A 56,632-nucleotide genomic window follows, 5' to 3' on the forward strand; every position below is an offset into this window, starting at 1 on the left:
CCGACGGTGACCACGCCGATCGCGGAGGCCTGCTGCAGGATGGTGAAGATGTTGTTGCGGACCCAGGTCGGGTCACTGTATAGGTCGGGCCGGGTGGCGGCGCCGATGATGACCAGAATCACGAGGACGCCGACCAGCCACAGGTTGCGTCGGGCGTACTCGCTGGCGTCGGAACGCCACCAGCTCTGCCGGGGTGGTTCGTCCGCGCCGTGCGCCGGCGGCGCTGCCGGCTTCTCCTTACCGGGTACGGTCGCCGTGGCCTCTTCCGCGGTCACAGTCCTACTCCTTCGTTTACCGGCTGGCCGCTGGCCAACTGGTCGGGTCGCCCGGTCACGCCGCGGCACTTTCCTTCGCCGACCCCGACATGACGAGGTCGAGCACGGTCTCCTCATCGATCTCACCGGCCGGGGCCTGGTGGACGACGCGTCCTTCCCGCATCACCAGCACCCGGTCGGCCAGCCCCAGTACCTCCGGCACCTCGCTGGAGACCAGCAGGACGCCCACGCCCTGCGCGGCGAGGTCGTGGATCACCTGGTACAGCTCGGCCCGGGCACCGACGTCGACGCCCCGGGTCGGCTCGTCGAGCAGCAGCAGCCGGGTGTCACCGAGCAGCCACCGGCCGACCACCACCTTCTGCTGGTTGCCGCCGGAGAGCTGGCGCACCGGACGGTGCACGCCCCGGGGACGCAGTTCCAGCGAGCCGGCCACCCGTTCAGCGGCGCTGACCTCCCGGCCGGCGTCGGTGAACCCGACCCGGGCGAGGCGACCGAAGGTGGCCAACGTGATGTTCCGGAAGATCGGTTCGCCCAGCAGTAGTGCCTGGCTCTTGCGTTCCTCCGGTGCCATGCCCATGCCGGCCCGCACCGCGGCACCGACGCTGCCGGCCCGTACCGGTTTGCCGGCCATCGTGACCTTGCCGGTGTCGGCGGTCCGGGCTCCGAAGATCGTCTCCAGCAGTTCCGAACGACCGGCACCGACCAGGCCGGCGATGCCGACGATCTCCCCCCGCGCGACGGTCAGTGAGACGTCGCTGAACTCCCCCGCACGGCTGAGCCGGGACACCTCCAGCAACTGCTCCCCGTGTGGGTTCGGCTCCCGCTGTGGGAACACGTACTCGATGGACCGGCCGGTCATCCGGCTGACCAGTTCCTTGGTCGGGGTGGTCTGCGCCGACAGGTTCTGCGCGGTGGTCCGGCCGTCCTTGAGTACGGTGACCCGGTCACCGATCTCGCGGATCTCCTCCAGCCGGTGTGAGATGTAGATGACCGCGATGCCCTGAGCGGTCAGTTCGCGAATGATCCGGAACAAGTTCTCGACCTCGTCGTGGGCGAGCACCGCGCTCGGCTCGTCCATGATGATCAGCTTGGCCTGGTGGGACAGTGCCCGGGCCATGCTGACCACCTGCTTGCCGGCCGCCGGAAGCGATCGGACCAGCCCGCGGGGTCGGATCTCGGCGTGGCCGAGTCGGCCCAGGATGTCGCGGGTGCGCCGGGCCATCGCCGACCGACGGACGAAGCCTGCGGTCCGCGGCTCGTGGCCGAGGAAGGCATTCTCCGCCACGGAGAGGTCGTCGACCAGGTCGAGTTCCTGGTAGATGGTGGCGATGCCGGCCCGCATCGCGGCCTGCGGATTGGCGAACCGGACCGGTCGGCCCTGCCATTCGACCCGCCCCGCGTCGGGGCGGTGCACGCCGGCCAGCACCTTGATCAGGGTCGACTTGCCGGCCCCGTTCTGGCCGAGCAGGCAGTGCACCTCCCCGGCACGCACCTCGAGCTGCACCCCGTCCAGGGCGCGTACCCCGGGAAAGGTCTTCACGACGTCGGTCAGCCGCAGCACCACGTCGCCGCCGGCGGCCACGGCCGGGGTGCCGCCGGGCTCGTCAACCGGCGCGGCGCCGGTGGCCTCGGGGGCGCTCACGACGCCTGCTCGAAGGCGACGTCGCTGGCCAGCACGGAGGCGCCGGTCACGCCGGCCCGCGAACCCAGCTCGGACAGCACGACCGGCAGGTTGCCGGTGGCCAGCGGCAGTGACCGCCGGTAGACCACGCTGCGGATCTCGGCCAGCAGGATGTGCCCGAGGTGGGCCAGACCACCGCCGATCACGATCATCGACGGGTTGGCGAAGCTGACCAGACCGGCGAGGACGCCGCCGAGCCGCCGGCCGCCGTCGCGGATCAGCCGGATGCAGGTGACGTCACCTTCCATGGCGCACTCGGCGACGTCGCGCGCGGTGAGCTCGGCCCGCTGGGTGAGCCGCTCGGCCAGTGCCGGAGAGGTGCCGGCCCGGGCGGCGGCGGCCGCCTCCTTGGCCAGCGCCGCACCGCTGAACAGCGCCTCCAGGCATCCGGCGTTGCCGCAGGAGCACATCGGACCGTGCGAGTCGACCTGGATGTGGCCGATGTCGCCGGCGCAGCCGTCGATCCCCCGGTAGACCTGGCCCGCGAGGTAGATGCCGCAGCCGACGCCGGTGCCGAGCTTGACGAACAGGAAGTCGTCGACCGAGTGGGCCACGCCGCCGTGCCGTTCCCCGATGGCCATGATGTTCACGTCGTTGTCCACCACCGCCGGGCAGCCGTGCTCCCGGGCGAGCAGTTCACGGACCGGGAACCGGTCCCAGCCCGGCATGATCGGCGGGGAGACCGGCACTCCGTCGCGGTAGCTGACCGGCCCGGGCACCCCGATGCCGATACCGTCGAGGCGCTCGTGCACCCCTTCGACCCGGGCCTTGGCGAGCAGCTCGTTGATCCGGTGCAGGATGACCTTCGGCCCCTGCCGGATGTCGGCGGGTTCGGTGTACGCGGCCACCGGCTCCAGCCGGCCGTTGGTGATCTCCACGTCGACCGAGCTGGCGCCCAGGTCGATCGCGGCGAACCGCAGGTCCGGGTTGAGCTCGACCAGGGTCGAGCGGCGGCCGCCCCGTGAGGCGGCCATCCCTGCTTCGGTCACGAAGCCGGAGGCGACCAGCCGCTCCAACTCGGACAGCAGGCGAGGGCGGGGAATCTCCAGCTGGTCTGCGAGCTCGGCCCGAGAGACCGGTCCACTGTCCCGCAACAGTCGCAGCAGCTGGAGGTGCAGAGGATCCGCCGTACGCATGGGGTCCACCTCCGACCGTGAGTTAACACCGAGGCGACCTCGGCGTGTCGTGACCGAAACACTAAGAGTCTTCTCAGTCTCGTGTCCAGAGTTTCGGTCTGCTGAAGCAAAACTTTTTCTGATCGTGACAGAAGTTGGTGAAACGTGCTCGAACCGGGGTTGACCTGGCCCGATGTATCTGGTTCAGGGCACGAGGGATCGACGGATCGGCCCCCGCTCAACGAGTGCGGAACCCGGACACGCGGAACCGGGGTGCCGACCGCCGCCGCTGCGGCGGTCGGCACCCCGGCCGGTTCACGCGGTTGGATCAGTGGCCGCCGTGCCGGGTGGCGGGCGACCGGTGGATCACTCGCCCTGGCTGTAGACGGTCAGTTCCGACATGTGCTGGTAGCTGCGCTCGGCGAACTCCAGCGACTGACCCGGGTTCTCCGATCCGCCGGGAGCGGTGTCCTGCTCCCAGTTGGCGTGGTGGAAGTCGTAGTGCCCGATGGTCTGGAAGAACTGCTGGAAGTTGATGTCGCCGTCGCCCATCGGCGTCATCTCGTAGCCGTTGCTCTGCTCCGGGCTCCTGGCACCGTCCTTGGCGTGGAACAGCGGGAACCGCCGGGGCCGACGGGCCACCGTCAGGATCGGGTCGAACACCCGGGTCCGCTCCCGACCAGCCGAGTTGATGAACGTGTGGTGCTTGTGCCGGGCGACGTAGCCCCAGTAGATGTCCATCTCGAAGTAGACGTACTTCGCGTCGGTTTTGGCCATGAAGTACTCGAGCTTGCGGACACCGGACGAACGGGTCGGCCGTCCCTGCTCGTCCAGCGGGCCGGAGTCGAGCAGGAAGTTGTACGCAGCGTCATGGTTGTGGGTGTAGAGCCGCATCTTGCGTTCCCGGGCCTGCCGGCCGAGCTCGTTCCACAGGTCAGCGGCCTCGTCCCAGTCCGACTGGTAGTCGCTGCGGGTCGGGTCGCTGCCGGTGCCGATGTTCTTCATGCCGAGTTCCTCGGCGATGTCGAGCTCCTGCTGGAACGTCTCCGCATTGATCCTGGCGTGGGTGCCGTTGGCGACCAGGCCGTTGTCGTCCAGGATCTTGCGGATCTCGGTCGGCGTGATCTGCCGTCCGAGGATCTCCTCGCTCTGGGTGTAACCAGCGAACTCGATCTCCTTGTAACCGAGTTCCGCCAGGCGGGCCAGGACCCGCTCGAAGCCGTACGGTACGCCGCTGTCGTCCGGGGCGGCCCGGATGCGGTCCCGGACCGAGTAGAGGATGATGCCCCGGTTCTGCTCGGGGATCAGCGGGTCCACGGACCAGCCGCCGCCGGCCCGGGCCGGACGGCTGGTCTGCAGCACCGGCAGCCCGGCCGCACCGAGCACGGCAGCGGCACCGGCCGATGCGGCGAGGATGTTGCGGCGGGTGAGCGCCGGATTGGGTGGCGAGAGTTGCCCGTTGCGGCGTAGCACCTCGTCCATTCTGTCCACCTTTCTGCAGCGGCTCGCAGAGCCGCCGATGACGAGTGAGGAGGGTCGGGGTGTTCGGAGCCGCACGCCGCCGAAACGCACGACCCCGGGGCGGGGGTTCGGATGGGTGGGTTCGGGTCGGTGCCGCAGTCGCGGCACCGACCCGAACCGCAGCTGTCACCGCCACGCCCCTGGCGGGTGACAGCTCGGGCCTGGTGGCCCTGGTCGCGACCGGCGTTGACGACGCTGTGTCGCTGGTGTTACGTCTGGAGCAGACATTAACTCCAGAGACCAGAGGAAAGAAAGACCCCGACGAGCCAAACTTTCAGGTGAACTACCGATGGCTTTGTCTTCTACCAGCCAGAAGTCTGTACGACAGGACCTAGTTAGATCGATGATTGTCGCAGAAGGGTGCCTCCAGGACGTCAGTTGCAGAGCAGCCGACCTACCCGACGCCCGGCGACGGTCAGCCCGAGCACCGTCACCGCGACGAGATAGCCGACATCGACCAACTGCATCCACCCGACAGTGTCCACGGCGATCGCCCGGATCAGGTGGACCGACCGGTACAGCGGGGTCAGCTCGACCAGCCAGCGCAGTACCGACGGGTACGCCTCGGCCGGCACGAACGTCCCGGAGAACAGGAAGACCGCGAACTGGGCCGAGCCCATCAGGTCGAAGTCCTGCCAGCTGCGCATGTAGGTGGACAGCGCCATGCCGAGCCCGCCGAAGGCGAACCCGACCAGGATCGCGGCCGGGAACGCCAGCAGCGCCCGGGGGACCGTCGTCAGCCCCATCACGACCATCACCAGCAGGAAGGTTGCCGAATAGATACTGCCCCGCGCCATCGCCCAGCCGAGCTCACCGAAGGCCAGCTCGGTCGGGCGGACCGGGGTGGCCAGGATCCCGTCGTAGAGCTTGACGAACTTCATCTTGGCGAAGAAGTTGAACGTCGTCTCCGACAACGCGCCGGTCATCGCCGAGGCGGCGAGCATCGCTGGGGCGACGAAGGCTGCGTACCCGATGACGGCCCCGCTGCCCGGCAGGGTGATGTCCCCGATCAGCCGGCCCACGCCGACACCGATCGAGAACAGGTAGAGCAACGGCTCGACCACCCCGGAGATCATCACCACCCAGTACGCGGACTTCAGGGCGGCCGCGTTGCGCTCCATCACCGACCCGGCCCGCCGCACGGCCGCGCCGACCCCGAGCATCTGCGGCAGGACGAGGGTCACCACTGTTGCCTCCTCTAGTGGATCAGACGCTTGCGGAACCGGTTGACTGCCAGCCACCACCCGGCCGCCGCCCAGAGGCTCAGGTAGCCGAGATGCCCGGGGACGGACCAGGCGGGCATGATGCCGAGCGAGGCCGCCCGGCACAGGTCGACCCCGTGCCAGAGCGGCGACAGGTACGCCAGCCAGCGCACGGTCACCGGCAGCGACTCCACCGGAAAGAACACTCCGGCGAACAGGGTCATCGGGATGACCGCGAACCGGAACACGATGACCATGTAGCTGTCGCTGCGGATGGTGGCCGCGAAGGCGGCCACCGGCAGGGCGACGGCCGCTGCCAGCAGCACGGCCACCGGCAGGGTCAGCACCGCCCAACCCGAGTGCAGCGCACCGAACGCGGCGGCCACCGCGACGAAGGCCACGGCACTCGCCAGCACCCGCAGCAGGACGAAGGCGAGCAACCCACCGACGATGTCGGCGATCCGTAGCGGAGCGGCTATCTGCGAGTAGTAGGTCCGTTGCCAGGTGAACCCGCCCAGCACCGGCCAGGAGGACTCCCCGATGGCCACCTGCAACGCGGTGGAAGCGATCAGACCGGGGACGATCCAGTCGAGATAGCTGAACCCGCCGACCCCCTGGTCGACGTAGGCTCCCACCCCCACACCGAAGCTGAGCACCGTCAACAGCGGCAGCAGGAACGACGAGAAGACCGACGACCGCCAGGTCCGCCGGTAGGCGGTCAGGTTGGCTTCCAGGACGCTCGACGCCGGCCCGAACCAGCTCCGGGCCCGCGCCCCGGTCGATCGCGCGGTTGTCGTTACCGTCGGCGTCGCGCCAGTGTCTGTCCCGGACATCCGTCGTCGCCCCCCCGTACCCGGTCCCGGCCGATGTTGTACCGCCCGGGTACGACATCATGGAAACGACGCCCCGTAACGACCGCCCGAGACCTACCGGCCCGGCGTACTCTACGGCGACGGCGGGACATCCTCACCGGTATTTCCGTCTCCCGGGTCCGCCGCCCGGGATGGTCGCGGATCGGCAGGGCTTCCAGGGCGTCACACGGACCGATCGCCGACCGGGACTCCCGCCGTCAGTGCAGGCGGTTACGCTCGATCGCCGGCGCCGCGGCGCGCTCCGCCCAGTCGATCCGGCGCACCTCGTATTCGACCTCGCCGTGCTCGACGCCCTCGATCGGATCGTCCCACTGCAGGTGGAAGCAGCGGGCCAGGCGCAATCCGGCCGCTTCCATCACCCGCCGCGAGGCGACGTTGACCGCCATCGTCTCGGCGAATACCCGGTCGACGGTCGGGTGATCGAACGCCATCCGCAGCAGTGCTCGGGCACCCTCCGAGGCGTACCCCCGGCCCCAGGAGGCGCGTCGCAGTCGGTACCCGAGCTCCACCTCGGTGATCGCCAGCCGGCCACTGCGGCCGTTGACCACACCGTCGGCGGGACCGGTGACAGCCGGACCGGCGGCGGCCGGCTTCAGCGCGAACCAGCCGATGAAGGCACCGCTGGAGCGCTCGATGGCGGCCCACTTGCCGAAGCCCGGAAAGCGCAGATAGTCACGCAGGATCGCGGGCAGGACCTCGCGGCGTACGGTTTCGGCCGGGGTCGGTCTGCCTCCGGTAAGGTACCGCATCACCTCGGGGTCACTGTCCAGCTCGACGAGCAGTGGCAGGTCGTCGATGGTGAAGCGGCGTAGTGACAGCCGGTCGGTCTGCGCGATCATGCCCGGCCGATTCTAGTCGATCAGGGTCCGGCCGGTGAGATGCAGGAAGACGTCCTCCAGACCACTGCGCCGGATCAACGCGCTGGTCGGTGCCAGCCCACGGCGGTGCACCTCGTTGAGCGCCCCGTCGCCGTCGCCGGTGTAGATCAGGATCCGGTCCGGCAGCACCTCGGTCCGTTCGGCGATTCCGCCCAGTTTGCCGGCGAAGCTGTCCTGGTCGTCGGTCGGGAACCGGAGTTCGACCACCTCACGGGTGGAGTAGCGGGTGATCAGGTCCCGCGGCGAGCCCTCGGCGACAATCCGACCGCCGTCCATCACCACCAGTCGGTCGCAGAGCTGCTCGGCCTCGTCCATGTAGTGCGTGGTCAGCACCAGCGTGACGCCCCGTTGCTTGAGCCGGAACAGTCGCTCCCACACCAGGTGCCGGGCCTGTGGGTCCAGCCCGGTGGTCGGCTCGTCGAGCAGCACGATGTCCGGCTCGTTGACCAGGGCACGGGCGATGGTGAGTCGGCGTTTCATGCCGCCGGACAGCGGCTCGACCTTGCTACCCGACCGGTCGCGCAACTGCACGAAGTCGAGCAGTTCGTCGGCGCGGCGCCGGGCGACCGGTCGCGGGATCTGGAAGTAGCGGGCGTAACTGACCAGGTTCTCCCGTACCGTCAGTTCCTGGTCGAGGTTGTCCAGCTGCGGGCAGACGCCGAGCCGGGCCCGGATCGCCGGGCCGTCCTGCTGCGGATCCATCCCGAGGATTCGCAAAATGCCGCCGCTGGGCGGGGAGACGCAGCCCACCATCCGCATGGTGGAGCTCTTGCCGGCGCCGTTCGGCCCCAGAAAGCCGAACGCCTCGCCGGGCGCGACGTCGACGTCAATGCCGGCGACTGCGGTGAACGTCCCGAACCGCTTGACCAGACCGCGTGCGTGGATGAGTGGCCCGTTACCCCGTTCAGTCACGGCCACGACGCTACCGCGCGGCCCCGACAGGGACGCCGCGAGTTTCGCGAGCAAGGCGCCTTTCGTCAGATTGAGGACAAAGTATAGTACGAACGTCTTGAAGATTGCGCTTCAATGCACTAAGTTTGTCATCCTGACTCGCTACTCCCGGGTCAGCGGGCGAGTTCGTCACCTTGCCCGGTCCCTGCCCACGCCGGTCCGCTTCGCCCGCGTGTCCACCGGCCCTCCACGTCGGACGACGCCACGTGCCGGACCCAGGTAAAGGACAATGACCAACGTGCTGGGAGTGTGGCCGGAGAACACGCACCAGGCGCAGATCCTGCGCCTGCTCCGCGACGGCCCGTGCTCGCGCGCCGAACTTGGCGACGCGGTCGGCCTGTCCAGGTCGAAGGTGGCCACCGAGCTCGACCGGATGATCGACCGGGGTCTGGTGGAGACCGCCGGTCCGGCCGCGTCCCGGGGCGGTCGTCCGTCGTCGATCGTCCGGATCGCCGCCGCCACCCGCTTCCTCAGCATCGACATCGGCGCGAGCACCCTGGACGTGGCGCTCACCGACGGAGAGCTGCAGGTCGTGACCCGGATGACCGAGCGCACCGAGCTGCGCCAGGGGCCGACGACGGTGATCGCGCAGGCTCTCGAACTGGTCACCAAACTGGCCGCCGACTCGGGAACCACGCGGTTCACCGGCGCCGGCATCGGGGTGCCCGGTCCGGTCAGTGTCCACGAAGGCGTGCCGGTCTCGCCACCGTTCATGCCGGGTTGGCACCGCTTCCCGGTACGGGAGATGTTCAGCACCGAACTCGGCTGCCCGGTGCTGGTCGACAACGACGTCAACATCATGGCGCTCGGTGAGAAACACGCCGGCATCGCCCGTTCGTTCGACGACTTCCTGTTCGTCAAGATCGGCGCCGGGATCGGCGCCGGGATAGTGGTCGGCGGGGACGTCTACCGGGGGGCCAACGGTTGCGCCGGCGACATCGGCCACACCGCTGTCGACGAGAACGGGCCGCAGTGCCTCTGCGGCAACATCGGCTGCCTGGAGGCGTACTTCGGTGGTGCGGCGCTGACCCGCGACGCGGTCGCCGCCGCCCGAGCCGGGCGTTCCGACCAGCTCGCCGAACAACTCGCCCGGATCGGCACGCTCACCGCGCTGGACGTCACCCGGGCGGCCGCCGCCGGCGACCCGGTCGCGGTCGGCATGGTCCGCGACGGTGGACGACGCGTCGGCCAGGTGCTGGCCCGGCTGGTGAGCTTCTTCAACCCGGGGATGGTGGTGATCGGCGGCGGACTCGCCGGGATGGGCCACGCGTTGCTGGCCGAGATCCGCAGCGTCGTCTACCGCAGCTCACTGCCGCTGGCCACCGGCGACATGCCGATCGTCCTGTCCGAGCTGGGCGACCAGGCCGGTCTGATCGGCGCCACCAGGATGATCAGCGACCACGTCTTCACCGCCGGCTGAGCCGACGTACCGGCCCGGGCGCATCCGCTACCGGACGGCCGCGCCGCGGCAGGTGGTCACGGCTGCTGCTCGACCGACGCCCTGGCCGCGGCCACCAGTTCGGCGGTACGGTCGGGCAGCCAGTCCGCGTCGGTGTCGACGCTGGCGTCGTAGCGCACCGTCCAGCTCAGGCCATCGATGCCGGACACCCGCCGGCCCACCACTCGGGCCCCGCCACCGTCCAGCTGATGGTGCACGCTGTAGCCGACCGACCGGGTCACCCTGGTCCGGACCTGGTCCGGGACATCTCCCGGGTCCGACAGGTCGAGCGAGATCGCCGGTCCGTCGGCGACCACGGTGTAGCCGTCGTGCTCCGACACCGTCTCAGCCGGCGTGACGACCAGCCTCTCGCCCGACCAGACCGCCTTGTGCACCTGGTGCCAGCCGAGCCGGGTGTCCCGGCCCGGCAGCCACAGGCCCCGGTTGGTGACGACCAGCGTGCCGGTCGCGGTCCCGCTCCAGGCCAGCAACCGCTCGTCGCGGTCCAGCGGCGGCCGCTGGTCGGCCGGCAGCCGTGCGCTACGCCGAAACAGACTCCACACCTTCACAACCCTCCCACGGCTTGTTCGCGCAGCGCACGCGCGTGCTGTTCCAGGGAGAACAGCTCCCCGGCCAGGGTCAGATACTCGTCCTGGTTGGTGACCGGGTTGATCCGCTGCACCTTCGACTTCAGCTCCCGGATGCGGGTGGTGACCGCCCCCCACTGCAGGCGGGCCAGGGTCACCGAGACGTAGTACGGGTCCGCGTCCCGGTCGACGTGCAGCGGTTCGACCGCAAGCTCGGCGACCAACGCCCGAGCCGCGAGGTCGGCGCAGTTGTCCCGGACCCGCTCGATCCACACCGCTCCGGTGGTGGCGGCTGCGGCCCCGCCGGCCTGCGCCATCGCGTCCCGCAGCACGGCGTGTACCGGATGCTGGTAGACCTCCGCGCCGAGGTTGTCGAACATCGGGCCGGCGAGCACCGGCACCTGGAGCCCGAGCTTCAACGCCTCCCGTTCGACCAGCGCCTGAGGATTGTCCGGCTCGTTGCGCGGCTTCGGCGCCGCCGGCTCGGGCACCGCGGCCCGGCCGCCGGCGGTCCGCTGCGGCCCGGCCGCCGCCGCGAGCACCGCCCGCTGCACCGGTTCGACCTCCATCCCGAGGTCGCCGGCGAGCTTGCGCACGTACTCCGGGCGTTTGTCCCGGTCCTTGAGCTTCGCCACCAACGGCGCAGCCCGCCGCATCGCCTCCACCCGGCCATCGACTGTGTCCAGGTCGAACCGGCTCAGTACCTGCCGCAGCGCGAAGTCGACCAGCGGTTCCCGGCGCGCGACCAGGTCGCGCACGGCGAGGTCGCCCTTTGCCAGCCGCAGATCGCACGGATCCATGTTGTCCGGGCTGACCGCGATGAAGGTACGCCCGACGAAGCGCTGGTCCTCCTCGAACGCGCGCAGCGCCGCCTTCTGTCCGGCCGCGTCCCCGTCGAAGGTGAAGATGATCTCCCCGGCGACGGCCTCGGTGTCCATCAGCAGCCGGCGCAGTACGCCGATGTGGTCCGCCCCGAACGCGGTGCCGCAGGTGGCGACGGCGGTCGGCACCCCGGCCAGGTGGCAGGCCATCACGTCGGTGTAGCCCTCGACGATCACCGCCCGGCCCTGCCGGGCGATCTCCCGCTTCGCCTGGTCGATCCCGTACAGCACGTGGGACTTCTTGTAGATCGGGGTCTCCGGGGTGTTCAGGTACTTGGGTCCGTCGTCGTCGTCGAAGAGCTTGCGCGCGCCGAAGCCGATGACGTCGCCACCGAGCTCCCGGATCGGCCACAGCAGGCGACGCCGGAAGCGGTCGATCAACGAGCCGGACCGGGCCTGGCGGGCCAGCCCAGCGGTGATCAACTCCTGCGCGGTGAAGCCCCGCTGGCGCAGGTGCCGGGTCAGCTCGTCCCACGCGTCCGGGGCGAAGCCGCACGCGTACCGCTCGGCGGTCGCCCGGTCGAACCCTCGGCGGGCAAGGAACTCGCGGGCCGGCCGGGCCGCCGGGTCGGTCAGCCGGTCGACGTAGAACTCGACCGCGGCGGCGTGCGCCGCAGTCAGCCGTTGCCGCTGACCGGCCTGCTGGCGGACCGGCGCGGGACCGGCCTCGATGTAGCGCAGCTGGATCCCGGCGCGGGCGGCGAGCCGCTCCACCGACTCGACGAAGGTGAGGTGCTCGGCCTCCATCAGGAAGGTGATCGCGTCCCCGCCCTTGCCACAGCCGTGACAGAAGTACACGTTCCGGCCGGGCGCCACGGTGAACGACGGCGTCTTCTCGTCGTGGAAGGGGCAGAGCCCTTTGAGGTTGCCACCACCGGCCGACTTGAGCGTGACGCTCTCCGAGATGATGTCGGCGATCGACGTACGCTCCCGCACCAGCGAGATGTCCTCGTCCCGGATCCGACCAGCCATGCTCTGTCGCCCTCCTTCGAGGTACATCCTGCCCTGCCGCCACCATCACCGACGGTGCGGGTGCCGGGGGCCGGGTGCCGGCACCCCACCGGCCGCGACGGACCTCCCGAACCCCACCCTGACCAGGCAGGCCTCTGTCAATACGCACTTTCCACGCCTCGCCGAAGAACAGACCTTGTCCTTATCTGTGACCACGGCAATACTGTCTGTGTCGTACCTAGTGAACCGTTCGCTGGCTTGTTTCTCTTTCTTCACGATTCACTGTGTCTTGTCTACATTGCCGGATCCCCAGCCCGAAGGAGGAGGCACCCCCATGCCCCAGCTGCTGCCTGAGACCAGCGCCACCGACCACCTGGACGTGATCGCCCTCGACGAAGCGCCCCGACTGTGTGCCCTCTACCGCAGCCGGGACGCCGAACTGGCACCGGAGGACGAGCTCCCACACATCGCCGGCTGGGTGCTGGCCTGGCCGGACGGCTCGGCCCTGACCCTGCTCACCGAGGGCGACCAGCCACGGATCATCTCCGGATCGCTGTCGAACGTCGAGACCTGGTGGTCGGCGCTGCTCGCCGCAGACCTGGTCGCGGTCCGCCCGCCGGCCGAAAGCTGAGGGAGCGACCGGCCGTGAACCGGATCAGACGCGGGTCGGACCCGGCCGCCCCGCCGGCCGGGTCAGCCGCCGGTGCCAGGAGATCGCCGCCAGATCGGTGAGTGACGCGACCTGGTCGATGATCACCCGGGCCCGGGCCCGGTCGTCCGGCGCGTCCGACCACAATGGGAGGAAGACCGGGTCCAGACCGGCCGGGGCGTACCCGGTCAACGCCTCGACGAGTTCGGCGAGGATCTCCCGCTGCCGCAGGTAGCCGGCGGCGGCACCGGGCCGACGCATCACGTAGCGCAACGCCAGCCCTTTCAGCAGCGCGCACCGGGCGCGCACCACCCGGGGCACGACCAGATCGGCCGCGTACCGCCGCACCGGCTGCCCACCGGAACGGTCCCGGGTGGCCGACACCGCGGCGGCGACGAACGCCCCGGTGAGCATGCTGGTCGTGCCCTTCAGCGCCGCCTGGGCCGGGTGGCTGCCGTCGTAGCCGATCAGCAGCCGCAACTCCGGTCGGGCCAGCAACTCGGCCAGGATGCCGGCCAGAACGTCGGCGGACTCGGTGGAGTAGGCCGCGGCGACGTCGGCCGCCAGCGCGGCCTGTTCGTCGGGGTCCGCGATCAGCCGACCGAGGTCGATGTAGCCGCCGTGGATACCGTCCTCCAGGTCGTGCACCGAGTACGCGACGTCGTCGGCCCAGTCCATCACCTGCGCTTCCAGGCAGCGCCGCCGGCCGTCGGGCGCGCCGTCGCGCAGCCAGGTGAACACCGGCTGGTCGTCGGCGTACACCCCGAACTTGCGCTCGCCGGGCTGTCGTGGCCAGGGGTACTTGCAGGTAGCGTCGAGCGAGGCCCGGGTGAGGTTGAGCCCGACGGAGTCGCCGGACGGACCGATCACCTTGGCCTCCAGCCGGGTGAGCACCCGCAGCGTCTGCGCGTTGCCTTCGAAGCCGCCGTAGCCGGCGGCGACCTCGTCCAGCGCCCGCTCACCGTTGTGTCCGAAGGGCGGGTGTCCGAGGTCGTGGGCCAGGCCCGCGACGTCCACCACGTCCGGGTCACAGCCGAGCCGGGCACCCATCTCGCGGGCGATCTGCGCGACCTCCAGCGAATGGGTCAACCGGGTCCGGGGTACGCCGTCCGCGCCACTCGGATCCGCCAGATGCACCTGGGTCTTGGCCGCCAGCCGCCGGAACCCGGCCGAGTGCAGCACCCGGGCCCGGTCCCGCTCGTACGGGCTGCGCCCGTAGCCGGTGTCCTTGGCCGGCTCCGGCACCAGACGGTGCGCGTCGGCGGCGCGACCAACCGCCGGGCCGTCCGGAGAGGCACTCACCTTCAGCAGCCTAACCGCTCCGGCAGGGCGGCGAACCGGCAGCCTGACCAGCCCGGCAGGGCGGCGAACTGGACCCCCTTGAGCGGCGGTGCCCGTCACCTGATCGGGTAACGATTTCGGGATGGTTTCCGGCTTGTGTCGTGATGTTGACGTCGCCCCTGCGGGACCGCACCCGGCCAGTCCACAATCGGGGCGTGGCTGACCAGGGGTGGACCCGTACCAGCCGGCTCGTACACATCTGCGATGTCGCCGAACCGATGCGGTACGCCGTCGAGGAGCACTGCGCCGGCCAGCTCATGGGAGAGCTGGCCGGCGCCAGCGCCTGCTGTCTGACCAGTTCGACCGGGCCGACCGGATCGACGCGACCAGCGCGCCGTCATCATCGGGTAGACATCCTGCTCGGCCGGCACCTGGTCACGGCCGGGGACGCTCCGCCGCACGGCTACGCCCGGTCGGCACGACTGGCCACGCTGGCGCTGGCCCTGCCGGCGGCGGACGGCATCCTGGTCACCGCCCGCTGGCAGACCCACGGCCGGCCCGAGTCCTGCTGGCTGGGGTTCGGCGACGGGCCGGACGGCCGGACGTTCCTGCTGCTGCTGCAGGCTGCGGTGGAGCGGGCCACTCAGCCACGTCCGCTGAGTACGCAGAACTCGTTGCCCTCCGGATCCGCCAGCACCATCCAGGTGACGTCACCCTGGTCGATGTCGACCCGGCGGGCACCCATGTCGACCAGCCGCTCGACCTCCGCTGCCTGATCCGTCGGGCGCAGGTCGATGTGCAGCCGGTTCTTCAACTGCTTGCTCTCCGGCACCGGAACGAAGATCAGCCCGGGCAGTTGGTCCGGTGAGCGCCGGATCTCCACCTCGTCCGACGCCTCGTGCACGATCTGGTAGCCGAGCGCCTGCGCCCACCATCTGGCCAGCCGGGCCGGGTCGTGGGCGTCGACCACCAGGTTCTCCCACTGACTTGCCACCGGCCACCTCCTGAGGTCGTACGGACCCGGTTCCAGGCCTACCGTACGGCGACCACCACCGACCCGGCAGGGTGACGGGCCAAACACCCGAAGTCAGTTTGATGATCGTTCGCAATAGCCGATCAGTTATCAGTTGCTGTCCGATTGCCGATGGTTACGGGTCCACAAAGAAACATCGCCTGCGGTAACGTGCCAGGAGCACATCGTCACTGCTACCTCGACCGGACGATTGGACAACCCGCTGGTGTCGATCATCGACCGACCGAGGCCCGCCGGCACCCCACCCGGCCCGGTGGCGGAACCCTGCGCCCCACCGTCGCGCGGCGCGCAACGTCGCCGACGCCGCGCCGACCGCAGTCGCCCTCCCCACCCGGCCACCACCCGCCCGTACGCCTGCGGCGGGTCGCTCGGGACGAGGTCGGCGACCAGCCAACCGGACGATCGAGTGAAGGAGACCGCCGGTGGACACTGACACCGCTATCGTTACCGAGCTGAACGGGCTACGCCGCCGGGTGCCCGATGTGACCGGCTCCGTACTGACCGGCGTGGACGGCCTGCTGATCACCCACGACCTCGCCAGCGCCGAAGCGGAGAGCATCGCCGCGCTGGCCGCCGCAAGCGTCGGCCTGGGGCGACGGTTCGCGATGACCGCCGGCCACGGTGACCTGAGGGAGACCGTGATCCACGGCAGCCGGGGCCAGGTCGCCCTCTACCCGGTGGGCGACCGGGCGCTGCTCGCCGTACTCGCCGGACCGGGCACCGATCCGGGCCTGCTGCACGCGCACGGCCGCCGGGCGGCGCGGTCGATCGGGGAGCTGCTGCGGAGCAAACCGGCCAGCAACGTCGCGGCACCGGTGCCGGGACTACTGGACAATCACGCGCCGCTGGCGGTCCGCACCCCGATGGCGACCCTGCCGTACAACCCGGCGTTACCGCGCCGCCGGTTCTGACCGACGCCGGCCGGCGGGGACCGAGGCAGCGGCCGGGCACCCTCCCGCCCCCAGGGTGCCCGGCCGCTCTGCGCCAGCGGCCGGTCAGCGCCAGCGGCCGGTCAGCGGCTGTCCGAGCCGGTTGACTCGACCGTCGCCCGGCCGGCCTCCAGCCGGGCCACCGGCACCCGGAACGGCGAGCAGGACACGTAGTCCAGGCCCGCCTCGTGGAAGAAGTGCACCGAGTCGGGGTCGCCGCCATGCTCGCCGCAGACCCCGATCTTCAGGCCGGGCCGGGCGGCGCGGCCCTCCTCGACGGCGATCCGCACCAGCCGGCCCACCCCGTCCCGGTCGATCGACTCGAACGGCGAGATGCCGAAGATGCCCAGCTCCAGGTAGCGCCAGAAGAACGCGCCCTCCACGTCGTCACGGGAGAATCCCCAGCCCATCTGGGTCAGGTCGTTGGTGCCGAAGGAGAAGAACTGCGCCGATCCGGCGAGCTGACCGGCGGTCAACGCGGCCCGGGGCACCTCGATCATGGTGCCGATCAGGATCTCGACCGACCGGTCGCCGAGCACCTCGGCGATGATCCGGTCGGCTTCCGCGCGTACCGTCTCCAGTTCCTGGACCGCGCCGACCAGCGGGACCATGATCTCCGGTCGCGGATCGCGCCCGGCGGCGGCCAACTCGACGGCCGCCTCGGTGATCGCCCGCACCTGCATCGCGAACAACCCCGGGATGACCAGGCCGAGCCGCACGCCACGGAGCCCGAGCATCGGGTTCTGCTCGTGCATCCGGCGCACCGCGGCGAGCAGGGCCGCGTCGCGGCCGGCCTCCTGACCCCGGGCCTGCGCCAGGGCGACCGACACGGCCAGCTCCTCCAGCGACGGCAGGAACTCGTGCAGCGGCGGATCGATCAGCCGTACGGTGACCGGCAGGCCGTCCATCTCCTGGAAGATCTCCCGGAAGTCGGCCCGCTGCAGGGGCAGCAGTTCGTCCAGCGCGGCCGCACGCTCCGCCTCGTCACGGGCCAGGATCAACCGCTCCACCAGCTCCCGGCGGTCGCCGAGGAACATGTGCTCGGTGCGGCACAGCCCGATCCCCTCGGCGCCGAACCGCCGGGCCCGCGCGGCGTCCGCGCCGGTGTCGGCGTTCGTGCGCACCGTCAGCCGCCGCCGGTCGTCGGCGTGGGACAGGATCCGGTGTACGGCGAGCACCAGCGGGTCGGTGGTGGTCGCCGGGTCGACGGAGCCTTCGAAGTACTGCACCACCTCGGACGGGCGCACCGGCACCGCACCGAGGTACAGGCAGCCGCTGGTGCCGTCGATCGACACCACGTCACCTTCGGAGACGATCTGGTCACCGACGATGAACCGCCCGGCGCCGGCGTCGATGTCGAGGGCGTCGGCCCCGCACAGGCAGGTCTTGCCCATCCCCCGGGCCACCACTGCGGCGTGGCTGGTCTTGCCTCCCCGGCTGGTCAGGATGCCCTGCGCGGCGATCATGCCGGGCAGGTCGTCGGGGTTGGTCTCCCGCCGGACCAGAATCGCCTGCTCCCCCTGCCGGGCCAGCTCGACCGCCCGGGCCGAGTCGAAGACGACTTTGCCGACCGCCGCGCCCGGCGAGGCACCGATCCCGGTGGCGATCGTCGGCGGCGCGTCGGACAGGTCGAAGCAGGGGAACATCAGCTGCGCCAGCTGCGCCCCGCTGACCCGGTGCAGCGCCTCGTCCAGATCGATGATTCCCTCGTCGACCAGCTGGCTGGCGATGACGAACGCGGCGGCGGCGGTCCGCTTGCCGACCCGGGTCTGCAGCATCCACAGCTTGCCGCGTTCGATGGTGAACTCGATGTCGCACAGATCCCGGTAGTGGTTCTCCAGCCGGGCCATGATGGTCAACAGCTCACCGTACGACCGGGGGTCGAGCCGGGCCAGCTCCTGCAACGGCAGCGTGTTACGGATCCCGGCGACAACGTCCTCGCCCTGCGCGTTGGCCAGGTAGTCGCCGTAGACCCCCTGGTCACCGCTGGCCGGGTCGCGAGTGAAGGCGACACCGGTGCCGGAGTCCGGCCCCAGGTTGCCGAAGACCATCGCGACCACGTTGACCGCGGTGCCGAGTTCGGTGGGGATCCGTTCCTGACGCCGGTAGATCACCGCCCGTTCGGCGTTCCACGAGTCGAAGACCGCCCGGATCGCCAGGTCGAGCTGCTCGCGGGGGTCCTGCGGGAAGTCCCGGCCGGTGTGCGCGAAAAAGATCTTCTGGTACGCCCGGACCAGTCCACGCAGCGCGTCGGCGTCCAGCGCGAGATCGTCGTCGGAGCCGGTGGCCCGCTTGGCCGCCTCCAGCGCCTGGTCGAACTCCTCCCCCGGCACCCCGCAGACCGTTCGGCCGAACATCTGGACCAGCCGGCGGTAGGAGTCCCAGGCGAACCGTTCGTCACCGCCGGCCTGGGCAGCGAGCCCTGCCACGCACTCGTCGTTGAGGCCCACGTTGAGCACCGTCTCCATCATTCCCGGCATGGAGAACCTTGCCCCGGAGCGGACCGAGACCAGCAGCGGGTCGGCCGGGTCACCGAGCCGTTTGCCACGCTGGCGCTCCAGCCGGGCCAGGGCGGCGGCGATCTGGTCGGGCAGATCCGGCGGTACCGCGCCGGTCGCCAGGTAGGCCCGGCACGCCTCGGTGGTGATGGTGAAGCCGGGTGGGACCGGCAGGCCGAGGTTGGTCATCTCGGCCAGGTTCGCCCCCTTGCCGCCGAGCAGATCCCGCTGGTCGCGGTTTCCCTCGGTGAAGTCGTAGACGTACCTGTGGTGATGGGCTGTCTGCCGGGACGGGTCGCCCGGTCCGCCGGATTCCGCCATGTTGGCCTCCCATGTGCCGTTCGGCGCTGAACGATGGTTCACCAATGGCCATTGGTTGGCGCAGGTTAAGCGACCAGGGAGGCAAGCCGACAGTAGTGGGTGACCAGCCGCACAGGAAACGACACGGGTGGCGATCGGATGCCGTCCTGGGAGCGCTTCCGTGCGCAGTTCTGCGCATTCACCGGTGTGCTGGATCACTCCGGTCGAGCGGTGTGCGGTACGGGTTCGCCAGCCGGTTCCAGCCGGTTTCAGCCGCCGGAATCGGCGATCTCCGCCCCGGCCGGGACGGAATCGTCGTCCCGGCTGGCCAGCCACCCGTACGGCAGGAAGACCTTGCCCGGCGAGTTCGTCCGGCCCCGCGGCTGGCCCAACGTGTGCCGGGGGAACGGCTCTGCCGGGTCGAGCTTGGACAGCAGCGCGTCGAGCTCCGCCAGGCTGGACACCATGGCGAGGGCCCGGCGCAGCTCACCGCCGACCGGGAAGCCTTTCAGGTACCAGGCCACGTGCTTACGGAAGTCGGTGCAGCCGTCCCGCTCGGCGTCGGCCCGCCCGTCGCGTCCGGTGCCGAACCAGTCGACCAGCAGCTCGGCGTGCCGGCGCATGGTGGCGGCGACCGCGCCCAGGGTCGGCAACGTCCGCCCGGACCCGCCCTCGAACGCCGCCGACAGGTCGGCGAACAGCCACGGCCGGCCCAGACAGCCCCGGCCGACGACGACCCCGTCAGCGGCGGTGTGCGCCACCATCCGCACCGCGTCGTCGGCCTCCCAGATGTCACCGTTGCCGAGCACCGGCACGCTCAACGCCTGCTTGAGCCGGCCGATCGCGTCCCAGTCGGCGGTACCCGAGTACCGCTGGGCGGCGGTACGGGCGTGCAGCGCCACCGCCGCGACCCCGGCCTCCTGAGCCGCCAGCCCGGCGTCCAGATACGTCAGGTGATCGTCGTCGATGCCCTTGCGCATCTTCACCGTCACCGGCACCCCGGCCGGCGCGGCCGCCCGGACCGCACCGGCGACGATCCGGCTGAACAGCCGGTGCCGCCACGGCAACGCCGCACCACCGCCCTTTCGGGTGACCTTGGGCACCGGGCAGCCGAAGTTCAGGTCGATGTGATCGGCCAGGTCACGTTCCACCACGATCCGCACCGCGGCTGCGGTGACCTGCGGATCGACCCCGTACAGCTGCAGGCTCCGGGGGCGTTCGGACGGCGCGAACGCGATCATCCGCAGCGTCTTCGGATTGCGCTCGACCAGCGCCTGCGTGGTGATCATCTCGCAGACGTACAGCCCACCGCCCTGCTCACGGCACAACCGGCGGAAGGCGACGTTGGTGATCCCGGCCATCGGTGCCAGGACCACCGGCGGCCACACCTGGTGGCGGCCGAGCGGCAGCGGCGGCAGGGCCGGCGCGGACCCACCGGCCGGCCGGGACGCGGTGACAGACACGCCGTCCAGGATTCCACGGACCCACCCGGCGCCGGACCCGGGTGGGGGTCAGCCGGTCGGCAACCGCTCCGGGTGGGGGGTCAGCTGGGCGGCAACCGCTCCAGCAGGTACCGCTCGACCTGGTCCAGTGACACCCGCTGCTGCGCCATGGTGTCCCGGTCCCGCACGGTGACCGCGTCGTCGGTCAGCGTCTCGAAGTCGACCGTGACGCAGTACGGCGTACCGATCTCGTCCTGACGCCGGTAGCGGCGACCAATGGCCTGCGAATCGTCGAACTCGACCATCCAGCGGCGCCGCAACGCGGCACCCAGGTCACGTGCCTTCGGCGAGAGGTCGGCGTTTCGCGACAGCGGCAGCACCGCCACCTTGACCGGGGCGATCCGTGGATCGAGACGGAGCACGGTCCGCTTGTCGACGCCGCCCTTGGTGTTCGGTGCCTCGTCCTCGTCGTACGCCGCCAGCAGCAGAGCGAAGACCGTCGCGGTGAGGTCCGCCGCCGGCTCGATCGCGTACGGCACCCACCGCTCACCCCGGTCCTGGTCGAAATAGGAAAGGTCGGCCCCGGAATGCTTGGCATGGGCGGTCAGATCGTAGTCGGCGCGGTTCGTGATCCCTTCCAGCACCACGAATTCCTGATAGGCACCACCGAGCCGGAATTCGATCTCGACGATCCGCTTGGCATGCTGCGGCAGGCCGGCGAGGGGCACCTCGGTACGGCGCAACTGCTGTGGCGCGAGACCCAGGTCGACGTACCAGTCCCACCGCTGCTGCGCCCAGTACTCCAGCCAGTCGTCGTCGCTTCCGGGCTCGACGAAGTACTCCAGCTCCATCCGCTCCCGCTCGTGACTGCGTAGCAGGAACTCGCCGGGGCCGACGACGTTGCGGAAGACCCGACCGACCTGGGCGATGCCGAACGGCGGCTTCTTGCGGGCGGCGATCATCACGTTGGCGAAGTTCACGAAGGTGCCCGGTGCCGCCTCCGGCCGCAGGTAGTACCGGTCCGGTGACCCTGGACGGTCCGGCGAGACCTCGAGCAGCCCGCTGACCCGCTGCGGGTCGGTGAAGCTGCCCCGGCTGCCGCAGCTCGGACAGGCGAGCTCGGCGAGTGCGGCCGCCGGCTGTTCCCGGCGTACGGTGAACGCCTCGACGATCCGGTCCAGCGGCTGGGTGAGGTCGCAGGCCCGGCACCGGACCCGGGTCTGGGTGTAGGTGTCGAGCAGGTCGGACGCGGTGAACACCGGCCTCGCCTGGATGACCGCCGCGTCAAGGCCGACGACGTCGTCGCGGTGCTGCACCACCGTGCGCCACCACTGCCGGCGAACATGCTCCTTGAGCTCCACGCCGAGTGGCCCGTAGTCCCAGGCGACCGGCTGACCGCCGTAGACCTCACCAGACGGGAACGCGAAACCACGCCGGTGGGCGAGGCTGGCCACGGCGGCGATGCGGTCGGCTGGCATGCGCTGCTCCTACACCGGCTGGCGGCCGGCGGGGATGTGCGGACGGGCTGATCTGGCAGATGTTCGGAGGCTACCCCTCGACGCCGCAGACCTCTAGCTCGCCGGTGCCGGTGTCCTGGTTGAGCGACACCCGCAGGGTGTCCTCGCCGCCTTGGGCGTAGTCGACCTCCACCGGTACGACGATCCGGCTGGTGACCGAGACCTGACCGACCTCGTAGGCGGTGATCTCCGGCTCCGTGGCGAGTCGTCGGGCGAATTCGCTGGCCGATTCACGGCTCTGCGCCTCGGCGCAGAGCATGTCGTACGCGGCGCCGAAGTCCTGCTGACTCACCGCTTCGAAGTAGTCGCCGACCGCGATCCGGGCCTGTTCGTCGATCGCTTCGGCGCCGGTGACGATCAGTCCGACCAGCGCGACGGTGCCACCGCCGCAGCACAGCAGCAGCGCGAGCGCCGCGACGCCCAGCCCGATCCAGACCCGCGCGGTACGGCCTTCGGCCGGCGGCGCGGCGAACGGCGGCGCGGCCCCGGGGCCGGCCGGCACCGGGGTCACCGGACCAGGCACCGTAGTCGCCGGGCCGGGCACCGGGGTCACCGAGCCAGCAGCCGGCGTGGCGTCCGGTGCGGCCTCAGACTGTCCGGTCGCGGCAGGCTGCGGCGGCGGCTGGCGGTCCGGCGGAGCCCACGGCGAGGGTGCCTGCCACGGGGACGCCTCGTCGGGCACGGCGGACGGCGGGCGCGGTTGCGCCGGTCCGGGATCGGTCATGGGGCAAAGGGTAGTGCCCGCCGGCTCACCGTTCCGGCTCCGCCGCCCGGTCACTGGTGTGGGCTGCGGGTTCTTCTCCGGGCCCGGCGGTGACCAGTTCCTCGTACGCGGACGGCTCGTCGAGCGATTCGGCGAGCAGCGGCGTCGCGTCCACCTTCACCTCGAAGGAACCGAGCGCCCGCCGGTAGGTGCCCACTGACTCCCATTCGGTGACCAGGCACCAGCGGAGCGGGTCCTCCAGCGCGCGGGTCAGTGCGCCGCGCCGGTACCCCGGGCGGCCGGCCAGGGCACGCAACGCGGCCCGGGCGCGATCGACGAAGCCGGGCGTGTCCGCCTCCGGCACAGCGAACCGGTTGACCACCAGCACGGCCTTCCCCTCCTGACTAGAGTCGGTCGGATGCAGCCTACGCAGCCGTCACCGCCGGTCCGCCCTGGGCGGATCAGCCCGACCGGGGCGTTTCTCACCGCCCTGGCGCTCGTCCTGGTCGGGCTCTTCGCACCGGGCATCGTCGGCGCGGCGGCGCTGCTGCTGTTGGCCGCCGGGCTGGTCTGGTTGCTACGTAGCAGCTGGCCGGCGGTGCCGGCGGCTGGACGAATGTTCCGCCTGGTGGCGCTCACCCTGCTCGTGGCGGTCGCCCTCGCCAAGATCTTCTAGCCCTGCTCAGACCGCTCGTCCAGGCGGCAGCGAATCATGCAACCATGCGTTTTTGACAATCATTATCGTCGCCACGGACAGTTGCCTGATGCACAGCCACCTCTTCCGTCGTACCGTCGCCACCACCGCAGGTGCCCTGCTGGCCCTGGGCAGCACCGCCGCCTGCGCCCAGGACGGCGGCGACGGGTCCGCCGGCGACACCACGGTCGGCGTGGTAGCCGCCTTCTACCCCTTGCAGTTTTTGGCCGAACGGATCGGCGGCGACGCCGTCACGGTTACCGGTCTCGCGCCCCCCGGAGCGGAGCCGCACGACCTGGAGCTCAGCCCTCGGCAGGTCGGCGAGGTCAGCGACGCGGACCTGGTCGTCTACCTGAGTAACTTCCAGCCCGCCGTCGATGCCGCGGTCGAGCAGGAGGCCGGTGACCACGCATTCGACGTGGTGGAGGTCGAGCCGCTGCTGGACGCCACCGACGGTGGTCACAGCCACGACCACGGCGACGAAGACGAGCACGCCGACGACGAGGCGGACCACGCCGACGAAGACGAGCACGCCGACGACGAGGCGGACCACGCCGACGAGGCGGACGACCACGCCGAGGAGACCGGCGCGAAGGACCCGCACCTGTGGCTGGACCCCACCCGGTTCGCCACCGTCGGTGACGCGCTGGCCGAGCGTCTCGCCGCCGTCGACCCGGACCACGCCGCCGACTACACCGAGCGTGCCGCCGCGCTGCGCACCGAGTTGGAGGCCCTGGACGCCGAGTACGCCGAGCGGCTGGCCGACTGCGAGCGCCGGGAGATCATCACCAGTCATGCCGCCTTCGGCTACCTGGCAGCCCGCTACCAGCTCGACCAGATCGGGATCACCGGGTTGAGCCCGGAGGACGAGCCGACCCCGCAGCGCCTCGCCGAGGTGATCGAGGAGGCCCGGGAGCACCAGGCGACGACGATCTTCTTCGAGACGCTGGTCAGCCCGAGCGTCGCCGAGACCATCGCCGACGAGACCGGTGCCGAGACTGCAGTGCTCGATCCGATCGAGGGACTGCAGCCAGACGCCGACGGAGACTATTTTTCGGTGATGCACAACAATCTTAACAATCTGACCGCCGCCCTGGGATGTTCGTGACCACCAGCGTCGTCCAGGTATCGCGCGGAGCGGTCGGCTACGACAACCGCACCGTCCTGCGCTCCGTCGACCTCACCGTGACCAGCGGTGAGGTCGTCGCGCTGCTGGGCGCCAACGGTTCCGGCAAGTCGACCCTGATCCGCGCGGCACTCGGGCTGGTGCCGCTGCGCAGCGGCTCGGTGCACCTGTTCGGGGTGCCGGCGACGCGGTTCCGGCAGTGGCACCGGATCGGCTACGTCCCACAACGGCTCGGTGCCGGCAGCGGCGTACCGGCCACCGTCGGCGAGGTGGTCGCCTCCGGTCGGCTGGCCCGTCGCGGCGTACTGCGACCGCCCGGTGCCGCCGACCGGACGGCCGTCGCCGCGGCGCTGAGCGCCGTCGGCCTCGCCGACCGGTCCCGGGATCCGGTGGCCACGCTCTCTGGCGGTCAGCAGCAACGGACGCTGATCGCCCGCGCGCTGGCCGGCGAACCGGAACTGCTGGTGCTCGACGAACCCACCGCCGGGGTCGACGCGGCCAGCCAGGAGGCGTTTGCCCGGGCACTCGGCGCGTTCGTGGCCGGCAACGGTACGGTGCTCCTCGTCGCCCACGAGCTCGGTCCGCTGCAGCCGCTGATCGACCGGGCCGTGGTGCTGCACCACGGCGAGGTGGTGCATGACGGCGCGGTGCCTGCGCCGGCCGGCCACCACGCGGACCCCGGACACGACCACGTCCACCCGCACGCCGCGGTGGAGCCGGCCCAGATGTGGACCACATGAGCATCTTCCAGTACGAGTTCATGATCCGGGCCCTGATCGGGGCCCTGGTCATCGGCCTGGCCGCCCCGGCCCTCGGCATCTACCTGGTGCAGCGTCGGATGTCGCTGATCGGCGACGGCGTCGGCCACGTGGCGCTGACCGGCGTCGGCGTCGGTCTGCTGCTGGACCGCTCCCCGGTGCTCACCGCCGTAATCGCCGCCGCAGTCGGCGCGGTCGCCATCGAGCTGCTGCGCGAACGCGGGCGTACCTCCGGCGACATGGCGTTGGCCCTGCTCTTCTACGGCGGCATCGCCGGCGGGGTGATGCTGGTCGGGCTGGCCGGCGACCGCAGCAACGCCAACCTGATGGCGTACCTCTTCGGCTCGCTCACCACCGCCTCGGTCGAGGACCTGTGGGTGATCGTGGTGCTGGCCGCAGTCGTGCTGACCGCGATGCTGCTGCTGCGGCCGGCGCTGTTCGCCATCTGTCACGACGAGGAGTACGCCCGGGTCTCCGGCCTGCCGGTGCGCACCCTCAACCTGCTGATCGCGGTGACCACCGCGGTGACCGTCACCATCGCCATGAGGGCGGTCGGCCTGCTGCTGGTCAGCGCGCTGATGGTGGTCCCGGTGGCGACCGCCCAGCAGATCACCCGGGGTTTCCGCAGCACCATGGCGATGGCGATGATCATCGGTACGGCCTCCGCCGGCGGCGGGGTGTGGCTGGCCGGAACCGCCGACACCGCGATGGGCGCGACCATCGTGATCCTGGCGATCGCTGCCTTCGCGGCCACCGCCGTCGGCGCCGGGACGTGGCGGCTGCTGCGCCGCCGCGCCGGCACGCTGGCCGTCCACCGCCGGCAGCCCCGCGAGGTCGAACCGCCCGAGGTGGTCCTGGACCGTCCCGCCGAGATGGTCCCGGATCGTCCCGTCTGACCTGGTACAGACCCGGCAACGAGCACCGCTGAGCCGCCTGCCTGCCGATCCGCCTCCGGTATTGGTTACCGTTGCGGGGTGACGATGGCCAACGGCTACGACGGGTACGAGAGCGCCAGCGAGTTGCTGCGCGCACTCTCGGCCCCGCTGCGGGTGGCCATCGTGACCGAGCTCGCCCAGGGCGAACGGTGTGTCCACGAACTCGTGCAGAAGCTCGGCGCGCCGCAACCGCTGGTGTCCCAGCATCTGCGGGTGCTGCGGGGCGCAGGCGTGGTGCACGGCTCCCGGCGAGGCCGGGAGATCGCTTACGCGCTGGTCGACGAACACGTCGCGCATATCGTCGCGGACGCTGTCAGTCATGCCCGGGAGGTCCGGTGAGCAGCCGCCGGCACCGGCCCGGTCAGAACACGTCCCGGAGGCCTTGATGAGGACTGGAGACACCACGCCCGGCACCGCAGAGCCCTCGGCGGTGCGCAACACCCGGCAACGCAGCGCGGTCAGCGCCATCCTCGACGAGCTCGCCGGCTTCCACAGCGCCCAGGAGCTGCACGCCATGCTGCGTCAGCGGGGCGACCGGGTCGGTCTGACCACGGTCTACCGGACGTTGCAGGGGCTGGCCGACTCCGGCGAGGTCGACGTGATGCGTCCACCTGGCGGCGAGCACCTGTACCGGCGGTGCAGCCAGGGCCACCACCATCATCTGGTCTGCCGCTCGTGCGGCAGCGCGGTCGAGGTGGCCGGGCCGGCGGTGGAAAGCTGGGCGGAACGGATCGCGGCGCAGCACGGCTACATCGGAGTCAGCCATACGATGGAGATCTTCGGGACCTGCCCGAAATGCGCCGCCCGGCGTACCCCGAAGACGTGACCGCGTATACGCGGTTCCGGTCCTCGTACGGCACGCTGTGCGTATGCAGATCTACGCCGACCGTTTTCCGCGCGCCGGCCGGCAACTCGCCACCGACCTGATCGTCGTCGTCTGGGTCTACCTGTGGATCCGTGCCGCCAGCTGGCTGCATGACCGGGTCGGTGAGCTGGCCGACGCTGGTCGGACATTAGAGAACGCCGGCACCGGGCTGGCCGACAACCTCGCCGACGTCGGCAGCCGGGTCGGCCGGGTGCCACTGGTCGGCGACGAGCTGACCGGGCCGTTCGAGCAGGCCGCCGGGGCGGCCCGTTCGGTCGCCGCCGCCGGGCAGGAGCAGCAGGACCTGGTCGGTGAGCTGGCCCTGGTGCTGGCCGCCACGATGCTGGTCTTTCCGCTGGGTCTGGTGCTGTTCGGCTGGTTGCCGTTGCGGGTGCGCTGGATCCGGCGGGCGAGCGCGGCGGCCCGACTGCGCGGCGTACCGGCCGGGTCGGATCTGCTGGCGTTGCGGGCGCTGACCACCCGCCCGCTCGGCACCATCGCCGCGCTCGGACCGGACGTCGCCGCTGGGTGGCGGCGGGGCGACCCGGCGGTCACCGACGCGTTGGCGGAGTTGGAGCTGCGGGCGTTGGGCCTACGTGGCCGACGCTGACCGGCCGCCGCGCCCGGCACCACCGTCGCTGTCCTCGTCCTCGTCGTCCTCGTCCTCATCGTCGCCGTCCAGCCAGCCACGGTGCACGAAGGGCAGGGCCGCCCAGAAGATCAGGAACCACACCCCGGTGAGGCCGCTGAGCACGAAGGCGACCGGTCGGGGCAGGATGAAGTCGGTGACCAGCAGCACCGAGCTGACCATGGCGACCAGCATCAGGCTGAGACCGCCGCTGGCCATCCGGTGGGCGAACCGGACCAGCTCCGGCTTGCGGCCACGCCGGAAGAGCGCCCGGTGGAACGCCACCGGCGAAATGATCAACGCGGCGGCGGCCGCCGCCGCCAGCAGCGCCACCACGTACACGTCCCGTTGGAACCCGTTCGTGTCGGGGAAACCGCTGCTGAACGGCAGGGTCAGCAGGAACGCGAAGAGGATTTGCACCCCGGTCTGGGCGACCCTCAGCTCCTGCAAAAGATCGGAAAAGTTGCGCTGCCAGCGTTCCTTTTCGGTTTCCCGGTCCACGTCCCGCTTGTCCTCCTGTCGAAACCGCCCCGCCGAGCCGCCCACGATCGAACGGCGGTCGGCTGTGCCCCCGACCCCGGAGTCGACCGTCTGGAATAGACGCAACGGCCAGGGACCGTAGATCGTCTTTGTGTGGAAGTTGATCGAGGGCCAGCCGCTGCGCTGTGCAAGTATGGCAGGACTCCCGACCGGCCGGCTCGCTGACCTGATCGGCCGGGTTCGCGAGATCGTGAGCGACGAGTGGGAGAAGCCGCTGGTCGGACGTCCGCGCGTGTTTCCGCTGCCCACGGCGGTGATCGCGGTGCTGTTCGAACTGCGGCACAACATGCCCGACGAGGTCATGGCTGAGGTGTTCGGCTGTTCGCAGGCCACGATCACCCGCTATCACCAGATCCTGCCGCCGATCCTGCGCTGGGCCACCCGTCCCGAGGTCGACCAGCGCCTGGAACGAACCCGCCGTGACGGTGTACTGGTCGACGGGTTCCTGGCCTCGGTCGGCGAACGCGAGTCCTACCACGGCCCGTTCTCCGGCAAAAAGCACGTGTCCGGGCAGAACGTACAGGTCATCGCCGACCTCGACGGCCGGCGGACGTCGGCGAGCCCGTCAACGGCGCCCGCCACGACGCTGCGGCGTTCCGAACGGCATCACAACGCGCACCGACCCCACCGGGCATCTCGAACGCCAGACCCCGGCAACCACTGCCGGAGCCGATCACCGATGCGGCCACGGTCACGCACCTGGACATCCGTAGACATGACCGCCTCGGCAGCATCATCCACGAATAGGAACATGCCGCTTGACCTGCACAGACGGGGCTTCGGCACCCACCGGCCGGCATTGTCAGGGTTCGCGGCGAAGGTCGACTGAGTAGGAAGGTCCGCTCAGCCGCATGGTGTCGCCTTGGCACACGTACGTGTTTGGGTCGAACTCGGTCACCTGGTAGTCATCCTGTGATCTGATGACGGCGTCCACGATCAGCGTGGCTGATCCGTGTCCGGAAACTTCCGAATAAACGATTTTGCCGTTGCTGGTTCGATATCGAAATGTGCTCTTACCCGTGATGACGAATTGCCACTTCAGGCCATCTCGTACGGCGGATCTCGGGCTACCGGCCCCGAAGTCGACTGTGCCGGTGCCGTCGGCCTTGAACTGCCGCACCACCCCGAAGTTGGTCCACGGGGTGGGATCGCCTTCGAAGTACTTGACGTGGTTGGTTTCGGTCCAGGTGCCGATGAGGCAGTTTTGGTCGCCTGCCGGGGTTGTCGGGACGGGAGCGTGGATGGGGGTGCGGCTGAGTCGCCGCATGTCGTTGGTGTGCGTGCTGGTGGTGTGCAGCCTCATCGTGTCGTCGGATAGGCAGGAGTAGTGCTCGGTGTCGGTGCCGGTGCCGGTGTCGGTGTCGGTGTGCAGCGAGCTGCGCTGCTGGACCGCGCCGGCGACACTGATAATGATCGTGCCGTCTCCGGCCGAGTGGGAGTAACTGATCATTCTGTCGCGAGTCTCGTACCAGAACGTCACCCGGCCGGTCCTGGTGACTGTGACGGGTTTGCCGTGCAACGTCCCGGTCTCCGTTACGCCCATGCCGTAGTCGATGATTCCGGTGCCATTGTCGCGGAACTCGTAGACCCGACCCTTGCTACGCAGCCATACCCCGGTGCCATCGATGTGGCGGTAGGCGACGCGCGAGGTTTCCCTCCAGGTTCCGACCAGGCAGGAGTCGACTGACGCCAGCTTCGCCGTGACGCCGGGACGGTTGGGCTTGGAGTTGAGGACCTCGCCGAGCCAGGTCCTGGACAGGTCGGGGGCTTGCAGGATGGTCAGCGCGATGGTCACAGTCGCCAGGATCGCCACGCCGACAGCGGGGGCACCGGGGATGCGGTGATGTCGGCGGGTGGGGGTCGATGCCTCCTGCCCTGGATGATCGGCCTCATCGCTTCGTGGCTGAGCCAGCTCGGGTGGAGCGCCGCCAGTGCGTGTCGGGTGCTGGTCGGCGGTGTCCTCGCGCGGGGCGGGCACCCGTGCCGGGCCTCCATCTGGTCCGGTGGCGTGATGCTCGGGCTGCCGTCGCGGCCTCGCCCGCCACAGCAAGCGGATTCTGGCGATAGCGGTCGCGACCATGATGGCTGGGATGGCCAGCACCGCGCCTTCGACGATGGTCAGGTGGAACCGGTACGCCTCCAACGAAACGTCGGATGGCAGTGGAGAGGCACAGCTGAGAACGAACCGGTCGGCCGAGCCGGCCAGGTTGATGCAGCGGGCGACCGGAAGCGCGACTGCGTCGGCCGCCAGAGTGGCCAGCACACCGGCCAGGCACAGCGTGAACGGCACCAGCAACGCCCAGTGCCGGCGGGCCCGGACGGTGACCACACCGACGGCGCAGGCGACGCCCATGCTGGCCACGGTGTGGTAGGCGAGCAGGAAGATGCCGACGCTGTAGCCGACGCTGTCGCTGACCTCGTCGGGCAGCAGGACGCCCGTGGCCACGGCGATCGAGAGGCAGACTAGTGCAACGGCGGCGGCGACGACCAGGGAGGTGATGACGGCGGGCCGCAGCCTGACCGGTGGGTGTGGCCGGACACCGGCGCCGTGCCCGCTATGGCGGCTGAGTAGCCACGGCACCAGCCACAGCAGCGTCAACCCCGGCAGCACCAGCGGGGTCTTCGCTATGTAGTGCAGTGGGCCGGACTGAATGTCGGACCAGCGGATGAGTAGGTTGTACCAGCCGACGTCCGCAATAGGAGCGTCATATAGCCCCACATCGAGCAATGCGTCATTGTCGCGGAAGGCGACCCACAGCGCCGTCCATGGGGCTGCGGCGAGGGTCGCCGTGCTGATCAGCAGCGGTGCCGACCATCGCCGAGCGGCGGTGGTGCCCACGCCGATGGTGTGCATCGCGGCGGCCATCCACCCTGCGACCGCGAGGGCGCCGACGAGCAGAAGTAGGACGGCGCCCAGGTAGCGCCACTGCAGCAGGCTGAACCGGTTGGACGAAATGAGGGTTGTCTGCTCGCCGAGCAGGAACCCGGCGGTCAGCGCCATGGCGGGCGACGCGATGTGCCACCAGCGTGGCCGCCCGGTGCCGCCCGACCCGGACACGCCGCGGCTGGTGCGTAGCCGCGCGGCGACGGTGGCTCGCCATACCGCCACACCGAGTGGCCCCACGACAGCCGGCACGCAGATCAGCCCGGCGAGCGTCGCGCTCAACACCGGGTACTCGGGGAACGCGGTCGGCACCAGGACCTGAAGATTCACCGCGATCACGGCGGCGGCGAATCCGGCGGTGGCGGTCTCCCACAGCCGCGGCCGTACCCGCATCGTGTCCGGGTCGTTGACGGCCTTTACCCGGTCGGTCGGGTGCGGGTGACGGGACAACATGCCACGCAGCAGCGGCCACTGCTGAGTCTCGATCACGTTGCGGAGCGCGTTGACGGGGCCACCGCAGGCGACCACACGCATGTCCGCGTAGGTCTCCCGCGCCCGCAGCACGGCGTTTCGGCTGAGCAGCACAAACACGGTCAGCGCGAGCAGCACAGCCAACTTGCCGATCGTCCCCGCTGAGGGTCCCTGCCAGTCCAGCGGGGTGGACAGGATGCCCGGATGTACGGTGAGCACCAGCAGGGGCAGCGCCGCCACCGCGACGTAGGACCACCATATCGTCACTGTCAGGTAGGTCTTGTTCACGTCGCGGTGGTACAGGTGGCCCAGCTCGTGCAGCACGACCGCGTCGAAGCGTTCCCTGTCCCTACCATTACCGTGCAGATCGAGCAGCCCGGCATCGAGCCGTACGTAGTAGCGGCCGAGCCGGCCGAAGGCTTGGCCGTTGACGTCCTTACCCGCGCCCAGCATGAAGGTGGGCGGAGAGGACAGACCAGCCTGTTCGCTGAGCTCGACGAGGTCGCCATGCACCTGCCGGTACGGCCCGTCCGGCGCAAGCTTGCGCAGGCCGCGAAGGCGAATCAGAAACCACGGGTAGGTCCAGTACATGAGCACCGCCACGGCGAACAGCAGCATGTTGCCGTAGACGGCCCACAAGATCTCGTCGCGCCACTCCGGCGCCACGCACAGGCTGGAGCGGTGCAGCGCGTCGGTGTACCAGGTGACCTCGTTGCCGTTGAGGCTGTCGGGGTCACGCGCGAGGATCGGCTCGGCCGCCTTGCAGAGGATCACTGACGCCCAAAGCTGCTGGCCTTTGGTCGGCACCGACGTGTAGATGCTGGTGTAGATGAGGCCGGCCGTCGCCAGTACGGCCAGAACCAGCAGGGCGAACAGCGTCGTGGTCGCCGCGGGCACCCGATACAGGTTGGCCGCCCGCGACTGCCCGGGTTCCCCCGGCGCGGCCTGGGCGTCCGCCTCGGTGCTGGCCATCACGAATCGTCGCGCAACGTCTCTATCAGAGCCTCGGCGATCCGCGTGGCGGTGGTGCCCTCGACACCGGCATCCCGTGCGACGTCGCCGACGATCCTGCGGATTTCGGCGCAGTCCCGCTCCGAGATCCGGCCGCCGTCCTGGTGCCCGACCCGAATCAGGTGTTCGACCGCCATGCTCGCTGCGGTGAGCACCACCGGGGTCATCCGGGTACCTGCGCCGGCGCGCCGATCACCAAACGCCAGGTGGCCAGCACCGGCGAACCGCCGCCGCGATCTGGCGAAGAAGGCATCGCTGACCACGTCAAACGCCAACAACTCCGGCAGCGCGACCAGCGCCACCACGCCCCTGGCGGCTTCCCTGGCCGCCGCGACCACCCTCGCATCCGCTACCCTACGTGGCCTGACCATGACGACGCGCCGGCGCGGCCGGCCACCGAACGCTGCCCGGAACGCCGGTGTCTGCCGGGCCACGGTAGCCGCCACCTGCCGAAGCCACGACCCGTCCAGCCGCACGCCGACGCCCGCCGCCTGGTACGCCGGCGTCCGCCGGCCCACCGTCGCCCACACCTGGGCCCACCAGGAATCACCGGACATCGGCCGCTCCCGCCATGTCATCGGGACGGTCGTCCACTCCGGCCGCAGAAACCGCGGCCGGCGTTTCGACTCGACGTCCGATGACGGCCACCAGCCGTTCCAAGGCCAGAGGCCCCGCCACCCCAAGCCCGAACGCCGCCAACTCACCGCCAAGCTGGCCGGCAGCGGCGGCGGCCGTGCCGCCGCCTGCGGCGACCCGCACCACCGAGGCGAACGCCCAGATACCGAAGGCGTTCCAACGCACCCGAAGCGACGCCTGGGAGTCTTTGGGGTCGATCCATGGCCAGCGGCCGGTCGCCCGGACGACCGCGACGGCGTCGTACGCCTCCACGACAGCGCCACCAACTGCGCCCCACACCAAGCCATGCCACACAAGCATCGACCTTTATCAACCTTTCTGGTCCGCCTCATGGCCGCACTGTCCACCATCTCCGGCCGGAACCACCTGGACTCACCCAGACGCGTTCAACGACACACGAGAACCACCGAAGGGCATCCGCTGAACCGGCCCCAACCGGCCCTTATCCGACTTCATACCCGGGCCGAGCATCACAACCCAACCGCAGGACAGCACGCATCCACAGTGACGTGTCACGGGATCACCAACATCGGCCAACTCGACAAAAGGACCGCACCGCGTCCCGCCCAGACACGCCCAATGCGTCTTCATCCGCCCGCACTCCACTCACCAGACACGTTGACAAGTTGTCGCAACGAGCAACGGCGTACGGTGTAGTTTTGACCTGATCAGGCATCACAAGCAAGGAACGAGTCGGCTGGCCGACAACGGGGGTCTGTCGTCCGAACGTGGATCTCTTCTTCGTTGAAAGTCATTCAAAGCTCGGGTGCGACGGCTCTGAAGATCTCCCTCAACCCCGCTCACCGTGACATCCATGGGCGTCGACCAATTTCTGAATGGCCCTCCCGCAGTGGGAAACCCCTACTCGTACTGCTGCCTGGGGGCGTCGATCTGCTGCCACGACTCGACCGCCAGGTAGGGGATGCTGGCCCCGTTCACCGGGTCGGTGCCGATCCGGTCGCTGTACCGGCCGACCACCTCGATCCAGGTGTCCGCCGGCAGCCCGGTCGGGACGCTCCCGTCCATCCCGACCTTGATCGGCCGGCCGTCGGCGGCGCAGCAGGAGAGCACGATCCGGGCCAGCATCGGCTCACCGTCCGGACCGTCGGTGACGAAGCCGGTGAGTCGTACGTTGCGCCCGTCCAGCGACCGACCCTCGTCGAAGATCGCCCGGGAGGCGTAGTCGAGCACGCTGATCTCGGCCGGATCGCCGTCCGGCAACGGCGGATAGTCCGACGATGCCTGCTCGCTGCTCAACGCGGTGCCGGCCTGCGCGACGGCGTACGAACCCAGCGCCGGCGGGGCGACCAGCAGCAGCCCGAGCACCGGCAGGATCAGCAGCCAGCCCACCCTCGGCTCGTGATGGGCGTGGCCGTGGCCGTCGTCGGCGGCGTCGCCGTGCCCGTCGTCGGTGGCGTGGCCGTGCCCGGCATGTACGCCGACGGCAGGGGCCGGTGTCGACCGACGCCGCAGGTCGTGCCAGAGCGTCATGACCGCTGCGGCGATCAGCAGCAGGCCGGCGACGATCAGGAACGGCTGCAGCGCCTCCTTGACGTACCGCAGGTACATGTCGGTGACGCTGGCCCGGACCACCGCGCCACCGAGCAGCAGCAGCACCACACCTTGAGCCTGTTTGTTCACAGCAGCACCGTCCCCACCGCGACCGCCACCACGATGGCGATCAGGAATGTCGCCGGAGCGAACCGGTACGCGAATCTGCGCCCGAACGTGCCGGCCTGCATCGAGACAAGTTTCAGGTCGACCATCGGGCCGACGACCAGGAAGACCAGCCGTGACGTGAGCGAGAACTGCGACAACGAGGCCGCGACGAAGGCGTCCGCCTCGGAGCAGATCGACAACAGCACGGCGAGTGCGGCGAGCGCCAGGATGGACAGCACCGGATTGTCGGCGAGGGTCTGCAACCAGCGCTCCGGCACCAGCACGTTGATACTGGCGGCGGCCATCGCGCCGATCACCAGGAAACCGCCGGCGTGCATGATGTCGTGCCGGACCGCCGCCCAGAACGCCCGCGCCCGGGACAGGTCGTCCAGGTCGGGGCGGTGCGGCAGGCGGATCCAGTCGGTGCGACCCAGCCGCAGCCACAGCCAGCCCATCACGACCGCGACGAGCAGGCTGGCGACACCCCGGCCGACGACCATCTCGGGGTTGTTCGGGAAGGCGACCGCCGTGGCCACCAGCACGATCGGGTTGATCGCCGGGGCGGCGAGCAGGAAGGCCAACGCGGCGGCCGGCGCGACGCCCCGCCGGATCAGCGACCCGGCGATCGGCACCGAACCGCACTCGCAGCCGGGCAACACCACCCCGGCGGCGCTGGCCACCGGCACCGCCAGCGCCGGGTGTTTCGGCAGCGCCTTCGCCCAGAACGACCTGGGTACGAAGACCGCGATCACCGCGGAGAGCACCACCCCGAAGACCAGGAACGGCATCGCCTGGACCATCACCGACACGAAGACCGTGGTCCAGGTCTGCAGCCGGGGGTCGGAGATCAGGTTGGCCAACGGCTCGCGGAAGATCACCAGCCCGATCAGCAGGAAGGCGAGCACCTCCACCGAGCCGACCCGGTCACCGAACAGTCGGCGTCGGGGCGGACGCGGGCCACCGGGCGGTCCGGCGCCGCCGCCGGACCCGGGCAGGTCGTCGTCGGCCGGCGCGGCCCAGTCGATGTCGTCGCCTGGGCGCGTCCGACGCGTCGCGGTGCGATCGGCAGCGGTCACGGCGGGCTGGTCCCCTCGCTGGTGTGAAGGCGGGCAGTTCACGATAACCCGCGCAGGGGTGCCCGCCACCACACCGGGACTCGACCACTGTCGGTGCGGTGCCACCGGTGCTAGCGTCAGTGGCACAACCTGATGTCCCACAGGGGAGCGCACACAGCGCTGAGAGTGCGGGGAGTCCCGCAGACCCTCGAACCTGATCTGGGTAATGCCAGCGCAGGGAGTTGGAGCGACGTATGACGCAGCAATCTATGCCCGCCGACCGTAGCTGGCGGACCGTCGACATCGTGGTCGCCTCGGTGATCGCGGTCGCGTTCGGGGTGGTCTTCTGGCTGTGGGGACTGATCTGGACCGCCACCGAGGCCGCGTTCACCTTCTTCCCGCCCGCTCAGGCAGTGCTGTACGGGGTGTGGCTGGTGCCGGCTGTGCTCGGCGCGCTGGTGATCCGCAAGCCGGGGGCCGCGCTGTTCTGCGAGCTGGTCGCAGCGGTCGTCTCGGCGGCGTTGGGCAGCCAGTGGGGTGCCGTGGTGATCGTGCAGGGGCTGGCCCAGGGGGTCGGTGCCGAGCTGGTGTTCCTGGCGGTGGCGTACCGCTCGTTCCGGCTGCCGGTGGCGCTGACCGCCGGGGCCACCGCCGGGCTCGGCGCGGCGATCTTCGACCAGATCCGCTACTACGCGCCGTACGACCTGGTCAGTTTCCGGATTCCGATCTTCATCGTCACTGTGGTCAGCGCGATCGTGCTGGCCGGTGCCGGCAGCGTGGCGCTGACCCGGGCACTGGCCCGCACCGGGGTGCTCGACCGGTTCCCCGCCGGCCGCGACCGCACCACGGTGTGACCCGGCCAGGGCCGGCCGGGTCGTGAGCCGGCTGGAGCTGCGCGGGTTCGGCTGGCGGCACGCCGGCCGCCGGGCCTGGGCGGTCCGTGACGTCGAGCTGAGCGTCGACGCCGGCGAACGGGTCCTACTGCTCGGGCCGTCGGGGGCCGGCAAGAGCACGCTGCTGGCGGCGATCGCCGGGTTGCTGCCGGCCGACTCGGGCGAGCAGGCCGGCACCGTCACCGTCGACGGGCTCGACCCGCGCAAGGCCCGCGAGCGGGTCGGCATCGTCTTCCAGGACCCGCAGAGCCAGCTGGTCATGGCGCGCAGCGGCGACGACGTCGCGTTCGGGCTGGAGAACCGGGGCGTGCCGGCCGAGCAGATCTGGCCACGGGTGGACGCCGCGCTGGCCCGGGTCGGTTTCCGCTACGGCCGGGACCGGCCGACTGCCGCGCTGTCCGGCGGCGAGCAGCAGCGGCTGGCCCTGGCCGGGGCGCTCGCCCTGCGGCCGGGTCTGCTGCTGCTGGACGAACCGACCGCGAACCTCGACCCGGCCGGCGCCGACCTGGTCCGCGACGCCGTCGCCGGGGCGCTCGACGGGGACCGGGACACCACGCTGGTGATCGTCGAGCACCGGGTGGCGCAGGCGCTGCCGCTGGTCGACCGGGTGGTGGTGCTGTCCGCCGGTGGCGGCGTGCGGGCCGACGGCAAGCCGGACGAGATCTTCGACCGGTACGGCGGGCAACTGGCCGCCGACGGTGTCTGGGTGCCGGACCAGCCGTTGCCGCAGCGCGGTGGTTCCGCCGCCCCGGCCGGTGAGCCGCTGCTGATCGCCGACCGGGTCGGGCTGGTGCCCCGGCTCGCCCCGCTCGCCGACGAGGTGCCGGTACGCGGCGGCGAGGCACTGGCCGTGCTGGGGCCCAACGGCGCCGGCAAGACCACGCTGGCCCTGCTGCTCGGCGGGCTGGTCGCGGCCACCGACGGAGCGGTCCGGGCCACCGCCGCGTTGACCGGCGACGGCCGGGTCGGCCCGGCCCCGCACCGGTGGCAGGCACCGGAGCTGGTCCGCCGGATCGGCAACGTGTTCCAGAACCCGGAGCACCAGTTCGTTGCCACCACGGTGGCCGACGAGCTGGCCCTCGGCCCGCGCCGCTGCGGGCTGGCGGAGTCGGCCGTCGCGCCGGTGGTCGACGAGTTGCTGCACCGGCTGCGGCTGGACCGGTTGGCGGCTGCCAACCCGTACACCCTGTCCGGTGGTGAGGCGCGGCGGCTGAGTGTGGCGACCGCCCTGGCCACCGCGCCCCGCCTGCTGGTGCTCGACGAGCCGACGTTCGGCCAGGACCGGCGCACCTGGCTCGAACTGGTCGCGCTGCTCGGTGAGCTGCGCGACGCCGGGCACGGGATCGTGACGGTGACCCACGACGTCGACCTCGTCGCCGCCCTCGCCGACCGGCGGTTGACCCTGTGAGCCGGCCGGCGGCTGACCCTGTGATCGGCGAACCGGACGGCACCAAGAAGACGGCGCCGCTGGCCCGCCGCAACCCGGTGGCGAAGCTCGCCGCCGCGCTGGTCTTCTCGGTGCTGCTGCTGGCCACCCTGGACCCGCTGGCGCCGGCCGTCGCGATCGCAGTCGAGCTCGCCGTGGTCCCGCTGTTCGGGCTGGGCTACCGTGCCCTGCTGCGCCGAATGGCGCCGCTGCTGCTGAGCGCCGCCGGTGTGCTGGTCACCCTGACGCTGTTCGCCGCCGAACGGACCGGCCCGGTGCTGCTCGCCGCCGGCCCGGTGCTGGTCACCAGCGGCGTACTGGTCACCGCACTCGGGCTGGCGTTGCGCCTGCTGGCCGTGGCGCTGCCCGGGGTGCTGGTCTTCGCCACCACCGACCCGACCGACCTGGCCGACGCCCTGGTGCAGAACGTCAAGGCCCCGCCCCGGTTCGCGATCGGGGCGCTCGCCGCGTTCCGGCTGGTGCCGATGCTGGCCGCCGAGTGGCAGCTGCTGGCGATGGCCCGCCGGGCCCGGGGCATCGACGCGGGCCGCAACCCGGTGCGCCGGCTCCGGTTGTTCGCGGCGACCGCCTTCGGGCTGCTGGTCCTGGCGATCCGCCGGGGCACCCGGCTGGCCACCGCGATGGACGCCCGGGGGTTCGACGCCGGCATCCCCCGGACCAGCGCCCGGCGGCAACGGTTCGGGGCGGCCGACGCGGCTCTGGTCGCCGGTGCCGCGATCGCAGCCGGAGGGTCGCTGGCGGTCAGTCTCGCCGCCGGGGTCTTCCGCCCGGTGATCGGCTGATCCTGGCCCGGCCACCCCCCCGGCACAAAGATCAGCAGGTCACGCCAGATGCCACAGATGCATACATGGCAACACCTTCACGACACGTGCGCCGCAACGACGGCAGCACGTCGCCTGCTGTTTCCCCACCTCCACGAGATTGACCGCGACAAAAGTTGATCTGGGAGGCGGAACAGGGATGGGACACCACCACCATCACCACCACGACCACGCAGCGAGCGGTGCCGACGTACCGGCACCGCTCGACCTGTCGGTGCCGGACGCCGAACTGTCGCCGACCGAGGCGTCCCGGCGTACCTTCCTGCGCAACGCCGGGCTGCTCGGAGCCGGCGCGGCCGCGTCGTCGGTGCTGGCCGGCGGACACGCCGCGCACGCCGCACCGGCCAACGACCACAGCGGCGGCACCGGCGGTGGCCAGGCCAACGACGGCGAGTTCGTCTGGCTGGCCGGCGACCACCACATCCACACCCAGTACAGCTCGGACGCCATGTACCGGGTGGTCGACCAGGCCAAGCACGCCCGCGCGTACGGTCTGGACTGGATCGTCATCACCGACCACGGCAACGCCACCCACTCCCGCATCGGGGTGGAGAAGGTCAACCCGGACATCGTCGAAACCCGCAAGGAAATCAAGGACCTGCTGATCTACCAGGGCCTGGAGTGGAACATCCCATCCGCCGAGCACGGCACGGTCTTCGTCCAGCCGGGGCCGAACGAGGTCGCCGTACTCAAGCAGTTCGAGACCGACTACGACGGTTCGGTGAACGGCACCAGCAGCCCGAGCCCGGCCAACGAGGCGCTCGCCATCGCCGGCATCAAGTTCCTCGGTGACGAGGTCCGCCGGCGCCGCATCGGCGGTGCGCTGTTCCTGGCCAACCACCCGTCCCGGCGGGGCGTCGACTCGCCGCACGAGGTGCGGGCCTGGCGCGACGCCGACCCGACCGTGGCGGTCGGTATGGAGGGCGCGCCCGGTCACCAGGCCTCCAGCCTGCCGGCACCAAACGGCCCGGGTCGTGGTCGCGGCTACTACGAGGGCAGCCCGTCGGCGGCGTCGTTCCCCGGCTACCCGTTGGAGAGCTACCGCACCTGGGGCGGGTTCGACTGGATGACCTCCACCGTGGGCGGGCTGTGGGACAGCCTGCTCGCCGAGGGCAAGCCGTGGTGGATCAGCGCCAACTCCGACTCGCACATCAACTACCTGGGTACGTCGATGCGCGGGCCGGACAGCGACTTCAACGCCAACGGCAAGTACAACGACCCGGTGTACGGGCCGCTGATCACCACCGCCGGTGACTTCTGGCCGGGCCAGTACAGCCGTACCCACGTCGGCGCGCAGGCGTTCGGCTACCGCGCCGTGATGGACGCCATCCGGGCCGGCCGGGTCTGGGTCGACCACGGCGGTCTGATCCGGGGCTTGGGCATGCGGGTCCGCCGGCTCAACGACCAGCGGCCGGGTGCCGGTGCTACCCTCGGCGGTACGTTGAAGATCAAGAGTGGTACGTCGGTCGTGGTGACCCTCGACATCGATCTGGCGACCGTGCCGAACTGGGCGCAGTTCGTGCCAAAGCTGGCTCGGGTGGACCTGATCGTCGGCGACGTCACCGGACCGGTCACCGACCAGGACGCCTTCACCGCCCCGACCACCCGGGTCGCCGCCTCGTTCGAGGTGCAGCCGGGCCGCAAGCGGGTGTCGTTCAGCTACCCGCTGGGCCGGGTGGACCGACCGATGTACGTCCGGGTCCGCGGCACCGACGGCAACCGCAGCGCGCCCGGTCTGATGGGTGCGGCGGTCGACCCGCACGGCCCGGCGATGGACGTGCTCGGCGACGCCGACCCGTGGCTGGACCTGTGGTTCTACGGCAACCCGATCTGGGTCCTGCCATCCTGACCGCCACCGCCGTGACAGTCATCGGAATCAGCCTGGGGCACGCCGACGACGCCGCCGCCGAACACTGGCTGCACGACGTCGTCGGCGTGGCCGACCTGCCCGACCTCGTCGCCTGCACCCATCTGGTGCGGACACCGAGGCCACACGTGGCGATCAGCCTGGCCGCCCCCGACGGGCTGCCCGACCTGCCCGCCACCCCGGCCGATCTGGTCCCGGCGGCGGAGCTCGCCGCCGACGAACACCGGGCCGGCCGGTCCGGGCGGGCAGTGCGCTACCCCGGGGTCGACCGTCTGGTCGGCACACTCACCGTCGCGGAGCTGCTCGAACTCAGCGCGATCGAGCAGGTCATCATGCTCGGCGGCGCGGTTCCGGAGCCGGAGACGCCGGTGCAGACCCGGGACTTCGTCCGGCCGCAGTGGATCAACGGAGTGCTCACGTTGATCACCACTCCGGTCGGACCGGGGCGGATCGGGCCGTTCGAGCTGCCCGACCCGACCCCGTGCTGCGCCGACAAGCACTGACCGTACGCCTCACCTATCCAGAATCACCTATCCAGCCTCCGGCGCTGGTCACATCCTGTGGCCAGCGCCGGAGGCAGTCTCATGCTCGACGGCCTTCCCTTGCCGGAGCCGCGAGGTGAGGCTGACGCACGTCATTTCGCGTTTTGAGGTGCGTCAGCCTCACCTCGCGGGCGGTGGAGTGGTGGTCAGTTCGCCGCACCGAGGGCACCAGCGACTCTTGACTCGGAATGAGAACAGCCCGGCGAGGAAACCGAGTAACGCCGCGCTGGTCAACGCGCAGATGTCCATGATCCTCATTGACTTCTCTATGAGTGGGGATGGTCGACGCCGTTGAGTGGCTGCCGGCGTTGCACCACGCCGGAGCGGATCAGGGCACTCTTGTAGACGCCGATCGCGGCCATCCGCCCGTCCCGCCCGGCCGACGTGATCGTGGCAAGGATGCCGACCACCGGGGAATCGGCGTCGTCCAGGCCGTACCGGATGTCGGAGACCCGGACCGTCATCGACCGGTCGCCGAACACCCAGTCGGCCTTGCCGAGATGCAGCGTGTCACCGACCCGCAGGAGTTCCCCGTCGGCCATCAGCCGTCCCGCCCGTCGTGGACGTACCCGTCCGGCCACAACCCGGCGTACTGCAACACCGCCCGCACCCGACGCGCCTTGACCTGATCCCAGCGGTCCAACACCGCCAACGCGCTGGTGAACGGCGGGCAGAACGCCGGCACGTCACACACCCGGCACTCGGCCAACCGGCTCGGCATGTGCTCGGCGACCGTCTCCCGCGCCCGGTCCAACACGTCGACGTCCGGCCGGTTCCGCATCGCCGCCGCCACCTCGTCCAGCACCGCCTGCTCGGCGTCGACGACCGGCCGTTCGGCGTCCGGCGCGGGTGCCACCGCACGCGTGGCCAGCAGCCGGAAACGTGAGTCCCGCCCGATGTCCGTCTGCCCCGGCGTCCGTCGCGGCAACGGCGGCCGGTCCGGCGTCGGACCCGCGTTGACCATGGGTTGTCGGGTCCGTTGATACCTGTTGTCGGGAACCTGGTTCCTGTTCACGGCTCTCTCCATCGCGGATCAAGGGCGTTTGAAGGATCTTTTGTGGACTCTTCCTGTATGGAGGGGATGCCGGGACCTCTGCGTCAGGTAGCCTAGGGACGTTTACAAACGTCCCAGGAGTGATCAACCATGAACACAGCGCTGCACGTGGCGATGAGCCGAACCGGCATGACACCCGCGACCCTGGCCGGCAAGGTCGGCGTCGACCCCAAGACCGTCGCCCGGTGGCTCGGCGGTCGCGTTCCTCACCCCCGCCACCGCTCGCAGGTCGCCCAGGCGCTGAGAGAAGATGAAGACGTGATCTGGTCCGGCTTGGTCAAACGCGGATACGACCGGGAAATCCGCGCCGCATGGCCGACACGCTCAGCCGTCCCCCGGGAACTCTGGAACGACCTCCTCCACCGCGCCACGTCCCGCATCTGGTGCGCCGGCTACACCTCCTACTTCCTCTGGACCGAGGTCCCCGGCATCACAGCCACCCTGCGCAACAAGGCCGCATCCGGGCTCGACCTGCGCTTCCTCCTCGGCCACAAAGACTCACCCGTCACCCGCGAACGCGAACGCATCGAGAACGCCGCCCTGTCGATCTCCACCCGCATCGACATCACCACCGCCGAACTGGCCAAGATCGAACCCACCCCACAGGTACGCCACACCGACCGCCACATCAGCCTGTCCGTCTGGATCTTCGACGACGAAGCCCTGGTCAGCACCCACCTCGCCGACCAACTCGGACACGCCTCCCCCACCCTGCACATCCGCCGCCGCGGCCCCGGCGGCCTGTTCGACCAGTACGCCGGCCACGTCGAGCACCTCTGGCAAGCAGCCCCCGCACCAGCACCGACCCCATGACAGACCAGGGCTGGACCAGCAGCTCAGACCCGTACCTCGTTGCACAGCAGCACGACGCGTGGTCCGCCGAGGCCGCCGGCCGGGGACGCGTCGGCACGCAACAGCTACTCGGCGTCGAGACCGTCGACGCGGACACACAGGTCAGACGCGCACTCGGACTCGCCGCCGGCGAACGAGCCGTCGTCCGCCGCCGCCTCATCCTCGAAGACGACCGGCCCGTCGAACTCGCCGACTCCTACTACCCGGAACCCATCGCCGCCGGCACCCCACTCGCCGAAAACCGCAAGATCAAAGGCGGCGCGGTACGGGTCCTCACCGACCTCAACCTCGCACCCCACCAGGTCACCGAACACGTCACCGCACGACGGCCGACCGACCACGAACAGGAACTCCTCGACATCCCCGCCGACGAGCCACTCCTCGTCCTCACCCGCATCAGCCGCGCCGCCACCGGCCAACCCGTCGAGTACGCCGTCATGCACACCGTGACCAGCCGCTCCACCGGCCACACCTACCAAATGCAGGTCCCACCCGCATGACCAACCAACCCGACCCCGCCGCTGCCAACGACGTTACGCGACCGCCAACGCCAGATCGCCGCCGACCTGCGCCGCCAGATCCTCACCGGCGAGTTCAAGCCCGGCGACAAGGTGCCCTCCACGGCCCAACTCTGCGAGCGGTACGGCGTCTCCAACCTCACCACCCAACGCGCGCTCAACATCCTCAAGAAGCAAGGATTCGTCCGTGGCGAGTCCGGCGTCGGCGTGTTCGTCACCGCCAACCAGCCGATCGCCGTCGAAGCGAACCACTACCCGGGCCGGCGAACCGATCGAAGTCACCGAGATGATCAAAAGCCGCCCACCGGCGCAAGGCCAGATACCTCCTGCCCGGACCAGACAAAGCCTAATCTCACCGCCCTCCCGCGACACTTACCAGACCGCCACCGAGGTAGTGGAGTTGGCCACGGCGAACTCCGCTTGGCGAACCGCAGCATGCGCACAACGGACAACCGCTCCCCCTTGCCGGAGACGACCGGGTACGCGACAATTTCCACATCGACCTGTCGTTAGGTATCCGGACGGAGGTGAGACAGCCACGCCGAGCCAGCAGCATCCGTTGAGGACAGACAACGCATCGATGTACGCAAGATTAGGTGCCGGAGTTGTGGTGAAATGTCGATTGCGGCAACCTCCGACACGCCCGGGATCCGGGGAGGTTGGCGGAAAGATCCCAAACTGCCCCCGAGCTGCGAAAACCAGTCTCATAGAGATCATCTGAGCCACTACCAAGATCATGATCAACAGAAGGTTGCCCTCCAGGCCCCCTGTTTGCCCAGGTCAGACCGCCCGACATTTCGGACACGGTCCCCGAGCACACGAAAACCGCGCCGGATTGAAACGAGCCGTAGCCCTTCCGTGGAAGGCCGTCTTGAGAGTCCCCGAGCACACGAAAACCGCGCCGGATTGAAACCCTCACGTGCGTTCGCACGATCCTTGCACCACACTGGTCCCCGAGCACACGAAAACCGCGCCGGATTGAAACCCGCCCGCATGAGAATGCAGGCATCCTTGCGGATACGGGCGGTCCCCGAGCACACGAAAACCGCGCCGGATTGAAACTGCGATGGCGGTAGTGCCTGCGGCTGTTTTGATGTGGTCCCCGAGCACACGAAAACCGCGCCGGATTGAAGCCGCCGTACCGCGTGTCGTTGGTCGACGCGTCGTGTCCCCGAGCACACGAAAACCGCGCCGGATTGAAACCCTGCGCAAGCCCGTCCGCCGTACGACGCTGCACGCGAGTCCCCGAGCACACGAAAACCGCGCCGGATTGAAACATGGTGGCTCGAAGGTGATACTTGCTTCGTACCTGTCGTCCCCGAGCACACGAAAACCGCGCCGGATTGAAACAGCATGACTTCGTCGGTGACGACGGAGGTTGCGTCCAGTCCCCGAGCACACGGAAACCGCGCCGGATTTAAACTGAGATTGAGTCGCGGAGCAGTACGGTTCTTCGGGTGTCACCGAAACCGGAACCATGGACACGAGTCCGGCGTAGACCAAATCTCGGTCTGTGACGGTGCTGCCGCTATCCGGAGCGAAGGCCAGGCTTCCCGGAGTAGCCGACGAGATCGGCCGTACCCATGGCTGCGTTCACTTCACGCGCAACGGGCGCGAGTACATGGTGCTGATCTCGAATGAGGGCCTTTCAGTCGCTGGAGGCGACCTCGAACTGTTTCCTCCTGAACGGCCGGGGGTGAGGGGACCGACTCCGCTGACCCCGTCACCCCACTCGGCTCGCGACCGTCAGCGACGACCGGTGACGATGTACTGCAGTTTGAGCTCGTGATCGGGTGCCACGCCGAACCGTTGATCGAGTTCGTAGATCGAGGTCAGCGGTACGGCCGCGACATCACGCAGACCGGCCCGCTCCAGCACCGCCACGGTCTGGTCGATGGACTTCGCGGTGGCCAGCGGCAGCGCCGAGCGCACCGCACTGTCGTAGTGGTCGGCGAAGTTCTCCGAGGCGTTGTCCAGCCCGTCAGGGAACCAGGTGCTGTCGACCACGGCGACGGTGCCGCCGGGGCGCAGCAGGCGTACCCAGTTGGCCACGGCAACCTGCGGCTCCCGCAGCGTCCACATCAGGTAACGGCTGGTCACCGCGTCGAAGCTGGCCACCGGGAAGTCCGGTGCGACGGCGTCGCCGTACGCGATGACCGGGCCGTCGGGCATCGCGGCGGCGTGGTGCCTGGCCCGCTCCAGCATCCCCTCGGACAGGTCGATGCCGGTGACCCGGTGGCCGAGGCCGGCCAGCACGATGGCCGCCTGCCCGGTGCCGGTGCCGACGTCGAGCACGTCCAGCGGTGCCGGCGGCAGTGCCGCCGCCCAGACCTGCGACCAGGCCTGCTGGTCGACGGCGAACCGCTCAGGGCGCTGCACGTACTCGTCGTAGCCCGGCGCCCGGCCGGTCCAGTACGCGTTGATCCGGTCTTGTACGGCCGTCATGCCGCGGTCCTCTCCTCGGTCGCCTCGTGTGGGCGGAACAGCAGGTGGATGGCTCCGTCGAGGTCCAGCCGCCGGATGCCGATCCCGTAGACCGGTTCGAGCACCGCCGGGTCGAGCACCTCGTCCGTGCTGCCGGCGGCCGCCACCTGGCCGTCGCCGAGCAGCACCAGGTCGTCGCAGTAGCGGGCGGCCAGGTTCAGGTCGTGCAGTACGACGATGGAGCAGGTGCCGAGGTCCCGCACCAGTTGCAGGACCTCGTGCTGGTAGCGGATGTCCAGGTGGTTGGTCGGCTCGTCGAGCAGCAGATGGGTGGCCTGCTGGGCGAGAGCGCGGGCGATCAGCACCCGTTGGCGTTCGCCGCCGGACAGCCCGGCGAACGCGCGGGCACCCAGGTGGGCGGCACCGACCCGGGCCAGGCACCGGGCCACGATCTCGTGGTCGGCCCGACTGGTCCGTTGGAACGTCGACAGGTGCGGACCCCGGCCCAGCAGCACCAGCTCGGCCACGGTCAGCGCGGTGTCCGCGCCGCCGGCCTCCTGCACCACCACGGCCAGCCGGCGGGCGACCTCCCGCGACGGCAGGCTGGCAAGTTCGTCCCCGTCCACCACGACCCGCCCGGCACCACCACCACTACGCCCGGCACCGCCACCACCACTACGCCCGGCACCGCCGCTGCGCAGGGCACCGTGGAGCAGGCGCAGCAGGGTGGTCTTGCCGCTGCCGTTCGGGCCGATCAGCCCGAGGACCCGGCCCGGTCGGGCGGTCACGCTGACCCCGTCGATCACCGGGTTGGCGCCGTAGCGCCAGGAGACCTCGGTCGCGGTGATCACGACTCGGCCTGGAAGTGCTGCACAATCCGTTCAAGTCCGTCGATGGACAGTGGGGTCGGCGGCTCGGTGAAGTTGAACAGCTGGGTCAGCACGTCGCCGTTGCGCACGGCGGCCAGGTTCTCCGCCCCGGGCAGCCCGGTCAGGCCCTGTTCGACGGCGGCCGGGTCGCCGTCGCTGTACAGCAGGACCAGCACGTCGGGGTCGCGGCCGAGCAGTTCCTCCACGGTGACTTCGAAGACCCGTTCGGGTACGTCGTCGAAGACGTTGCGGAACCCGGCCGCCTCCAGCTGCGGGTGCGCCATGCTGGCGGTGCCGTACGCGTAGGTGACACCGCCGCCGACGGTCGGGTACAGCACCGCGGCCGTACGGCCGGAGCCCGCCTCGGCCTGGGCCTGCACCTGCGCCATCCGCTCTTCCAGCGCGGTGACCGCCGCAGCCGCCTCGTCGGCCCGGTCGAACACCTCGCCGTAGGTCCGCATCTGAGCGTAGATGTCGTCGAAGGTCGGCACCGCCGTGCTTCCCGGGCACATCGCCGGCTCCTCGAGCAGCGGGATGTCCACCGCCGACAGCGTGTCCCGGGACAGGTTGTCCACCTCGCCGAGCACCAGGTCCGGCTGTTGGCTGATCACCACTTCCTTGGAGATCTGCAGGTGGCCGCTGGTGTCGGTCTTGTCGGTCAGCAGCGGGACGCGGTCCAGCTCGGACAGGGTCGCCTCGTCGTAGTACTCCGCCGGGTACTGCCCTGCCCGGGCGGTGACCCGGTCCATCACGCCGAGCGCGTGCAGGTACGGCACGGCCGCGCTCTTGAGCAGCACGACCCGTTCCGGCGCGGCGTCGAAGGTGACGTCGACGCCGCAGTTGGTGACGGTCACCGGGTAGCCGTCGGCCGCGTCCGGGGTGGGGTCGGCACCGGCTTCGCCGCATCCGGCGGCGAGCAGCACGGCGGCGGAGACCGCCGCGACGGCGGTGGTACGGCTTGTCCTCATGGTGCTCCTCGACTGTTCGGCAAACTCGGGGGCCCAGTTGGACCCGGTGCTCGGGCAGGCCCGGTGGTCACCCGGACGCGGCGTGCAGGCGGCGGATCAAAACCAGCAGGAAGGGTGCGCCCAGCAGCGCGGTGATGATCCCGATCGGGATCTCCTGGGGGGCCAGCAGGACCCGGGCCAGCACGTCGGCCCAGACCAGCAGGATCGCGCCGAGCAGGGCGGCCACCGGCACCACCCGTACGTGTGGCGCGCCGACGAGCCGCCGGGCCAGGTGGGGCACGACGAGGCCGACGAAGCCGATGCTGCCGGCGGCGGAGACCAGCACGCCGACGCTCAGCGAGACCAGCACCAGCAGGCGCAGTCGGAACCGGTCCGGTGACACGCCGAGGGTCTGCGCGGTCTCGTCGCCGATGGCGAGCACGTCCAGTCGCCGGCCGACGATTGTCAGGTACCCGGTCGTCCCGACCAGCACGACGGCGGCCACCGCCAGCAGCGCGTCCCAGCGGGCCAGCCCCAGCGACCCGAGCAGCCAGAACATCACCGATCGGGCACCCTCGGCCGACCCGGAGGCGAAGATCAGGAAACTGGTGGTGGCGTACAGCGCGTAGCCGACGGCGACTCCGGACAGCAGCAACCGGATCGAGGTGACCCGGCCGCCGCTACGGGCGATCAGGAAGACCAGCAGCGACGCGGCGAGGGCGCCGATGAAAGCGCTGGCGGACAGGGCGTACTGGCCGAAGCCGGCACCGGCCCCGAACAGGATCGCCGCCGCCGCGCCGCTGGACGCTCCGGAGTTGATGCCGAGCAGGTACGGGTCGGCGAGCACGTTGCGGACCATCGCCTGCAACGCCACTCCGCACACCGCCAGCCCGGCACCGACGAGCATGCCGAGCAGCACCCGGGGCAGCCGGACCTGCCAGACGATGGCCTGCTCCGGAAGGCTCCAGGTCGCCTCAACGGGCAGTCCGACGAGTTGGTTGCCGATGATGGCGGCGACGGTCGTCGGGGCGATCCCGATGGCACCGGAGCCGACCGCCACAACGGCGGTGGCCACCAGCCCGACGGTCAGCGCGACCAGCCAGATCCCGGTCCGGCGGCGCTGTGCGGCGACGCCGAGCAGGTCGCTGCGGGCTGCCGACAGGGTGGCCGCCGCCATCGCCCCACCCCCGTACGCCGATCTGTTGCTCTTGCAAAGTTATGGCAAAAGCTAGCAGCAAGATCAGCGGATCCGGAAGGCGGTGAGGCACTGTTCACCTCGGCGTCGGTCAGCTGCGCCGGAACTGGTAGTTGCGGCCCTTGCCGGCGCGCTGACCGCGACCGGCGAGCCGGTCCGGGCGGGCGCTCCTGGTCTGCGGGCCGGAGCCCGGCGCGAGCGCGCGGGCAGCGCGCCGACCCTCGGCGGGCAGCGCGTCCTCAGGCAGCGCGACCTCGGGCAGATCGATCTCGGACAGAGCGACCTCGGGCAACGCGAGGTCACTCGGGGCGTTGTCGGGCACGGTGAACCGGGGCGTCGTCGTGTCTTGTTCTGGTCGTTGCGCCATGCGGGAAAGACCTCCTGGCTGCGAACCGCCACGCGAACCCGCGGCGGTGACGGGTGAGATGCGGGAGGCGGGCGCCGCAGTCACCGACGACGGTCCACGATGACGGGACCAGCCAGCCGGAGACGCCGTGACGCCCGCAGTGTCGACCGGCGGCGGGAACCCGCACGGCACGGATCGACGGCGACCGCCGAGCGGTCGCGGCACTGCGAAAAAGAGGGCGTCAGAAGCGCATGACCGTCACGCTAACCGGTGCGGTCCCCCGGCGCACCCGGTTTTCCAGACAGCCCGGCGGCGCGCCGGGCCGGGTCGCGTTCAGCCCTGCGGGGCCACCGGGTTGGGCAGGGCGCCGCCGAACCGGCGGTCCCGCTGCGCGTACAGCTCGCAGGCGTACCACAGGTGCCGCCGGTCGAAGTCCGGCCAGAGGGTGTCCAGGAAGACCAGCTCGGCGTAGGCCGACTGCCAGAGCATGAAGTTCGACGTCCGCTGCTCGCCGGACGGACGCAGGAACAGATCCACCTCGGGCACTTCCGGGTGGTAGAGGTAGCGGGCCAGCATCTTCTCGTTGACCCGGGCCGGGTCGACCTTGCCGGCCGCGACGTCCCGGGCGATCGCCGCCGCCGCGTCGGCGATCTCCGCCTGGCCGCCGTAGTTGACGCAGAACTGCAGGGTGAGCGTGCTGTTGTGCCGGGACATCTCCTCGGCGGTCTGCAGCTCGGAGATCACGCTCTTCCACAGCCGGCCCGCCCGCCCGGACCACACCACCCGTACCCCCAGGTCGACCAGCTGGTCGCGGCGACGGCGGATGACGTCACGGTTGAAGCCCATCAGGAAGCGGACCTCGTCCGGCGAGCGGCGCCAGTTCTCCGTCGAGAAGGCGTACGCCGACAGGTACGGAATCCCCAGCTCGATCGCGCCTTCCACGGTGTCGAACAGCGAGAACTCCCCCTGCTCGTGCCCCTTGGTGCGGGGCAGACCACGGTCCTTGGCCCACCGGCCGTTGCCGTCCATCACGATCGCCACGTGGTCGGGCAGCGCCTGCTTCGGCAACGCCGGTGGCCGGGCCCCGGACGGGTGCGGAGTGGGTGCCACCGGCGGGCGCAGGCCCCTGCCCTTGGTCATGGTTGCGTCTCCTGGGAACGGTCGACCAGCGGCAGCGAGCGTAACCCGCGCTCCAGATGCCACTGCAGGTGCGCCGCCACCAGCCCGCTGCACTCCCGTCGGGTGGCCGGTTCCGACGTGTCCGCCACCTGCCAGTCGCCGGTGGCCAGGGCGGCCATCAGGTCGATGGTGGCCGGGGCCGGGTGGGCCGCGCCGGGTGGTCGACAGTCCGGGCAGACACACCCCCCGGCCGGTACGGAGAACGCCCGGTGCCGGCCTTTGGTGCCGCACACCGCGCAGTCGCGCAGCGCCGGCGCCCAGCCGGCGAGGGCCATCCCACGCAGCAGGTACGCGTCGAGCACCAGGGTGCCGGCGTGGTCGCCCTCGGCCAGTGCCCGCAGCGCGCCGAGGGTGAGCTGGAACAGCCGCAGCGACGGTTCCCGCTCCACCGGGGTGAGCCGCTCGGCGGTTTCGACGATCGCGCTGGCGGCCGTGTAGCGCGGGTAGTCGGCCAGGAACCGTTTGCCGTACAGGTGCAGCCCCTCGACCTGGCTGACCGTGTGCAGTGAGCTACCGGGCCCGTCCGGGTTCCCGGCGATCTGCAGGTCGACGTGGCCGAACGGCTCCAGCCGGGCACCGAACCGGGAGGTCGTCCGGCGTACCCCCCGGGCCACCGCCCGCAGCCGGCCGTGCCGGCGGGTCAGCAGGGTGATGATCCGGTCGGACTCGCCCAGTTTCTGTACGCGGAGCACCACCGCGTCGTCGCGGTAGAGCTGGCGGCGGTATCCGGGCACCCGGTCATTGTCCCGCGCCGACCGGGCGTGCCGGCGACCGGCCCTGATGCGGACTCAGGGTCGCGATCCGGGACAGATCCGTGGCCGTGCCGGATGTGCCCCGCCGGTGGCGCTCGTAGCGTCACCGGCATGACTCGCGCCCGTACCACGACCACCGCACTCGCCGCCGCGTCGACCCTCGCGCTGCTGGCCGTCGCCTCGGCCGCGTGCGCACCGCTTGCCTGGCACCAGGAGGACTTCGACGACACCGAGACGGTCCCGATCACCGCCGTACGGATCGTGGAATCCGGCGACGGGGACGTGCTGGTGCGGACCCGGCCCGGTGACACGGTCGAGATCCAGCGGGTCGTCCGCTACCAGCGCTCCGAGCCGGGTCGGACCTACCGGATTGACGGGACGGTGCTCGAACTGGACACGTCGTGCGGCTGGCGGTGCGACGTGTCGTACGACATCGTCGCGCCCCCGGGCGTCTCGGTCGAGGGTGAGAACGGCTCCGGCCAGCTGATGCTGTTCGACGTGTCGGACGTGTCGGTCCGGGTCGGATCGGGGAGCATCACCATCGACCGGGCTACTGGTCGGGTGGACGCGCGGACCGGTTCCGGCGGCATCACCGCGTACCGGCTGTCCGGTCCGGCGGAGCTGCACACCGGTTCCGGCTCCATCGACGGCCGCGATCTCAGCGGCGATGGCGTGGTCGCGACCACCGGCTCCGGGAAGGTGGCACTCACCCTTGACGACCCGGGTCCGGTGCGCGCCGAGACGTCCAGTGGGTCGGTGCACGTCACCGTGCCCGCGGGTAGCTACCGGATCCGTACCGAGACCGGATCCGGATCGGCCGACGTACGGGTGCCGGACGATCCGGACGGCGAGCATCTGATCGACGCACGGACCGGCAGCGGGAGCATCACCATCGATCGCAACCGGGACTGATCAGGAGAACCTCCCGAAGACACCAGGTCAGAAGCCCAGTTTGCGCAGCTGCCGGGGGTCACGCTGCCAGTCCTTGGCCACCCGGACGTGCAGGTCGAGGTAGACCCGGCTGCCGAGCAGCTCCTCGATCTCCTTGCGGGAGCGGGTGCCGACGTCGCGCAGCCGGCTACCGCCGGCGCCGATGACGATCGCCTTCTGACTCGGCCGCTCGACGTAGATGTCAGCGTATATCCGGATCAGCGAATCCTCTGGGAGCATCTCCTCGACGATCACCGCGATCGAGTGTGGCAGCTCGTCCCGTACGCCCTCCAGCGCGGCCTCCCGGATCAGCTCGCCGATCAGCACCTGCTCGGGCTCGTCGGTGAGCATGTCGTCCGGGTAGAGCCGGGGAGATTCGGGCAGGTGGCCGGTCATCACGTCGACCAGGGTCTGCACCTGGTGGCCGGTGGCGGCGCTGACCGGCACCACGTCGGCGAAGTCACCCAGCTCGCTGACCGCGAGCAGCTGCTCGGCGAGTCGGTGCCGGTCGACCAGGTCGGTCTTGGTGACCACCGCCACCACCGTCGCCTTGAGCTCGGCGATCTCCCCGGTGATGAACCGGTCGCCCCGGCCGACCGGCTCGTCGGCCGGGATACACAGCCCGATCACGTCGACCTCACTCCAGGTCTGGCGGACCAGGTCGTTGAGGCGTTCGCCGAGCAGCGTCCGCGGCCGGTGCAGCCCCGGGGTGTCGACCAGGACCAGCTGCGACTGCGGCTGGTGCAGGACGCCCCGGATCACGTGCCGGGTGGTCTGCGGCTTGCTGGAGGTGATCGCGATCTTCTGCCCGACGATCGCGTTGGTCAGGGTCGACTTGCCGGCGTTCGGGCGGCCGACGAAACAGGCGAAGCCGGCCCGGAAGGTTTCCAGCGGAGACGATCCGCGCGAGCTCACTGGCGTACCGTGCCGAGCAGTGTGCCGTCCGGGGCAGCGACGTGGACCGGGGCGTCGGTGGCCAGGTCCCGCACCACCGCGTGCCCGGCACCATCCAAGGTGGAGGCTTCGGTGACCACGGCGGCGGCCTCCAGCCGGGTGGCTCCGGACGCGACGGCCGACGCGACCGCCAGCTGCAACGCGGTCAGCGTCAGCGACGGCAGTGCGACGTTAGCGCCGGCGTAGGTACGCCCGTCCTGGTCCCGTACGGCGGCGCCCTCAGCCGCCCCGATCCGGGCCCGGGCGCTGCGGGCCAGCACGACCAGCTTGCTGTCCTCGGCGCTGAGCTGCGGCTCCGGCTCCGACCCGGTCGGCGTGGCCGACGGCGACTCAGGCATCTGCGTGCTGCCTTTCCTCTGCTCTGGCATGACGGTGGTCCTTGCCGTCGGCGGTGTGCTCGGCCGACGGCTCGGCCGGCTGGTCGACGGTCCGACGTACCAGGACGGTGTCCACCCGGTTGCGCCGGCCGGTGGTGCCCTCGGCGACCAGCCGGAGGCCGGCGACGGTGACCTCCGCACCGGGGATCGGCACCCGGCCGAGCAGGTGGGCCATCAACCCGCCGACCGTCTCGACCTCGTCGTCGGAGATCTCCACGTCGAACAGCTCGCCGAGGTCCTCGACCGGCAGCCGGGCGGTCACCCGGACCCGGTCGTCGTCGAGTCGTTCGACCGGCGGCCGCTCGACATCGTACTCGTCGGTGATTTCCCCGACGATCTCCTCCAGGATGTCCTCGATGGTGACCAGTCCCCCGGTGCCGCCGTACTCGTCGACCACGATCACCAGGTGGGTACGGGCGGCCTGCATCTCGGAGAGCAGGTCGTCCACCGGCTTGGACTCCGGCACGAACGTCGCCGGGCGCATCAGCTCGACCACCGGGACCTCGTCGCTGCCCGGCCCGACCGCGTGGGCCCGACGGACCACGTCCTTGAGGTAGATGATGCCCACCACGTCGTCGACGTTGCCGCCGATCACCGGGATCCGGGAGAAGCCGGACCGCAGAAACAGCGCCAGTGCCTGGCGCAGCGTCTTGTGCCGTTCGATCCACACCATCTCGGTCCGCGGCACCATCACCTCGCGGGCGATGGTGTCGCCGAGCGCGAACACCGAGTGGATCATCTGGCGCTCGCCGTGCTCGACGACACCGCGCTGCTCGGCGAGGTCGACGAGCTCCCGCAGCTCGATCTGGGTGGCGAAGGGGCCTTCCCGGAAGCCCTTGCCCGGGGTCACCGCGTTGCCGATCAGGATCAGCAGCGAGGCCAGCGGGTTCAGGGCGCGGCCCAGGCCGCGGACCAGCGGCGCGGTCGCCCGCGCCACGACGAAGGCGTGCTGGCGACCGATCGTACGCGGACCGACGCCGACCACCACGAAGCTGACCACGGTCATCGCCCCGGCGGTGACCAGTGCCGCCGTCCAGCCGGCGCCGAAGGTGTCGACGGCGACCAGCGCGACCAGGGTGGTGGCGGTCAGCTCGCAGAGCAGCCGGAGCAGCAGTAGCAGATTGACGTGCCGGACCGCGTCCGCGGCGACGATCTGCAGGGCCCGGGCGGAACGGCTGCCGTCGCGGGCCAGCTCGGCGGCCCGGGCCGGCGAGACGACGACCAGCGCCGCCTCGGTCATCGCGATGATTCCGGCCAGCACCACCAGACCGGCGGCGATGACCAACAGTTGCAGGTCCGGCAGCCCGGTGGCTGTCGCAGCGGCGGCCAGCGGGGTGCCGGTGGTATGGCCAGAGTTCACGTGGCCCGGGCTTCCTTCCAGCTGTAGAGCAGGCGAGCCTGCAACTCGAACATCTCACGTTCCTCGTCCGGCTCGGCGTGGTCGTAGCCGAGCAGGTGCAGCACCCCGTGCACGGTGAGCAGGTGCAGCTCGTCGGCGGCGGCGTGCCCGGCGGTGGCCGCCTGCTTGGCGGCCACCTCCGGGCAGAGCACGATATCGCCGAGCAGGCCCGGCTCGTCCGGGCTCGACTCGCCCGGACCGTGGTCGACGCTGCCCTCGTCCATCGGGAAGGCGAGCACGTCGGTCGGCCCGTCGCTGCCCATCCAGCGGTGGTTGAGCTCGGCCATGTAGTCCTGGTCGACCAGCAGCACCGACAGCTCCGCGAGCGGGTTGACGCCCATCTCGTCCAGCGCGTGACGGGCGACGGCGAGCACCGCGTCGGTGTCGACGTCGATTCCGGACTCGTTGGCGATCTCGATGGACACGTGTCTCTCCCGAAGCTCTATCGGCGCCGGTTCGCCCGGCCACCGTGGGCGGTCCGGCCCTGGACCGCGTGGACGCCCTGATTCTGCTGTGCCTCGCGGTCGGCGTCCCACCGGGCGTACGCGTCGACGATGTCGCTGACCAGCCGGTGGCGCACCACGTCGGTGCTGGACAGCTGCGCGAAGTGCACATCGTCCAGGCCGGTGAGGATGTCCCGCACGGTACGCAGCCCGCTGGAGGTGCCACCGGGCAGGTCGACCTGGGTGATGTCGCCGGTGACCACGATCCGGGAACCGAAGCCGAGCCGGGTCAGGAACATCTTCATCTGCTCGGCGGTGGTGTTCTGCGCCTCGTCGAGGATGATGAAGGCGTCGTTGAGGGTGCGACCCCGCATGTAGGCCAGCGGCGCGACCTCGATGGTGCCGGCCGCCATCAGCTTCGGGATGGAGTCGGGGTCGAGCATGTCGTGCAGCGCGTCGTAGAGCGGACGCAGGTAGGGGTCGATCTTCTCGTAGAGCGTGCCGGGCAGGAAGCCGAGCCGCTCACCGGCCTCGACCGCCGGCCGGGTCAGGATGATCCGGTTGACCTGCTTGGCCTGCAGTGCCTGCACCGCCTTGGCCATCGCGAGGTAGGTCTTGCCGGTGCCGGCGGGGCCGATGCCGAAGACGATGGTGTGCGCGTCGATCGCGTCCACGTACCGCTTCTGGCCCAGGGTCTTGGGCCGGATGGTCCGCCCGCGCCGGGAGAGGATGTTGAGGGTGAGCACGTCGGCGGGGCGCTCACTGCCGCCCTGCGCCAGCATGCCGACGGTACGCCGGACCGCGTCGGTGGTCAGCGTCTCGCCCTTGGCGATGAGCTCGAGCAGCTCGCTGAACAG

Annotated in this window: 57 protein-coding genes, 1 CRISPR repeat array and 1 riboswitch (2 of these 59 cut by a window edge); of the genes, 20 read left to right on the forward strand and 37 right to left on the reverse strand. The window is 70.4% G+C overall.

Going from position 1 to position 56,632, the window contains the following annotated elements; all coding sequences use genetic code 11:
* From O7610_RS12695 to O7610_RS12730, 8 genes are all read right to left on the reverse strand, one after another.
* Positions 1-275: the 5' portion of an ABC transporter permease gene (locus O7610_RS12695; protein WP_123602930.1), read on the reverse strand. Its footprint begins 805 nt before the window's first position; the window shows 275 of its 1,080 coding nt (coding positions 1-275); it begins with the start codon at positions 273-275; its stop codon lies off the left edge, out of view.
* 55 nt (positions 276-330) lie between these two features.
* Entirely contained in the window at positions 331-1,839 is a 1,509-nt protein-coding gene (locus tag O7610_RS12700) for a sugar ABC transporter ATP-binding protein (RefSeq protein ID WP_281555659.1), read from the reverse strand.
* Between the two features lie 74 nt (positions 1,840-1,913).
* Positions 1,914-3,092: an ROK family protein gene (locus O7610_RS12705; protein WP_281550954.1), complete on the reverse strand. Its 1,179-nt coding sequence runs from the start codon at positions 3,090-3,092 to the stop codon at positions 1,914-1,916.
* Positions 3,093-3,437: 345 nt separating this feature from the next.
* Complete coding sequence (locus O7610_RS12710) at positions 3,438-4,553, reverse strand: sugar phosphate isomerase/epimerase family protein (RefSeq protein WP_281550955.1); 1,116 nt, start codon at positions 4,551-4,553, stop codon at positions 3,438-3,440.
* A gap of 413 nt (positions 4,554-4,966) precedes the next feature.
* Positions 4,967-5,779 carry an ABC transporter permease gene (locus O7610_RS12715; RefSeq protein WP_289213348.1) on the reverse strand — a complete coding sequence of 271 codons (813 nt, stop codon included), beginning with the start codon at positions 5,777-5,779 and terminating at the stop codon, positions 4,967-4,969.
* Positions 5,780-5,790: 11 nt separating this feature from the next.
* Positions 5,791-6,627 (reverse strand): ABC transporter permease, encoded by an 837-nt coding sequence (locus tag O7610_RS12720; RefSeq protein ID WP_289213349.1) that lies wholly within the window; start codon positions 6,625-6,627, stop codon positions 5,791-5,793.
* A gap of 236 nt (positions 6,628-6,863) precedes the next feature.
* On the reverse strand, positions 6,864-7,505 hold the full coding sequence (locus O7610_RS12725; RefSeq protein WP_289213350.1) for a GNAT family N-acetyltransferase: 642 nt from the start codon (positions 7,503-7,505) through the stop codon (positions 6,864-6,866).
* A gap of 12 nt (positions 7,506-7,517) precedes the next feature.
* Positions 7,518-8,456, reverse strand: a complete 939-nt coding sequence (locus O7610_RS12730; RefSeq protein WP_289213351.1) for an ABC transporter ATP-binding protein — start codon at positions 8,454-8,456, stop codon at positions 7,518-7,520.
* A 268-nt stretch (positions 8,457-8,724) separates the two neighbouring features.
* On the opposite strand from O7610_RS12730, the gene O7610_RS12735 reads away from it, so the two are divergent.
* Positions 8,725-9,915 carry an ROK family transcriptional regulator gene (locus O7610_RS12735; RefSeq protein ID WP_289213352.1) on the forward strand — a complete coding sequence of 397 codons (1,191 nt, stop codon included), beginning with the start codon at positions 8,725-8,727 and terminating at the stop codon, positions 9,913-9,915.
* A 56-nt stretch (positions 9,916-9,971) separates the two neighbouring features.
* Here the strand turns inward: O7610_RS12735 and O7610_RS12740 are convergent, their stop codons facing one another.
* Positions 9,972-10,496 carry a hypothetical protein gene (locus O7610_RS12740; protein WP_289213353.1) on the reverse strand — a complete coding sequence of 175 codons (525 nt, stop codon included), beginning with the start codon at positions 10,494-10,496 and terminating at the stop codon, positions 9,972-9,974.
* Positions 10,497-10,498: 2 nt separating this feature from the next.
* A complete protein-coding gene (gene dnaG / locus O7610_RS12745; RefSeq protein ID WP_281550962.1) occupies positions 10,499-12,400 on the reverse strand; it encodes a DNA primase in 1,902 nt (633 codons plus the stop codon).
* Positions 12,401-12,686: 286 nt separating this feature from the next.
* On the opposite strand from dnaG, the gene O7610_RS12750 reads away from it, so the two are divergent.
* The gene (locus tag O7610_RS12750; protein ID WP_281550963.1) at positions 12,687-12,983 is read left to right on the forward strand and encodes a hypothetical protein; all 297 of its coding nucleotides are present in this window, start codon (positions 12,687-12,689) and stop codon (positions 12,981-12,983) included.
* Between the two features lie 24 nt (positions 12,984-13,007).
* Here O7610_RS12750 and O7610_RS12755 read toward each other — a convergent pair whose 3' ends face one another.
* Entirely contained in the window at positions 13,008-14,303 is a 1,296-nt protein-coding gene (locus O7610_RS12755) for a deoxyguanosinetriphosphate triphosphohydrolase (RefSeq protein WP_289213354.1), read from the reverse strand.
* Between the two features lie 622 nt (positions 14,304-14,925).
* Positions 14,926-15,276: a VOC family protein gene (locus O7610_RS12760; protein WP_281550965.1), complete on the reverse strand. Its 351-nt coding sequence runs from the start codon at positions 15,274-15,276 to the stop codon at positions 14,926-14,928.
* 461 nt (positions 15,277-15,737) lie between these two features.
* On the opposite strand from O7610_RS12760, the gene O7610_RS12765 reads away from it, so the two are divergent.
* Positions 15,738-16,226: a roadblock/LC7 domain-containing protein gene (locus tag O7610_RS12765; protein ID WP_289213355.1), complete on the forward strand. Its 489-nt coding sequence runs from the start codon at positions 15,738-15,740 to the stop codon at positions 16,224-16,226.
* A 101-nt stretch (positions 16,227-16,327) separates the two neighbouring features.
* Here the strand turns inward: O7610_RS12765 and ppdK are convergent, their stop codons facing one another.
* The 5 genes from ppdK to O7610_RS12790 all read right to left on the reverse strand — a co-directional run bounded on the left by ppdK (position 16,328) and on the right by O7610_RS12790 (position 23,092).
* Positions 16,328-19,063 carry a pyruvate, phosphate dikinase gene (gene ppdK / locus O7610_RS12770; RefSeq protein ID WP_289213356.1) on the reverse strand — a complete coding sequence of 912 codons (2,736 nt, stop codon included), beginning with the start codon at positions 19,061-19,063 and terminating at the stop codon, positions 16,328-16,330.
* Between the two features lie 248 nt (positions 19,064-19,311).
* Complete coding sequence (gene dusB, locus O7610_RS12775; protein WP_281555660.1) at positions 19,312-20,460, reverse strand: tRNA dihydrouridine synthase DusB; 1,149 nt, start codon at positions 20,458-20,460, stop codon at positions 19,312-19,314.
* A gap of 125 nt (positions 20,461-20,585) precedes the next feature.
* The gene (locus O7610_RS12780) at positions 20,586-21,962 is read right to left on the reverse strand and encodes a glycine--tRNA ligase (RefSeq protein WP_289213357.1); all 1,377 of its coding nucleotides are present in this window, start codon (positions 21,960-21,962) and stop codon (positions 20,586-20,588) included.
* A gap of 70 nt (positions 21,963-22,032) precedes the next feature.
* Entirely contained in the window at positions 22,033-22,524 is a 492-nt protein-coding gene (locus tag O7610_RS12785; protein WP_475053189.1) for an Rv0361 family membrane protein, read from the reverse strand.
* A gap of 226 nt (positions 22,525-22,750) precedes the next feature.
* Positions 22,751-23,092: an antibiotic biosynthesis monooxygenase family protein gene (locus O7610_RS12790; protein ID WP_281550969.1), complete on the reverse strand. Its 342-nt coding sequence runs from the start codon at positions 23,090-23,092 to the stop codon at positions 22,751-22,753.
* Positions 23,093-23,122: 30 nt separating this feature from the next.
* Between O7610_RS12790 and O7610_RS12795 the strand changes: the two genes are divergently transcribed.
* From O7610_RS12795 to O7610_RS12825, 7 genes are all read left to right on the forward strand, one after another.
* Positions 23,123-23,380, forward strand: a complete 258-nt coding sequence (locus tag O7610_RS12795; RefSeq protein ID WP_281550970.1) for a DUF6703 family protein — start codon at positions 23,123-23,125, stop codon at positions 23,378-23,380.
* 88 nt (positions 23,381-23,468) lie between these two features.
* On the forward strand, positions 23,469-24,506 hold the full coding sequence (locus tag O7610_RS12800) for a metal ABC transporter substrate-binding protein (protein WP_289213358.1): 1,038 nt from the start codon (positions 23,469-23,471) through the stop codon (positions 24,504-24,506).
* Positions 24,497-25,264, forward strand: coding sequence for a metal ABC transporter ATP-binding protein (locus O7610_RS12805; RefSeq protein WP_502959089.1), 768 nt, complete (start codon positions 24,497-24,499; stop codon positions 25,262-25,264). Before O7610_RS12800 ends, O7610_RS12805 begins: the two co-directional genes overlap by 10 nt.
* Complete coding sequence (locus tag O7610_RS12810; RefSeq protein ID WP_281550973.1) at positions 25,261-26,178, forward strand: metal ABC transporter permease; 918 nt, start codon at positions 25,261-25,263, stop codon at positions 26,176-26,178. The genes O7610_RS12805 and O7610_RS12810 overlap by 4 nt, the downstream gene beginning before the upstream one ends.
* Before the next feature lie 84 nt (positions 26,179-26,262).
* Positions 26,263-26,556 carry an ArsR/SmtB family transcription factor gene (locus tag O7610_RS12815; RefSeq protein ID WP_370461550.1) on the forward strand — a complete coding sequence of 98 codons (294 nt, stop codon included), beginning with the start codon at positions 26,263-26,265 and terminating at the stop codon, positions 26,554-26,556.
* Positions 26,557-26,602: 46 nt separating this feature from the next.
* Entirely contained in the window at positions 26,603-27,043 is a 441-nt protein-coding gene (locus O7610_RS12820) for a Fur family transcriptional regulator (RefSeq protein WP_289213359.1), read from the forward strand.
* Positions 27,044-27,086: 43 nt separating this feature from the next.
* On the forward strand, positions 27,087-27,692 hold the full coding sequence (locus tag O7610_RS12825; RefSeq protein WP_281550975.1) for a hypothetical protein: 606 nt from the start codon (positions 27,087-27,089) through the stop codon (positions 27,690-27,692).
* On the opposite strand, the gene O7610_RS12830 is transcribed toward O7610_RS12825, so the two are convergent.
* Complete coding sequence (locus tag O7610_RS12830; RefSeq protein ID WP_281550976.1) at positions 27,675-28,211, reverse strand: DUF6328 family protein; 537 nt, start codon at positions 28,209-28,211, stop codon at positions 27,675-27,677. The two genes, O7610_RS12825 and O7610_RS12830, sit on opposite strands and share 18 nt — an antisense overlap.
* Positions 28,212-28,383: 172 nt before the next feature.
* Here O7610_RS12830 and O7610_RS12835 point away from each other — a divergent pair, with 172 nt between their 5' ends.
* Complete coding sequence (locus O7610_RS12835) at positions 28,384-29,079, forward strand: helix-turn-helix domain-containing protein (protein WP_289213360.1); 696 nt, start codon at positions 28,384-28,386, stop codon at positions 29,077-29,079.
* Here O7610_RS12835 and O7610_RS12840 read toward each other — a convergent pair.
* The 5 genes from O7610_RS12840 to O7610_RS12860 all read right to left on the reverse strand — a co-directional run bounded on the left by O7610_RS12840 (position 29,053) and on the right by O7610_RS12860 (position 35,906).
* Positions 29,053-32,577 carry a M48 family metalloprotease gene (locus O7610_RS12840; protein ID WP_289213361.1) on the reverse strand — a complete coding sequence of 1,175 codons (3,525 nt, stop codon included), beginning with the start codon at positions 32,575-32,577 and terminating at the stop codon, positions 29,053-29,055. The genes O7610_RS12835 and O7610_RS12840 overlap by 27 nt on opposite strands.
* Positions 32,577-32,954 carry a hypothetical protein gene (locus O7610_RS12845; RefSeq protein ID WP_289213362.1) on the reverse strand — a complete coding sequence of 126 codons (378 nt, stop codon included), beginning with the start codon at positions 32,952-32,954 and terminating at the stop codon, positions 32,577-32,579. The genes O7610_RS12840 and O7610_RS12845 overlap by 1 nt, the downstream gene beginning before the upstream one ends.
* Before the next feature lie 208 nt (positions 32,955-33,162).
* The gene (locus O7610_RS12850) at positions 33,163-33,504 is read right to left on the reverse strand and encodes a hypothetical protein (RefSeq protein WP_289213363.1); all 342 of its coding nucleotides are present in this window, start codon (positions 33,502-33,504) and stop codon (positions 33,163-33,165) included.
* A 609-nt stretch (positions 33,505-34,113) separates the two neighbouring features.
* Complete coding sequence (locus O7610_RS12855; RefSeq protein WP_289213364.1) at positions 34,114-34,893, reverse strand: TIGR03943 family putative permease subunit; 780 nt, start codon at positions 34,891-34,893, stop codon at positions 34,114-34,116.
* Entirely contained in the window at positions 34,890-35,906 is a 1,017-nt protein-coding gene (locus O7610_RS12860) for a permease (protein WP_416592874.1), read from the reverse strand. The genes O7610_RS12855 and O7610_RS12860 overlap by 4 nt, the downstream gene beginning before the upstream one ends.
* Before the next feature lie 212 nt (positions 35,907-36,118).
* Positions 36,119-36,224: riboswitch (TPP riboswitch) on the forward strand.
* On the opposite strand from O7610_RS12860, the gene O7610_RS12865 reads away from it, so the two are divergent.
* The 5 genes from O7610_RS12865 (at position 36,221) to O7610_RS12885 (ending at position 41,497) form a co-directional block, all read left to right on the forward strand.
* Positions 36,221-36,820 carry an ECF transporter S component gene (locus O7610_RS12865; RefSeq protein WP_281550979.1) on the forward strand — a complete coding sequence of 200 codons (600 nt, stop codon included), beginning with the start codon at positions 36,221-36,223 and terminating at the stop codon, positions 36,818-36,820. Its footprint overlaps the riboswitch before it by 4 nt.
* A gap of 22 nt (positions 36,821-36,842) precedes the next feature.
* On the forward strand, positions 36,843-38,267 hold the full coding sequence (locus O7610_RS12870) for an ABC transporter ATP-binding protein (protein ID WP_289213365.1): 1,425 nt from the start codon (positions 36,843-36,845) through the stop codon (positions 38,265-38,267).
* Between the two features lie 20 nt (positions 38,268-38,287).
* The gene (locus O7610_RS12875) at positions 38,288-39,088 is read left to right on the forward strand and encodes an energy-coupling factor transporter transmembrane component T family protein (protein WP_281550981.1); all 801 of its coding nucleotides are present in this window, start codon (positions 38,288-38,290) and stop codon (positions 39,086-39,088) included.
* Between the two features lie 178 nt (positions 39,089-39,266).
* A complete protein-coding gene (locus O7610_RS12880) occupies positions 39,267-40,976 on the forward strand; it encodes a PHP domain-containing protein (RefSeq protein ID WP_289213366.1) in 1,710 nt (569 codons plus the stop codon).
* 11 nt (positions 40,977-40,987) lie between these two features.
* Positions 40,988-41,497, forward strand: coding sequence for a hypothetical protein (locus tag O7610_RS12885; RefSeq protein WP_281550983.1), 510 nt, complete (start codon positions 40,988-40,990; stop codon positions 41,495-41,497).
* 305 nt (positions 41,498-41,802) lie between these two features.
* On the opposite strand, the gene O7610_RS12890 is transcribed toward O7610_RS12885, so the two are convergent.
* Both O7610_RS12890 and O7610_RS12895 read right to left on the reverse strand, forming a co-directional pair.
* The gene (locus O7610_RS12890; protein WP_289213367.1) at positions 41,803-42,078 is read right to left on the reverse strand and encodes a hypothetical protein; all 276 of its coding nucleotides are present in this window, start codon (positions 42,076-42,078) and stop codon (positions 41,803-41,805) included.
* A complete protein-coding gene (locus O7610_RS12895; protein ID WP_289213368.1) occupies positions 42,078-42,551 on the reverse strand; it encodes a hypothetical protein in 474 nt (157 codons plus the stop codon). The genes O7610_RS12890 and O7610_RS12895 overlap by 1 nt, the downstream gene beginning before the upstream one ends.
* 129 nt (positions 42,552-42,680) lie before the next feature.
* Here O7610_RS12895 and O7610_RS12900 point away from each other — a divergent pair, with 129 nt between their 5' ends.
* The 3 genes from O7610_RS12900 (at position 42,681) to O7610_RS12910 (ending at position 44,473) form a co-directional block, all read left to right on the forward strand.
* Positions 42,681-43,403: a helix-turn-helix domain-containing protein gene (locus O7610_RS12900; protein WP_289213369.1), complete on the forward strand. Its 723-nt coding sequence runs from the start codon at positions 42,681-42,683 to the stop codon at positions 43,401-43,403.
* Positions 43,400-43,942, forward strand: coding sequence for a GntR family transcriptional regulator (locus O7610_RS12905; RefSeq protein WP_289213370.1), 543 nt, complete (start codon positions 43,400-43,402; stop codon positions 43,940-43,942). The genes O7610_RS12900 and O7610_RS12905 overlap by 4 nt, the downstream gene beginning before the upstream one ends.
* A gap of 78 nt (positions 43,943-44,020) precedes the next feature.
* Positions 44,021-44,473: a GntR family transcriptional regulator gene (locus O7610_RS12910; RefSeq protein ID WP_289213616.1), complete on the forward strand. Its 453-nt coding sequence runs from the start codon at positions 44,021-44,023 to the stop codon at positions 44,471-44,473.
* 293 nt (positions 44,474-44,766) lie between these two features.
* Positions 44,767-45,383: direct repeats of the CRISPR family, unit length 36 nt; unit sequence GTCCCCGAGCACACGAAAACCGCGCCGGATTGAAAC.
* Positions 45,384-45,706: 323 nt separating this feature from the next.
* On the opposite strand, the gene O7610_RS12915 is transcribed toward O7610_RS12910, so the two are convergent.
* The 7 genes from O7610_RS12915 to recO all read right to left on the reverse strand — a co-directional run bounded on the left by O7610_RS12915 (position 45,707) and on the right by recO (position 51,654).
* On the reverse strand, positions 45,707-46,405 hold the full coding sequence (locus O7610_RS12915; protein WP_289213371.1) for a class I SAM-dependent methyltransferase: 699 nt from the start codon (positions 46,403-46,405) through the stop codon (positions 45,707-45,709).
* On the reverse strand, positions 46,402-47,235 hold the full coding sequence (locus tag O7610_RS12920) for an ABC transporter ATP-binding protein (RefSeq protein WP_289213372.1): 834 nt from the start codon (positions 47,233-47,235) through the stop codon (positions 46,402-46,404). Before O7610_RS12920 ends, O7610_RS12915 begins: the two co-directional genes overlap by 4 nt.
* Entirely contained in the window at positions 47,232-48,221 is a 990-nt protein-coding gene (locus O7610_RS12925) for an ABC transporter substrate-binding protein (protein ID WP_289213373.1), read from the reverse strand. Before O7610_RS12925 ends, O7610_RS12920 begins: the two co-directional genes overlap by 4 nt.
* Before the next feature lie 67 nt (positions 48,222-48,288).
* A complete protein-coding gene (locus tag O7610_RS12930) occupies positions 48,289-49,377 on the reverse strand; it encodes a FecCD family ABC transporter permease (RefSeq protein ID WP_289213374.1) in 1,089 nt (362 codons plus the stop codon).
* 109 nt (positions 49,378-49,486) lie between these two features.
* Complete coding sequence (locus O7610_RS12935) at positions 49,487-49,762, reverse strand: hypothetical protein (protein ID WP_289213375.1); 276 nt, start codon at positions 49,760-49,762, stop codon at positions 49,487-49,489.
* A gap of 312 nt (positions 49,763-50,074) precedes the next feature.
* Positions 50,075-50,881 carry an isoprenyl transferase gene (locus tag O7610_RS12940; protein WP_281550996.1) on the reverse strand — a complete coding sequence of 269 codons (807 nt, stop codon included), beginning with the start codon at positions 50,879-50,881 and terminating at the stop codon, positions 50,075-50,077.
* On the reverse strand, positions 50,878-51,654 hold the full coding sequence (gene recO / locus O7610_RS12945; RefSeq protein ID WP_281550997.1) for a DNA repair protein RecO: 777 nt from the start codon (positions 51,652-51,654) through the stop codon (positions 50,878-50,880). The genes O7610_RS12940 and recO overlap by 4 nt, the downstream gene beginning before the upstream one ends.
* A gap of 129 nt (positions 51,655-51,783) precedes the next feature.
* Between recO and O7610_RS12950 the strand changes: the two genes are divergently transcribed.
* Positions 51,784-52,584, forward strand: a complete 801-nt coding sequence (locus O7610_RS12950; protein ID WP_289213376.1) for a DUF4097 family beta strand repeat-containing protein — start codon at positions 51,784-51,786, stop codon at positions 52,582-52,584.
* A gap of 27 nt (positions 52,585-52,611) precedes the next feature.
* Here the strand turns inward: O7610_RS12950 and era are convergent, their stop codons facing one another.
* The 5 genes in view from era to O7610_RS12975 are tightly spaced (at most 17 nt apart) and all read right to left on the reverse strand, a layout consistent with a single transcriptional unit that may run on beyond the window.
* Positions 52,612-53,517, reverse strand: a complete 906-nt coding sequence (gene era, locus O7610_RS12955; RefSeq protein WP_289213377.1) for a GTPase Era — start codon at positions 53,515-53,517, stop codon at positions 52,612-52,614.
* Entirely contained in the window at positions 53,514-53,894 is a 381-nt protein-coding gene (locus O7610_RS12960) for a cytidine deaminase-like protein (RefSeq protein WP_289213378.1), read from the reverse strand. Before O7610_RS12960 ends, era begins: the two co-directional genes overlap by 4 nt.
* Complete coding sequence (locus tag O7610_RS12965) at positions 53,887-55,293, reverse strand: hemolysin family protein (RefSeq protein ID WP_289213379.1); 1,407 nt, start codon at positions 55,291-55,293, stop codon at positions 53,887-53,889. Before O7610_RS12965 ends, O7610_RS12960 begins: the two co-directional genes overlap by 8 nt.
* A complete protein-coding gene (ybeY, locus tag O7610_RS12970; protein ID WP_278170664.1) occupies positions 55,290-55,757 on the reverse strand; it encodes an rRNA maturation RNase YbeY in 468 nt (155 codons plus the stop codon). Before ybeY ends, O7610_RS12965 begins: the two co-directional genes overlap by 4 nt.
* 17 nt (positions 55,758-55,774) lie before the next feature.
* A protein-coding gene (locus O7610_RS12975) for a PhoH family protein (protein WP_281551002.1) crosses the window boundary here: on the reverse strand, positions 55,775-56,632 show its 3' portion. Its footprint extends 201 nt past the window's final position; 858 of the gene's 1,059 nt are visible here — the last part of the coding sequence; the start codon falls outside the window, past its right edge — the gene reads right to left on this strand; the stop codon is at positions 55,775-55,777.

This window comes from Solwaraspora sp. WMMA2065 (assembly GCF_030345075.1).
In the GTDB taxonomy this organism is placed as follows: Bacteria; Actinomycetota; Actinomycetes; order Mycobacteriales; family Micromonosporaceae; genus Micromonospora_E.

Coding starts and splice junctions, on each gene's coding strand:
- O7610_RS12750 (WP_281550963.1), top strand. CDS start 12,687: ATGCCCCAGCTGCTGCCTGAGACCAGCGCCACCGACCACCTGGACGTG.
- O7610_RS12865 (WP_281550979.1), top strand. CDS start 36,221: ATGACGCAGCAATCTATGCCCGCCGACCGTAGCTGGCGGACCGTCGAC.
- O7610_RS12960 (WP_289213378.1), bottom strand. CDS start 53,894: ATGCCTGAGTCGCCGTCGGCCACGCCGACCGGGTCGGAGCCGGAGCCG.
- O7610_RS12800 (WP_289213358.1), top strand. CDS start 23,469: ATGCACAGCCACCTCTTCCGTCGTACCGTCGCCACCACCGCAGGTGCC.
- O7610_RS12780 (WP_289213357.1), bottom strand. CDS start 21,962: ATGCCAGCCGACCGCATCGCCGCCGTGGCCAGCCTCGCCCACCGGCGT.
- O7610_RS12890 (WP_289213367.1), bottom strand. CDS start 42,078: ATGGCCGACGGGGAACTCCTGCGGGTCGGTGACACGCTGCATCTCGGC.
- O7610_RS12805 (WP_502959089.1), top strand. CDS start 24,497: ATGTTCGTGACCACCAGCGTCGTCCAGGTATCGCGCGGAGCGGTCGGC.
- O7610_RS12725 (WP_289213350.1), bottom strand. CDS start 7,505: ATGATCGCGCAGACCGACCGGCTGTCACTACGCCGCTTCACCATCGAC.
- O7610_RS12720 (WP_289213349.1), bottom strand. CDS start 6,627: ATGTCCGGGACAGACACTGGCGCGACGCCGACGGTAACGACAACCGCG.
- O7610_RS12950 (WP_289213376.1), top strand. CDS start 51,784: ATGACTCGCGCCCGTACCACGACCACCGCACTCGCCGCCGCGTCGACC.
- O7610_RS12900 (WP_289213369.1), top strand. CDS start 42,681: ATGAACACAGCGCTGCACGTGGCGATGAGCCGAACCGGCATGACACCC.
- O7610_RS12925 (WP_289213373.1), bottom strand. CDS start 48,221: ATGAGGACAAGCCGTACCACCGCCGTCGCGGCGGTCTCCGCCGCCGTG.
- O7610_RS12935 (WP_289213375.1), bottom strand. CDS start 49,762: ATGGCGCAACGACCAGAACAAGACACGACGACGCCCCGGTTCACCGTG.
- O7610_RS12735 (WP_289213352.1), top strand. CDS start 8,725: ATGACCAACGTGCTGGGAGTGTGGCCGGAGAACACGCACCAGGCGCAG.
- O7610_RS12940 (WP_281550996.1), bottom strand. CDS start 50,881: ATGACCAAGGGCAGGGGCCTGCGCCCGCCGGTGGCACCCACTCCGCAC.
- O7610_RS12930 (WP_289213374.1), bottom strand. CDS start 49,377: ATGGCGGCGGCCACCCTGTCGGCAGCCCGCAGCGACCTGCTCGGCGTC.
- O7610_RS12710 (WP_281550955.1), bottom strand. CDS start 4,553: ATGGACGAGGTGCTACGCCGCAACGGGCAACTCTCGCCACCCAATCCG.
- O7610_RS12815 (WP_370461550.1), top strand. CDS start 26,263: ATGGCCAACGGCTACGACGGGTACGAGAGCGCCAGCGAGTTGCTGCGC.
- O7610_RS12705 (WP_281550954.1), bottom strand. CDS start 3,092: ATGCGTACGGCGGATCCTCTGCACCTCCAGCTGCTGCGACTGTTGCGG.
- dnaG (WP_281550962.1), bottom strand. CDS start 12,400: ATGTACCTCGAAGGAGGGCGACAGAGCATGGCTGGTCGGATCCGGGAC.
- O7610_RS12915 (WP_289213371.1), bottom strand. CDS start 46,405: ATGACGGCCGTACAAGACCGGATCAACGCGTACTGGACCGGCCGGGCG.
- O7610_RS12905 (WP_289213370.1), top strand. CDS start 43,400: ATGACAGACCAGGGCTGGACCAGCAGCTCAGACCCGTACCTCGTTGCA.
- ppdK (WP_289213356.1), bottom strand. CDS start 19,063: ATGGCGGAATCCGGCGGACCGGGCGACCCGTCCCGGCAGACAGCCCAT.
- O7610_RS12820 (WP_289213359.1), top strand. CDS start 26,603: ATGAGGACTGGAGACACCACGCCCGGCACCGCAGAGCCCTCGGCGGTG.
- O7610_RS12810 (WP_281550973.1), top strand. CDS start 25,261: ATGAGCATCTTCCAGTACGAGTTCATGATCCGGGCCCTGATCGGGGCC.
- O7610_RS12840 (WP_289213361.1), bottom strand. CDS start 32,577: ATGGCCAGCACCGAGGCGGACGCCCAGGCCGCGCCGGGGGAACCCGGG.
- O7610_RS12880 (WP_289213366.1), top strand. CDS start 39,267: ATGGGACACCACCACCATCACCACCACGACCACGCAGCGAGCGGTGCC.
- O7610_RS12825 (WP_281550975.1), top strand. CDS start 27,087: ATGCAGATCTACGCCGACCGTTTTCCGCGCGCCGGCCGGCAACTCGCC.
- O7610_RS12795 (WP_281550970.1), top strand. CDS start 23,123: ATGCAGCCTACGCAGCCGTCACCGCCGGTCCGCCCTGGGCGGATCAGC.
- O7610_RS12835 (WP_289213360.1), top strand. CDS start 28,384: ATGGCAGGACTCCCGACCGGCCGGCTCGCTGACCTGATCGGCCGGGTT.